Here is a 57,671-nt window from a genome sequence, read left to right on the forward strand (position 1 = left end):
ACCTCGAATTGATCGAGCAGCCTCTTGCCGGTCAATCCGGGCAGGCTGTAAGTCACATTCTCGAAGGTGATGAACCGCGAGAGCGGATCGAGGAACTTCGCCCCGACAGCCTGGCCGACTTCGGGGATCTGGTTCAGATAGCGGTAGATTCGTTCCGCCGCGAGAGCCGTTTCGTGGCGGATGCCGATCAGATCCCGCAGTCGGGCGAGCGGTTTGTAAGCCGCCACGAACACAAGACTCAGGATCACCACCTCCGCGACGTGCATGCTTTGCGGATGCTCGGCGGGCAGCAGCATCTTGTTACCGACGAGAATCGCCAGCAGCAGAAACACGAGGACGACCATCACCCAGCAGAGCCAGCGGGAGAGAATATCACGCCGGCGGACTGTTGTGGACGTGGTCGAAAGCTGCTCGAGGAGACGCCCGAAATTCGAGTTGTCGTAGTTCTCCATCGAGTAGCCGCGGATGAGTCGGGTTTTCGTCAGGCTCTCGGCGAGCACGTTCCCGCGAAGTTCGGCCTGCGATTCGGCCAGCTTCCTGGAGGCATCGAACCGGGACCGTTCCCGGGCGACCAGCCACCAGCAGAGCAGCAGCGGGCCGAGCATCTGCACGAAGACACGCGGACTCACGATCAGCCCCAGAACGACCAGCATCGCCAGGGCCACGGGATGGAAGATCAGCCGGTAGACATTCGCGGTGACGCCATCCTGAATGGTCACGGTATCGTTACGGAACAGCTCATGGGCGGTTCCGACCTGCATATCCAGCAAGTCGCTGGGGCCGAGACGCATCGCCTGACGGTGCAGCGAGCGACGCATCTGGTTGGAGACAGTCATCCCCAGCCGAGCCGCCAGCAGCCGGCAGCGAACGAGAATCAGCCCCCGCAGCAATCCGAGAATCGACCCGACCGCGAGCAGGATAATCAGAGCGGAAAAGTTATCGAGCAGCATCGGGACCTGCGCGGCGAGCCGGCTCAGAGGCTCCGCCCAGATGCGATCCTGGAACGACCAGAGCGAATGCAGGATGCCCCGGTTCTGCAACTCGATGTCATCGGGAAGCACTTCTTCCTCGACTGGATAGACCAGATCAAGCATAGGCCCGAAGCGTTCGCGGGCAGCGGCTATCTCCGAGCCCTGCAGCAGAATCGAGCCGCGGCTCACAAACAGGTCGACAATCAGCAGGCCGACCAGAAACATCAGAGCGAGCAGCAGAGAGGAGAGCACGGACAGAGCCATCAGCTGGATCGTGCTCGACTGCCGCCAGAGCGAACGCGGAACGAGCTTCTTCCACGTCGACTGCGCATCGTTGTTGAACGTACTCACGGTGTCACCTCGAAGATCGCATCTCAACAGGGAAGGGAGCGATTCCCGGGGACAGAGGGACAAAGTCTCATCGACTCGTCCTGGCCCGTTCGTGCAGTCCGCTGCGGTGTCGACATTCCGGCCGCCCGACATCCGGTCCATCGGGTGGGAACTTCTGGAAGACGACAGACAGCAGATGCGACGATTCCGTTCACCGATGAATCACCGGCTCATCGTGGATTCCCCGATGAGCCATCAGTCCATCATACCGGCTCGGCCCCGCGCGGCCAGTCTTTACCGGTCCGGACGCGACGGCTTCGACGAATCCCACTGCGAAGGATCGCTCGATCGTCACACTACGCGAGATCGCGGTCCTCGAACAGAATAAATGCGAGCAAAATCGCCCCGGCACAGTAAGCCAGACCATACAGGGCCGCAAACCCGAGGTAATCGGGAGGAACCAACGTCCCGGTCGCAATCGAAGCACTCATGTTGAACGCATCCAGGTTCGGCAGCACCGTCGCGAACAAACGAGCCACGAAGGAGACGAACTCCAGCTCCTGCCGCGTTTCACTGCTCTGCACCAGAACCGGCGTCAGGTGACCGATGACGAAGATCGCGAACATCACCGACAGGTTCACCACCATCGGCAGACGGGTCGAGATCACCACGCTGATCGCGGCCATCACGGCGACCTCGAAGAAGATCAGCAGGATGCCCGGCAGAACCTGAATAATCGGGGCGATCCGTTCCGGCTGGAACCAGGCGTACTGGATTTCGGAGCCGAACAGAGTGGAGTCGACCCACCGGAAGTATTCCGGCACCTGCTTGCCGGCTTCTTTCATGTCGTAGCCGACTTTGTAGTAGGTCAGCAGAGCAAAGGTGATGACGACCGGGATCATGAAAATGACCACGCCCTGCAGCAGCCCCAGATACTTTCCGACAATGAACTGCCGCCGAGTGATCGGCTTGCTCAGCAACGTCATCGCGGTTTTTCCTTCGATCTCGTCCGCGATGCTGATACTCGACGTCCAGATCGCCAGCAGCAGGCTACAAATGAGCACCGTCGCCAGCCCGCAGTCGAGGAACATCTTCGTGTCGTCCCCCATCGAGAAGAAGGGGATCCAGGTGTTGAGCAGCATCACCACGATGGCGACCAGCAGCAGCGAGAAGAACATCGGCTGCCGGACCGACTCTTTCGACGTCGCCCGGGCGATCACGCCGAATTTGGTGAAGCGGTTCAGCCCGAACAGCACGATCAGCCCGATCAACGCCACCAGGGCCGTCCAGCCGTATCCGGCCAGCGGATTGGTCGGCATGGTCGGGTCCAGTTCGGGAACATCCTGAGCCAGCAGTGACAGTTTGGCGATAGCTTCGATCACGGAACACTCGATTGCAGAAAGAGTTCGGACAAATCGGAATGACAGGAGAGAGGGGCGCAGCGTCGCTGTACCGGCTTCTCCGGGGAACATCAGATAATCCCCGTACGTCAAAAAGGTCGCAAGCGTTGGTCGCGGATTTTTTTGGCAATCAAAAAGATTCCCCGCCCCCCTCCGCACGACCCGCAGCCTCCGCCACCCCCGCTCCCGCCCCGATTGTAGAATTGACAATGGCCCCGAAGATCATTTTTTGTCGAGAAAACAGGCCCCAAACCCGCGAACCGAGCCGCCAGAGGCCCTGTCTGTCGAGGGACGCCAGAAACGATTGCAGGACTGGCGCCGTTCGATACAATGCAGACCGGTTGAAAACCACACGGGGTGTAGCTCAGCTTGGTAGAGCGCTACGTTCGGGACGTAGAGGTCGCAAGTTCAACTCTTGTCACCCCGACTCAAAAAGCCCGCCGACGGAGAACGTCGGCGGGCTTTTTGTTTGCGCGAATCACAGAGCGACAGCGGCGACAATGCAAAGGCTTGTGGCTCAACGACAAGAATGCCGTCATCGGGCTGTCGAAGATGAACCCGTTGCAATGGGGTTCAGCGGTCAAGAAGAGCTTGTGCAAAGAGGCCTGCCGCCGGGTGCCACTGGCGTCTCGCCAGTGCTGAATGTGGACGCCCGATAATTTGAATCTGTTGTCCGGCTGCACGGAGAAGCCCCCCTGTGCGAGTCAGGTCGACCGAAGCGAGAGCACTGGCGGAACGCCAGTGGCACCCGGCGCCCGCTTTCAATGCGGAGACGCAAGATCGCCGAAGCCGAGACGGACCGCGCGCAACTGGCTAATGCCTCCAATCTCCCGGCCGCGACGAGTGATTGTTCATGTGAATGCGTCCGGCTTCGCGGCTCCCGTGCTTCTTTTTGTTATCCGACGATGCTATGTGTCATCGTCGGTCTGCTCTTGTGGCCATCGGTGATGAATGTAACCAACCAATTCGTCGTTGTCATTGTACAGTTCGAAACGGTGCCGCATGTCAGCAGCGGTCAACGCAGCAGAGACGCGTCCGGCATCCTTGAGCATCTTCTCAACTGTGCTCGCGTCTGCATCGAATCGCGGATGACCGAGGTCTCCCCCGTATTCTTGAAACGCGAAGTGTTCGCAGTCCTGTAATCGGATCGAGTATCGTCCGACGTAGACCGAGAAGCCAGCGGTCTCCATCAGCCGCGCCATCTCGGTTTTGGTTGGCCACTTTTCAAGTTGGCCATGCAGTCGAACGTTGGAATCCATGAGCAAGTTTTGATTTAGAGACTATCCGAAAACCCCTGCGGAGCATTTGCGATTGAAGAAAAAAGCGGACCCTCCCATTGTGGTGTTATCAGACATCACACAAAGGAGAATCCGCCATGGAACGGTGTTCGGTCGTTCCCCAGTTTGTGACATCCGAGGAGTCTTGGCAAATGATCCGCCCTTTGCTGCCGAAATACCCGACGTCTCCCAAAGGCGGGCGTCCTCGAACCCCGCTGAGGAAAGTGGTCGATGCCATTTTTACTGCTCAGTGCCATGTTCGTATCGCGAAACAGGACGAGCATGCGCGAGGAATGATTCGTGCGACCGCTCCGCTTTCGGCATCATGCTGGGTGTCCCCAGCTGATGCGTAGCAGCGACCGGGGTGGCGAAAGTCAGAAAGACGTTTGTCACGAGACTAATCGTGAGCTCGAAGGCTCCATGCTCCTCGCGACATGGTCCCGCGCATGTTTGCCCTGCTTCGCGATGCAAGCATGGCACCGGGCTGCCCCCCACCCCGTATTCGCTACTTCGGAAGAGATGCGATTTCGTCGGCCGTTAATGCGCGATCGAAGACCGCGAGGCCGCCGAGGGTTGCACCGAGGAAGTTTCCTGGCTTGCCGGCGACATTCACAGACCCGACAGTGAAGTCCGCTCCTTCCTTTCCCCCGTCGAACAACCCTTGCGGATACGGAAAGGGATTCATGCCTTCCGCTTCGCTCAGGCGGCCGTTGAGGTACAGCCGGACTTCCTTGCCATCGTATGTCATGGCGAGGCAATGCCACTCGCCCATGGGGACTTTCTGCCCCGACGTCGCGTAGGTAATGCAGGCCACCTCGGCCGGAGTTTTTCCCCCGATGGAGGACACATGCCCCTGGAACCGGTCCTTCGAGGAAGTTCGCGTCATCGTCCTGAAATCGGTTTGTCTAGCAGCGTTCAGAAACAGGCAATACTGCCGTTTGCCGCGTGTCTCATCCCAAACCCCTGCGATCGCCTGCCAGTGACTTGTCTTGTCGCGGCGGATCCAGGCCACGACCGTGACTTCCGCATCCTCGCCGTGAATATTCAGCGGGCCGATTTTCTCCCGCGGGATCGACAGCCATTGTCCCTGATTGATTTTAATCGCCGTGCCGAACGGGCCGGCCTCCAGAGTCTTGATGGGGCCATTCTGCTCCTGGAGTTCGAGCGTGGGAGTCACCAGGGATTTCTTCGCTTCCCCTTCCGCATCCGCGAAGGTCCAGAAGGCGACAAGGTTGGGAACCTCCTTAACTTGCTGAACCGCCTGTTCCGGCGTCGCGGTAACAGAGTTGACCCACCAGCAGCAGAGGAGAATGAACGAAGCGTGCATCATCGGATTTGCCCAACGTGTTTCACAGGAGAAGCAGCGTATAACCCGGAGGCTGCCTTTTCGCCAGCATAACACGCGAACTCCGCCCGGTGCCACGCTCGCATCGTGCAGCAGGATGAGCATGTGTAAGGAGCGACTCCTGCAACCGCTCCGCTGTCCCTTTCCTATCGGGTGGCGAAAGCCACAAGTGCCGTCGCCCCATGTCTACCGGCCGCATCCACGAGAGTTGACTTGCATGGCATAAGACCAGGGCACATCGCCGGCCGATGGAACCGGCCCGGGTAACTGGCATTTTTTCGTTAGGCGCCATATGGCGGCGACGTGAAGCCTTGAAACAAGTCTGGAATCGAAGTACGCGACGCAGAGGCCAGTCCATCGTCGTTAATCCAATAGTAATAGTCTTGGCGAATCACCGGATAAATTGTCACAGCAACCCTGAAGAAATCCATAAGGCATGAGTTAAATATCATTACTGCCTGATATTTGCCGTGATGCGATATAAACGCATCAAGTGCCGCGTCGTCCCCGTGGTTGGATGAGCTGTGGAGCAAGCCGGCACCGTACATGAACATTCGGATGATCTGACGGCGAGTCTGTCCGTTTGTATTGAACGGGGCAGGTGGAGCATCAATGAGTGACTCGAATGACCTTTCTCGTTCGTTGACCCACCACCGTTTCCGGTCGTCGCCTGCGTGAGCAATGTATGCCTCACATGCTTTGGTGACCAGTTTGTCGACTGCGTGAAGCTGCCGAAAATACGCCAATACGGACATTGTGTCTTCATCATCCGGAAATTCGGCTTCGAGAAGTCTTGACTCACCGGCCCGCTTGTGGATCAACGACGTGACAAATCTCGGTGACCGGTACCACTCGCTTGCATGGATTCGCTCAACGACGTCCAGAAACTGCGCGATTGTGTTGGCCCGTTGCGTGGTCCAATCGCGGATGTTTACGGCCGAAACGGGCCCCAATTTCAATACGGTTTCGGGATCACCAACGATGATCGGGAATTCTTGCCCAGATACATGCTGCAGCATTTCATATTTCGAGATCGGTGTGCCTGTTTCGTCTTCGAAGTACTCAGTGTCAACGCTAATGGTTTGAAAACCGCGATCATGCCGTAAAGGATCAGTGGAAAATGCTTGAAGATCGTTGCCAGGGATTTCCGTGAAGAGTTCTCGATACTTGAGCAGATGCGAATCGTAGTTAGGCGAACCAACGGACATTGTCACAACGGTTTCTTCGAACCCCACGGGTTTGTGCGAGGATTCGTTGCGTTTCGAGGCGTCGACAATCGCGAGAATCTCAGCGACCTGCTCAGGTGCAAGTTGCGCCCAGTCGAGCCAATACCAGCGATCGTATACGGGCAGCGGGTTTTCGCGGCGTCGATCGAAGCAGGAGATCGCCCAAATGAGAACGGGAAGATCGCGTTCGTCGTTCAAGAATGAGATCCTCCCATAATCTATTGGATTCGGCTTTGCACCTAACCTGTTTACAGAACAACCATCACATCACCATCCGACATAGCTTAACCCCTCGGACGCACAGCCCGCCAGCATGGCCATATGGATACTACACGGCTGCTGCATCGTTGTCGAACGGCTTTCTCTCGCGGCCGGGTCCGGCTCATTGGGTTGCATTTCCTCCTGCTGATGTTTTGCTTACACTGCTCGCTTGCCAAAAACGCCGGAGATTCGGTCCTTCGCCCGTCTCGTGGTGTTCTGGCAAACTGGAAACATCCACCTGCTCTCCAAGACTTTTTAAGAGCCGACACACTTCTTCTGGCTCATTGAGGTGCAATGCTCATGGCTGCTTCGACATCAATTCTCGCGGATAAACTGCACGAATACCCCAAACAGGACGTGATCGACGGAACCGGCGGAGGAGCGGATGCGGTTCTCGATGACTGCCTCAACCAGCACGGCGGGGTGCTGCAACTGCTGCATCGCTACGCCGGCCGGACGTTCTGCACGCCCGGAAAACGCCTGCGTCTCGACGACGCGTCGTACTACCCGGACTACATGAACGGCACCGGGCTCGACGAAGTCTGGATGTGCTGCACCGTCCCCATCGTCACCGGCGTCATCGACACCCGCACGAACAAGGCTCCCTTCCGCGAAGGGGAAGCCCACGTCCTCACCCCCGGCGGGCAGGTGATCTCGCTGCAGGATCTGATCACGGCTAATCCGCATGCCATCATGGGCGAAAAGGTGACCGCCCTGGCGAAAGAGCTGTTCGGCGACCCGACCTGGCCGATCGTCTCCAAGAAGTTCGACAACCTGAACCCGATCCCGGACCACCTGCACTGGACGAAGTGGGAAGTCTACGACATCAACTCGTTCGACAACCCCGGCGTCAGCCCGTCGCACTACCACACCACGGCCATGGGGCTGTACCCGTTCGTAACGAAGGACAAGTTCCTCGAATGCATGAAGAGCTTCGGCAAGACCGAATACAACGGCGTCCGCCATCTCGCTCCGCATGTGATGATGAAACTCGATGACGGCTTCGTGATGCCGAACGGCGTGCTGCACTCGCCGACCGACCTCTGCACCCACGAACTGCACGTCACCATGGACGAGCACTTCCTGGCCGAAGACCTCACGCTCGACGGCCGAATCGGCGCAGCCGATGCCTTCTACGCCTGCCGCGAAGAGGACTACCCCAAAGACAAGCACGAAGACTGGGACTACCTGGTCGAGAAGTTCGACTTCGAAGCCAATCAGGACCCCGACTTCGTCCTGAAGAATTCACGGCCGGCGATCACAGCCGAAGAATTCGCCGGCGACGGCGTCGACGCCAAGTGGATCGTGTACGGCGACATCCTCGGCGACCAGAAGTGCTCGATCCTCCGCCTCTTCGTGCAGCCGGGCGCCAAAACGACGTTCCGCCCGGAAAGCCCGACGCTGTTCCACACAAACGGCGGCAGCGGCCGCGTGGGTGGACTCGAAGTTCGCTACCACCAGAACATGGTCCTCGGCGAACTCTACCCGGAAATCGGCTTCATCACCCAGACCGCCCTGAACAACGGCGGCGTCGAAATCGAAAACACAGGCAACGAACCCCTCGTGCTGACCTTCGACTTCCCGCAGAATGCACATTCGAAGACGCCGGGGACGAAGTAGTTGCTTGATGCCGGTCTCTCGCAGGACCGCCACGGCTCATTGAAAGAAAAGTCCTCCGACGGAATGTTGGAGGGCTTTTCTTTTTAGATCAGATTTAGCTATGTGGCGAACCCCCACGGTTGAAGGTGAGTTGGTCAGCAAACGGAGGCAAAGCGAGACGCTGGAGAAGGATCTCCAGTCGCGTCTCAAAAGCTCTCAATTCATCCTCCGCTTCTTGCACAGCCTCGGCTAAATCGGCAAGTGAGATATCAAATCGCTCGACGAATGGCTCTGAGAATTGTTCCCATTTATCGATACAGCAGAAGAACGCCCGCCCGTTTTCAAGAATAATCTCTGGCTGAGGATGTCCTTCCCAGAAGAGCTCGCTTCCTTGTGAAAGGAATTTCCAAAAGCGAATGTCACTCAGATCACCGCAACATTGAGGCGCCAAAAGAATTCGGCCGACTTCCTCAAGAACGTATCCTCCGAACATCGGAATCGGGTCCTCGTCACCTTCTGCCGCAAGATTCAGACGATCCCTTACCAACTTTTCAAGATTGAACTCGCTGATCGCATCGAAGCGAAAGAGAAACAGCCCTTCTCGAATCGGCGTCATCGGCATTTCGAATCCGGCTTTGCGGTGAATTAGAACCCGATACTCCTCCCAGGTCGCAGAGTGTTTCGCAACAGGATAGAGCGATGGCGGATCAGTTTCAGGATTCCCATAAGCGATGTAGATGACTGGTACAAGTTTCATTTGTCGAACACCGCCTGTTGAGGCTCTTGAGCTCAGCGTCGAATGAATTCCAGGAACTCACTGCACTACTTATTACTCAGTCGAGTAAGTGTCTGTTACCAGACTGAGGAGTTGGAACAGGCCACTCATCGGTGTTCTCTAAGGCGAGTCCGTAGGGCCCTCCCTCTCCGTGAGAAAAACTTCATCACATGAGCGAATAGCTGAAACGATATTGAGCAAGCATCGACCGCAATAGCGCTCTGCAGGAACAGTGAATGCGGCCCCCTCAGGCTGATATTTACCGGATTCTGTCACCAACTCCTCGCACGCCGGGCAAGCCGTTCGACAAAGCACTTCCGTTTCGTCATGTGGCATTTCCGACAAGCGTTTCGTTGAACGTTCGAGTCTTGTGATGGCGTTAGCAATATCCCGTGACTCTTGAAAGTGTTTCTCATTCAGCCATCGGAGGGCAGCAAACGCAGGTTCCACGATCAGGTACAATTCATTTCTAAGTTGACCAGTCGCGAGTGTAATCTTCTTAGCGAACTTCAGCACATAGTCGAGTTGATTCGAAGCCGCGCAAATGTGTGGAGCTCGCGGGTGGTTCCCCTCAAGCATGATGCTCGTCCTGTTTCTGAGGTTGGCCCTACCGGCTTGCCTGTGGTGCCTTTCGGATTTCGACACGACGAGGATCGTCGTTTCTTCGAACACGAAGCATGCCCACATGCACATCGTACTCCGGTTGGACCCGGCCACTAGGTTTGGTTCTTACCTGCATTGTGCAGCAAATCGAGGTGAGCAAGGGCGGCATCCATTGTGTCAAAGAGAACGGTCGTCGGGTCAATTCCGGCTTCATCTGCCATAAGCGATTTAAGCCCCTTGCGATTCCTGTCAGAGACGACTGCAACAACTGGTAAGTCCGAATCAACATAATAGCGCGAGCCGGCCGCAAACGGGCAAAGCATCATGTCTCCCCATTCATAGCCCATCTCACGAAGATCGAGAATGACACCAACGGAATCAAACGCGGCGATTCCAGCACGTACCATCGCGTCCATGTAGATTGCATCCGAGTCGTTGGCACATCCAAAGCCTGAGGTTCCGGAAAACCGGACGACAAGAATCTCAAGGTGCGGTGGAGATGGCAGTGAAGTCTCGAAGTACGCATGGTTGATCGAGACATCACGGCGAATGTCGAGAGGCTTCAAATTCATCGGAGTATTCGTCCTCTTACAATTTGAACCGCGCCCAACCTGTGCAGATATTCAGGCGGAGATGCCGCTGTAGTGTACGGGTTATTCGGCAGCATTTCATGTGCTGGGAAATAGATTCCTATCTCTCAACTCGCTCAATCTCAAGGGCACAAACGCGGCATGAAACACGCCCCAGAGGCGCCACTGGCCCCCCGGATGATCGACGTGGGTTCAATCCGTGCCGCTCGAAGGTCCCGATTGCCGATACCCCTTCTCCCGAAACGCTCGGCTATTCATTGCCTCCCCCAATCCATCCCAGTCCGGGCTCGGATTCACAAACTCCGGGGATTGGTTGGCGGCTTCGTCGAGGACGATGGTTTCGTTTGTGGTGAGCTGGCCGCGTGAGGTTTTGCGGTGGACTTTCGGGCAGGAGGTGATGAGGCAGTTGTTGAGGGTGACCGGTTCTTTGGCTCGGTCGTCGGTTTGCACGGCTGCGGTTCGCATGGCGTGGAATGTGGAGCGGTTGACGGTGATCGGGCCGCCGTTGCACCACAGCCCGCAGGAGGCCCAGCCGGTAAAGCAATTCTCGAGCGTGGCGGATTTCCAGATGCGGATGTTTCGCGAGTTGCCCAGAGCAACGCAGTCGGTGAGTTCGACGGCGTCAACTTTCAAATCGAACCCGCCGTCCTGATTACGAATGCCCCGGCAGCGGACGAACCGCACATCGGTGGTATTCCCCTCGACCACGAAGCCGTCGCCGTTTTTGTAGCTCTTCTTCTGCAGCGGCATGCGGTTGTTGCAGGCGAGGCAGTCTTCGAACAGCAGCTCGGAGTTGGGCTCGCCGCCGTTATTCACCAGAAAGCCGAAGGGGAACAGTTCCGTCTTCGTTTCCCAGTCGGCGTCCCCCTCGGAGCAGTCAGCGGTGCACTGCCGTAGACTCACGCGATTGCAACCTTCCTCAAAGCGGAAGGCGTGCTTGGTGTAACGGCTGAGATCGCAGCCTTCGAGCAGCAGGTCGTCGCAATTGGACAGATAAAACCCATGCCGAAACCGCCGCATGTCGACGTCGTGAAAGACCAGCCCACGGCTGTTTGTGCCCTGCTTGTCTGGCCGCGCGAGCACGCAGTTTTCGTAATCCTCGATTCGCAGGTTCTCCATCCGAACGTGTCCCACCCCCGGCTCGATCCGCACCAGCGTGGCTCCCTTGTCCGGATCCTCTTCCGACCAGGACGACGCGAAAACCGGCAGGCCGTCGCCGCGATCGACGCCGGAGATCGTCTTGACCGCCCCCTCACTGCCGCCGTTGGAAATCGACAGCCGTGCGTCGGTGTAACGTCCACTGCCGATGAGCAACCGGTCGCCCGGCTGCAGCGTCTCGTTCACCACGCTCGACAGCGACTCCTGCCCGAACGCATTCTCCCAGCTCGTCCCGTCTTTCTGCCCGGCCCCTCGCGGCGTCAGGTAGAACTCGGCTGCATGAGCAAAACCGGGCAAACAGGTGATCGCAATCAGAATGCAGAACGCGCGCATCATCGTATGACTCTTTCTTGTGGACCGACTGGTCAAAAGACAGGAATGGCGAAAGCCGTGGCACCGGGAATCGGGTCGTCTGGAGTATAAAGGGAAGAACTGGCGGGATGCCAATGGCGCGGGAGCATTACGCGTCACCGCTTCAACGCCTGCAGGTCCTCCAGTGTTTTGCCCGCCTCATCCTGAAACTGTTCGTCACTGATGGTCATACTGGTGATGCGGTCGATGCGGAATTCGCGGAAGTCCTGGCGGAGTTCGCACCAGGCGGCGAGGAGCCAGACCGGGGCGATGAAGACGAGGCTGAGCGGGCGGATGCGGCGGCGGGATTCGTCGCCGTATTTGTCGCTGTAGTGGATGTCGACCCAGTGTTGGCTGCGGATGGCCCGGCGGAGTGCGGCCAGGTCGATGGTCAACGGCAACGCGTCCCGGCTGGCGCAGGCGTAGGCGGCGGATTGTTTTGCTTCGGCGGCCAGGGCTTCCGGCAGCACGGCTGCGATTTTCTCGAACGCCCGGCGGGCGGAATGGGCCAGCTCGGGATCGCCCCAGCTTTCGACCATCTGAGCCCCCAGCGACAACGCCTCCAACTCGTCAACATCGAACATCAACGGCTTGACGACATAGTCCCGGCTGAGCAGGTAGCCGAGGCCGGCTTCGCCGACAATCGGCACGCCGGACGTTCGCAGGTCGGCAATGTCGCGGTAAATCGTGCGGACGCCGATCTCCATCTCCGCAGCCAGTTCCTCGCCAGTGACCACCTGACGGCGTCCTTTGAGGTACTCCACAATTCGAAACAGACGGTCGGCACGACGCATCGGATTGATTTCCAAGAAGTTTTCCCGTCCTGACAGTCTCCTGACAATACGCTGTCAGGAGGGCTCTGTAAAGTTCCTGCGTGGGGTCGGCCAACGCAGTGCACGCACCAGGTTTCGATTGGACGGGTGGCCAGTCCGCCTCAGCGGGCGGGTCGCGTCAGCGACAAGAGGCAGCGCCATCCGCGTCTTATCGGGTGAAATCATCCGGTCTCGCAGAAATACGGTCCATGGCGCGGCCTCTTATGACTTCGTCACCCGCCCGTGCCGGACGGGCCACCCCCATCTTGTTTCCAGAGACTTTCCACACTTCATGCCCATGGGGGCATTGGCTAACAGGCATCAGTCCGGAAAGCCAAGTCATTCCTCAACGAAAGAACACCATGAAACCCGCAGCCGCCAGTACTCTGTCCGATACGCAGGTCGAAGTTATCCGCAGTTTCGCCGCCCCGCTCGAATCGGTCTGGAATGTGTTTACTCAACCCGAGTTGGTCAGCCGCTGGATGCCGAGCCCGCCCGGCTGGTCGATGCCGGTCAGCGAGATGGATTTTCGGATTGGCGGGACCTATGAGAACCGCTTCCGCGATGATCAGACCGGCCAGGAATTCGGCCTCGTCGGTGAATTCCGCGAGATTGAGCCCATGAGCAAAATCGTCCACCACGAACGCCATTACGTGGGCACTCCCGGAGTGGACTCCGACATTCCCTCGGTCATCACGATCACATTTCAGGAGACCGACGGAGTGACCACCGTCACTACGCTGCTCGACTACCCCACCCCGGAAGCCCGAGAAGCCGCCCTGGCCACCGGCATGATTGAGCTGATGGAAATGGGGTATTGCGTGATTGATGGGCTGATCGCGGGGTGATGCGGAAAGGCTGCGCTGGTTCCGATGGTGTCTCGCGCTGTCGATCGTCATCCGAAAAGCATGCCCACGGCAAGCGTGGGCATGGCACCCGGCGGCTTCCATTCCGGAGACGGCTTGCGTTACGCTGCAGTCCTCTCCTCCGTGTCCCCGACACGTGACCTTTATAACACCGGCTACAACTTTTCCCGGCAGTCCTCCATGAATGAACTCCGCAGCCTGCACTTCGAAACTCTCGGGGCAGCCGTCGATGATGCTCGCGGGCTTTTGGCGTCTGGTTACACTCGTCAGGGGAACTGGTCGCTCGGGCAGATCTGTCGGCATCTGGTTCTGGTTCAGGATCCGAGTCTCGATGGCTATCCGGGGTGGATGTCGTTGTTCGCTCCGCTGCGTCCGGTGATGCGACGATGGTTGTTGCCCAAAGTGTTGGGGCCAGATTCCCCTCGCGGTATTCGGACCGCTTCGATGTTCGTGCCGCCAGACCGCCTGGACGATGCCGCTGAGGTGGAAGGATTCTCGGCCAGCGTCGAACGATTGATCAATTCCTCGGGGGAGTTTGCTCCGCATCCGGCGTTCGGCCGAATGCCTCGTGAAAAGATCCTCGCAATTCACACGGCCCACGCGGCTCATCACCTGAGGTTCCTGTGCGTCTCCCAACTTCAGAAGGAGAGCTGATTTTGCACTGCAGAACGTCATCCGAGAACGCATGCCCACGGCAGTCCGACCGGGTGCCACTGGCGTCCCGCCAGTGCGCTCGTGCTTTCGCGAAGAACTCTTCATGGCAGAGACAACCGAACAACATGCCCAACGCGGGCCGGGCCCGGGTCAATTGAACCAGATGGCGAAGCCGATGAACTCTCCGCGAAAAAGACGTCTCATTCGCGAAAAGACTTCGGCGTCCACCGGCCGCTTTTGTACTTCCTGGTACGATTCCAGATAGGGGGTCGCGGCGGTTCCCTGAATCCAGAGGATCAAATCAAACCGTCTCGGCTCAGTGAAAACGCGGTTCAGGTTGATCCCGTAGGATTTGTTAACATTGGGCCCTACAGGTGTTGTGACGCGCGGATTTCCCCGCCAGTACGGCAGCAACCTTTCGCCCTGGAATACGGCCTGCAGTTCCTTCATCACTTCAATCCAGCCGGAGATCATTTCGTCGGTGATCGCAACGTTGGGAATGACCCCCGTCTGTTCCGAATTTGGTAACCATTCCCGATCATTGTCCGTCTCTGCCGTGATCAGTGCCCAGGACTGCGGGCTCAATTCAGTCATGGCGATCAGATGCTCGATACTGGATCGCATCTTCTCCCGATCGGCGACTTCGAAGTTGATCAAATGGATGAAGGCGATGAGATCGGCGATGTTTTCAGCACGAAATCCCATGAACATCCCGACTCCTTCCTGCTGCAGTTGAGGGAAGTCCGATTGCACGTCAGGATAAAACAGATGGGCCGTCCGCTGAAAAAGATCGTTCCAGTCGTGGGCCAGTACAAACTCGCCCATCGCCATCAGCAGGTGGCAATATCCTCGTAGCCACAACACATCCCCCCCATCAAACGCGATGACGAAGTTCTTGCTCGTGTTTTCATTCACATTGCGGTTGAACGTCGCATAGATCTTCCAGAACGCTTCCGATTCGCCCACCTTGCCATCCGCGTTCAAGTCGAGGCGGGTTTCCCCGATATCGACTGGCAACTTGACGTGGTCGACATCGACCTGGGACAGGGTCGCTTCGGCAACCTCAAGACCACTCACAAAGTTCTGAAAGATGGCTCTCGCTTTGGGATAGCTGATCTGTTCCGGATGGGGATTCGGCGGAACTGGAATTCGCATGAAAGGAATATTGCGGGCGCGATTGAGCACGCCGTACCGATACTGGTCCTGTGCCAGCCCTTCGACGGCCTGCAGAAACTGCATGACCCCCAGTCCAAACTGCAATTCGGCATCATCTTTAGCGGCTTGGGATCTCCTCTCGAAGTCGGAGATGCCCTCTTCCAACCGCCCGGTGTTGAGATACTCCTGCAATGGCGTCTCTCCAGCCGAACAAGGCGATGCCGCTGATGGCGGGAGCGAGAGTGCCACGAGAATCAAACAGCTGATGATCGACCGACTCATGACAAAGGTCTCCGTTCCAGCACGTGGGTTTGGGGGATAGCCGAGACGCTCCCTGCACGATACCAGATGTAACGAACACTGCCCAAACCATTCCTGGCGATCACGGGAAAGAACGTGTGGCCGACTTACTCACGAAATCCACCGCCGGGTGCCACTGGCGTGTCGCCAGTGCTGTGGTTACTTTTGAAAGTGGTTCGTTGAGTCGATCGTCGATGAAAAGCATGCCCACGGCAAGCGTGGGCATGGCACCCCGGTGGTTTGCATTTCCGACGACGCAAGGTCAGAGATTGCCGCGGCGTCCGACAGGGTTGCATCGCGAAGGATCACGTTCGTGTGCCGCCTTCTGTGGGAGCCTGCGGGAGTAGTCGGGCAATGAGCATGGCTCCGGCCACCACGACGAAGACGACGCCCACTGCGATTCCCAGCCAGCTGGTCCGAGAGGCCCCCGGATCGATGACGCTGTCGGCTGGAGCGTCCGGGTCGTAAAAGACCGTCACTTCGCGTCCCGCGGCGTAGCGTTTTGCGATCGCTGCCGCTGAGGACTGAGCCATGAGCTGCGTGTCATAGCTGATCCGGTCACCACGAAGCGACTCGCCGTTGACCGTGTACTCATACTCGACGACGGGAAAGTATCGCGACGGATCTCCTCCGGTGCCGTGTTTGGTCTGAACCGTCGACGAAATCACCCGGCCTTCCGTGGTAGGCCAGGTTGTACTTGCACTGCCTCCATGGAGGGCCCCCGTCTCTTGCCGAACGACCTCCCACCCCAGGTAGAGAAACACACCTGCAAAGATCAGGACACCGACCAGCGGCTTTTTCCTCTCCGTCATAACGTGGGTTCCTTCTGTGAGAGCAGGTCACTTCGACCGTTCTCAGCACAGGCTGTCCCCGTAGGCGTTGGCGTGCATCTCATACGTCCCAATCGGAACGTCCAGGAGTCCTCCCGAGTGGACTGCACGGTTCTGGTGCCTTTGGAGTTCACCACCATTCCGATGATCCCGTTCAATGCGAACTCCTCGTCGCCACGCGTCGATAATGCGTCTCGACGGCCCTGGCCTCCATGCCTTCCGGGCTGACATTGTAAGCGGTAATGAGGAGCTGATCTTCGGCCGTCAGTTCGTACACGGTTCGCCATTTCCAGCGAGGCTGGTTCTCGCCGACGTCGTAGGCTCCGAGAACGGCAAAGCCACGTTCCATCGGTGGACCCTGTGAGAACATGATTGCGTAGTTCATGTGGAAGTCATCAATCCACGAGGCTTCGTACGCCTTCGTGACGGCATTGAAGCCGATGGTTTCCTCGCCGGTTCGTGGCTTGCCCTGAAGAGTTCCATGATAGGCATGGCGGAGAAAGCGACCTGCGAGGAGCGGTGTGAAGGAGCCGGTCAGTTCCGATTCGTCCGCCAGTTGACCAGGCTCGAACCACGTGCGACACGTTCCCCGCCAGTCGCCAGGAAGCTTTTCGAACAGCAGCGTGTGATTCATAAAGCACCTCGGACGATCTTTCTGGGAGGTCTCGTGTCCTCAGTCCGGAGCATCAGAAGACTCGCTCGGCGACCTTCAGACCGCAATCTCACCGGCGCCGGCTTCGAGCTTCTGCTTCAGGCTTTCGAGTTCCTTCTGGACCGCATCGCAGCCCTGCCTGTTCATGAGCCAGCCGAAGAGGAGGAACATCACTTTGGCGAAGCCCTTGCCACGGACCCAGGATTCCTGAGTGACTCGCGTGCGGCCGTCCAGGTCTTCGAAGCGATACTCGGCTGCGATATCGAAGCTCTTTCCGGTCAGGCTGATGGCGGATCGATTCGGAGGTTCCCAGGCGGTGATGATTCCGTGGAAGACCATACGGTGCCCCCGGTCTTCGGTGACGCAGCGGAATTCGGTCCCGACTCCGTTGTTATCTTCAATCACCTCATTTTCAACCACGGTGAGGCTCCACTCGGCGACATGTTCGTTGGTGTAGGTAAAGACTTCGTCGATCGGCCGGTCGATCTCAACCGAAGCTTGGCTGTGCATGGGACCTCACAGGATGAAAAAAGGTGCCTGACGGCGAGTGTGCCGGAAGAGCGATCCGCGGAACACGGAACGTCGTCGACGCGACGGCTGACCAGAAGTCGGTCAACGGGCGTTGCTCTGATGCTACCCGGCGGAGCCGGACGTGTCACGGAAATTCGCCGCCGGCTGCTGGGTGAAGCTTACTCGTCGGGAAGTCTCTGAACCGTGTTGTCCAAGCCCTGATCTTCAATGAGAGGGCCGCGAGTCCGCACGTTGCACTGACTGGTTACCTGTCCGAGCACGACGGGCATGCGGGTCTCGTTGTGAAAGAAGACGTCGCTGGTGTCGCGTTCGGCATAGTCGGCCATCCCTTCTCCGGCGGGAGGGACGCTGTAGCCGAGCATGACTGGAATCGGGATCTCACGCTGCTTTGCTTCGTCGGAGCGAAGATGAATGCGGTGTCCGGTTCCCCGTACGGTCGCCACGGCGTGGACGGTCATCTGCGAATCGTCTCCAAGCAGGGTGACCTCTGCTCTGGCGTCGTTTCCTTCGACAAACAGCAGGGGCCCGTATTTGGCATCACCCCGGCAGTTCTTCACGACGGTGCCATAGCCGAACCAGAAGCCCCGTTCGCATTCCACAGCCGTGCAGTTTTCGAGCACCGCAGCCGCCTTCGACCGGATCTCAAAGCCGCCCCGCATGTGCTTTGCGGTGCAGTTGCGAATGACGAGCCCCGGAATCTCGTCGTAGGTTCGAAAGCCATCCTCGGCGAGCGACTTCATGTAGCCGGGCAGAATGCGATACTCACCGTCCCGGTTCTTGATCACCGTGCGGAACTTTCGTTTGACGGCAATGCCTTCGGTCTCGGCCAGCATTTCGTCGGTCGAACGCAGCACGCCTTCGACATAACACCCTTCCAGAAGCGTGTTCGCCGCCCCTTTCTGGATGAAGAAGCCGTGACCGAAGGCCTTCATGTAGAGCTCGCAGTCGATGATGCGAGTGTCGTCGCCGGTCACCTGAAAGGCACTTTGTTTGTAGCCTCCCTTGCCGAACAAATCGCCGTATCCGTACGGGCGGGAGCCCTGCACATGCAGCGTCACCTTTTCAAAAGAGTTTCCGTCACCCGTGCAGGAGATGACCGCGCCCCCCTGGGAGAGGCCGTGTTCCACATTGGTGATCGTCAGCCCGGTAATCGTGTTGCCATCCCCGGAGAAGATGAACTCGTTGGTATGAACCGGCGGCCGCCCGATGCCCCGGATCGAGACATCGACTTCGATCGTCACGTCGGTCAGTTCAAAGCGATTGTTGTCGCCGCTGAACTGCATAAAGGTGAAGTCGCCGGCTTTGCGACGCGATGCCAGCGCGTCTCGCGACATGTAATCGGTGTATCGGTAGACGCCCGGCTTCATTCGCACGACGTTGTCGCTCCGGGACGCGAACTCGGCCAGTTCCCGAAGGCTCGAGATCTCGACTTCCTCCGCGCGTACGGTCTCTGTCACTGCGACCAGCAACGTCCAGGAGAGAATCAGTTTGAGCGCTTGCAACGTGACCTCCAGCAGTCAGGGGTGAGCGAGGCGTTCCCGCACAAGAATCGCGGCCATTCATTGTCAATTTCTCGGCCGTCGGGTCAAACGGTTTTCTTCTCGCGGACTGTGAGGAACGCACGAACGAAATCGGCAACTGTTCGGAACGCTCTGGCGGCCTAACATAGAGCGACGACTGGAAATGCAGAAATGATGAGCAGCAGATCGCGGCCAGACCGAGCCGTGTGGAAGGGATGACGTGGCTCGATGTAACGGGAAGAACTCAGCGACTGGGCTGCTCAGCGCAGGCGAGGTTGAAGAGATGTTTCAGACTCTTCGCGAACACATGCCGGGGCGGACGAAGGATGCCAAAGGGCCGAAGGATCAGCCCGATCCGTTTCGGTCGTGCATCTCCTGCATGCTGTCTGCTCAATCACGCGATGCCAATACGCGGCTCGCTTCTCAGGCGTTATTCAAGCTGGCCAGAACACCCCGGGGGATGCTGCGGCTGCCGCAGGCAGAAATCGCAGCGGCCATCAAGCCGTGCGGCTTGTACAACAGCAAGGCGAAGAGCATCCATCGCTTCTGCGAGGCGTTGCTCGAACAGTTTGATGGTGTCGTGCCGCAGACGCGCGAGGAGCTGATGAGTCTGCCGGGGATAGGTCGCAAGTGTGCCGATATCGTGCTGCAGTTCACGTTCGGCATCGACACCATCGCCGTCGACACGCACGTGCATCGCGTCTGCAATCGCACGGGACTGGCGGTTGGCAAGACGGCTGATGCGACCGCTCGAAGTCTGGAGTCGCAGGCTCCCGAGTGGGCGATGCATGAAGGGCACTTCTGGCTGATTCAGTTCGGAAAGCGGATCTGCCACGCGCGTGCTCCGAAATGCGGGGCATGTCCGATCAGTCGCATGTGCAGGTATTATCAGCTTGAGGTCCGCGAAGGATAACGGATCCTTCACCACCGCGTGCCGTCTGGAATTCAGTCCCGAACGCGCGTCAGTGTTTCTCGCGGCGTTTCACCGAAGAACTCGCGGTACTGCGAGGCGAAGCGACGCGAATGGTTGATGCCCCATTTCTCGAGCAGTTTGCGAACCGAAGTCTTGCTCGGTTTCTGAGCGAGCAGCTCCTGGCGAATGATGCTCATCCGCGTGACTCCAAACAGCTGCACGGGAGGGAGACCATAGACCTCTCGGCAGAAGCGCTGAAGGCTGGTTTCGGAGAGGCCGGTTTCCTGAAGCAGCTCCTGAACCGGGGTCGCGTCGGTGATTTGTTCCGCAAGGAAACTCTCGATGCGAGCGACGATCGCGTGCTTCTCCAATAAAGTCTCGTTTCGCATTGCCTCGACGAGCGACACCCCCTGAATGGCATTGATCACGGTGCGGATCAGCCGGGCTTCCGCTTCGGCTGCGAACGGGCTGGTCGGAAACTCCGGTTCGTATTCATCAGCCGACAGCAAGAGGTCGATTTCGTCTCGAAGCAGTTCACTGAACGCCGGAGGGATTGTCAGATTCGCAAAGCCCTGGGACGGAATCGTCACCTCGCGACCGCTGATCGCAACGGCCTGCTCCTGCAACCAGTCGCGACGGACCTGTATGGCATGCCAGGGGGAATTGGGCGACGACCTGTAGTCGAAGGCGAGCCCTTCCGAGCAAAGTTGAACTTGATGGAATCGAATCTCGGAACCGTTTCCCCACGAAGGCTGATCTCTGCACGAGGTGAAGCCAATGACAATCCAGCCCTCGGGAAAAGCACCCCGAGCGAAGCAGGGGAGGTTGTAATTGCCCTGGTCGATCCGGCAATGGGGGAGCTGCAGATGAGCAATCTTTCCATGGAACTCGCCCCCACGAAGCAGGCGATGTTCGAAGCCGGTTCCGGTGACGGCTTCAAAGAGCAGCTGAGGTTCAAATGTTTCGAGGGAGAATCCTCGGGACTGGTTTTCCATCAAATGCTTAACTGGAAACGGAGAACGGAATGTCAGAATGGATAGGTGTTCCGATTGTATACCGAACGTGTCAGTGGATCACCCCTGAATCTACGTGACGTGCCCTGGAAACGGCGATGACAGCAGAGGTCTTGTCGCACTACTCGCAGGCAGGTTGTACTATGGCCATCGGTAATCGTCCTGGGATGTGGTGGTTAGCAGGCAATCAGTCCGTGCTTTACGTGAGGAGTTCCATGGGGATTTCAAGCCAGTTTGAATGTCAAACCTGTGGACTCGCCGCCGCGGTGAGCGGGGGAGACGACGTCGGAAAGATGACGCGAACACAAACGCGTTACTGTTCCAACTGTGAAACGTTGGTGGATGTCTGCACCGGTCTGCATGACCATGTTCAGGAACAGGCTCACCATCGGGACGAGTACAACCGGTGCCCCGATTGTCGCGAGATCGCCTCGATCGCCTGGGCTTCCGGAGAACCCTGTCCGCGGTGTGGCGGAACGATGACAGGACCGGGCGACGTGATCGTCTTCTGGGACTGAACTGGAGTGGACGACCGGGTTTCTTAGGGACGGCCTGCTCAACCGGAGCGCCCCCGTCACCCCTCCTGATCGGCGGACTTGTCTTGAGGGTCGTCGCTCGATTCGTCCTGCTCGTCGTCATCTTTCCATCTGAGAAACCAGCGTTCTCCGACGAAAATGACCAGCATCCCGCCGCCGGCGACCCAAAGGACGAGAGTATCGGACGTCGCTTTGATTCCGATGAACGCCGCCAGAATCGCGACATCGAGAACGATCGCCGTGACGAGGACCCATGTTTGCGCACCGACTTCTTTTCGCAGATGGCGAAGAATCCCCCAGTGGACCGCGATGTCCATCACGATATAGAAGATGGCTCCCAGTGAAGCGATCCGCGACAGGTCGAACAGGACGGTCAGAACAACGGCGAAGACGACCGTGTAGACCAGCGTATGTTTCTGAACGCTTCCGGGCATTCCGAAATGACTGTGGGGAACCAGATTCATCTCGCTGAGCATGGCCAGCATTCGCGAGACGGCGAACGTGCTGGCGATGAGACCGGAGATCGTCGCCACAATGGCCAGACCGACCGTGAACCAGGTTCCGTACGTGCCGAAGGCGGGGCGAGCCGCTTCGGCCAGGGCATAGTCGCGGGCTTCGATGATCTCGGAAATCGACAGATTCCCAGCCACCGCCAGGCCGACCAGCATGTAGACGACCACGCAGATCGAGAGAGAAATTATGATCGAGCGGCCGACATTCTTCTTCGGGTCGACGAGTTCCGCCCCACTGTTCGTGATGGTGGTGAACCCCTTGTAGGCGAGCAGTGCCAGAGCGGTCGCCGACAGGAAACTTCCGGCTGAAGTGCGATCGGTCACGCCGACACTCTCGAACGTGAGCCCCGAGGCCCAGAGGGCGGCAAGCGCGAAGATCGTGATTCCGCCGACCTTGATCACGGCTGCGACGGTCGAAAGCGTATCAATGAATTTGTTGCCGAGAATGTTGACGATAAAGGCAAAGATCAACAGTCCGACCCCCAGGGCCGGAACGAGGTAAGGATCGGATTTTCCCCCGAACAGCTGAAGCGTGTAGGTCCCGAACGTGCGTGCGACCAGGCTTTCGTTGATGACCATCGAGAAGTACATCAGCAGGGCGAAGCCGGCTGTCGCGGTTCCCTTGCCGTAGGCCTTCATCAGGAACATCGCGATGCCGCCGGCTGACGGGTACGACTGCGCCAGCTTGACGTACGAATAGGCACTGAACGCGGCGACGAGAGCCGCACTGAGGAAGGCCAGAGGGAAGAGTCCGCCGGTCTGTTCGGCGACCTGTCCGGTGAGCGCGAAGATCCCCGCTCCGATCATCACCCCGGTTCCCATGGCGACCGAACCGGTGAGCGAGAGGCTGTTTTCCTTGTATTGACTGGATCTTGAATCGGAGTCGTTCATCTCTGGTTCCAAATCTGTCGGGGACCAAGGCGACACGGATGACGCGAGTAGTTTCGGTATCCGTATTCTGTGCGACCTGAGATGAAACGAAAGACCTCTTTTCCCGGGAAAGCAGGGGAGAATCGCGATCATTTGATCACGTGAGAGGCCGTTGGTCTGGTCAGATTGAGGTCCCGAAATGGGACCGAAAACATTCTCCGGTTCCGTCGCGGTTTTTGTCGTCCTCTGTGAACGTTCCGTGAAGGCATCTGGCTCGTTCTGTTAAGGTTCGATGAATTCACAATCAGTCTGCTAACGATCGCGGATTTGAGCCGACAGTTCACTTGAGCTCGCCCGGGACGATCTGTAATTCAGTCATCTCGCGATTCTTCCAAGCCTCCCGGTGGTACTGAAGTGCCCGGGCTCCGAATGAGGATTTCACGACGTTAGGGATCCCATCGGCCAGTGAACTCGGCCGGAGAGATCAAATTGAAAAGGACACGTTCCAGGTAAGTACGATGAAAACACAATTCTCCTCCCGTTTCCGTCTTCGTCACGCATTCACACTTATTGAATTGTTAGTGGTGATCGCGATTATTGCCATTCTGGTCGCTTTGCTGCTTCCGGCTGTTCAGCAGGCCCGGGAAGCGGCTCGCCGCAGCAGCTGTAAGAACAATCTGAAGCAGATCGGACTGGCGCTGCATAACTATCACGACGCTCACAGCAGTCTTCCTCCCGGAAGCATCGTGCTGCTGAACTCGTCGGGCACGACCTACAACGGCCACGGCTGGACCTGGCATGCCAGCATCTTGCCCTACATCGAACAGGCCGCCCTCTACGATGCGATTCAGGGACCGGGCGACAGCGGCATGGGATCGGAATCGGGCGGGGTGAACGACACCAAGCAGCAGCTCGCCGGTCAGACCACCATCTCGACGTTCTGGTGTCCCTCGCAGCCGGATGTTCGGCTTGGCGTCCAGAAAAACGAGTACTCGACATCGAACTACAACGGAAACATGGGAACCCTGATCGGCTACAGCGGCGACAACTGCTACGGCGGTTCGGTGACCGATGTTGCCGGGATGCGGGCCAGAGGCGGCTGTATGAATGCCGACGGCATCTTCTTCGTCAGCAGCCACATTGCGTTCCGGGATGTGACCGATGGGCTGAGCAATACGATCTTCGTTAGCGAAGTGATCGACTCGGGTGGAGACGCCGATCGACTGGGTGGCGGCGGCAGCGACCGCAAGCACTGCTTCTCCAACGGAGCCGACAGCAACCCGCCAACCGAGATGACGGAGTATCTCATCGCGGCGGAGAGCAACGATCCGATCAATGCCTACACCGAAGAAGCCGCCGGGAGCTATCACGTCGGCGGAGCTCAGTTCGTGCTCGGCGACGGAAGCGTCCGGTTCCTGTCTGAGAACATCGCAATGTCGACCTATCAGGCGATCAGCACGCGAGACAACGGCGAAGTTCCCGGCGAATTCTAAGAGCAAATTCAGCATGGCCGGGAGATTGCCGCCCATGCGACTGCAGGCGAAGCATGAAAATGCTCTAAGAGCGGATTGCTGTCTGTAAGCCCGCGTTTCAGCGAAGTTGTGCCTGAGACGCCGCGATAGGGGACGGAACGGAATGAATCGTCCCTCAGTCAGAAGCCGAAACATGCCCGGGCCCACCGACGGCTCGGGCCCTGTTTCTGACCGCTTTGCTTATTTCCTAACCCTCGCGCATCTGATGGGAGATTCGCACTCCATCCGGCGCGTCTTGAGATCCATGACAGGTGAGTTGAGATCATGCGAAACATCGCAGCACTGAAGAGCGTTATTGTGTTCGCCGCCCTGGTCCTGTGTGGCTGTGGCGGATCTGGCGATCAGCCGGAACTGGGACTGGTCAGCGGGACTGTTCGTTTTGAAGGGACGCCGCTGCCGGGAGCCGTCGTCACATTCATGCCGGAAGCCGGTCGTCCCGCTTCGGGCGTCACCGATATGCGGGGCGTCTATGAGTTGACCTACATTCGCGATACGAAGGGCTGCAAGATCGGCCCGGCCCGGGTTTCGATCGCCGCCAACGCCGAAGGCGGAGATGAAATGGAACTCGAAGGGGATGACGTCGATCAGTCGCAGCACACCATCAACGCGGATGGAATCCCCGCTCGTTACAACGACGAGACGGAACTGACGGCCGACGTCAAGCCAGGCGAAAATACGTTCGACTTTGACTTGGAGAAGGAGACGAAGAGAGTCAGTAAGCGGTTCTAGAACGATAGGCAATGACCGTCGCTCGACAGACTACGGAGTCCAGCCGGGCAGAATCGCGGCCTGTTGGACCCAGTGAATGAACTGGCCCTCGTCGAACGGCTTGTTTTCATAGATGTCGATCCAACGGGACTCCTGACTGCGTTCAGTACCCCCAGGTGGAAGCGGCTCCAGCGACGTGCCGGCGAAGAAGGTGACTTTGACGTACTTCGTCAGACAGTGGAACGACAGGAACCAGCCCTCCCCTTCGATGCCGTAGAAGGGGGAGTTCCAGCGCACCGCCTTGGTGACATTCGGGACGGCCTGGACGATGAGTTCGTCGAGTCGCCGTCCCAGGTCGCTTTTCCAGCCGGGCATGGCAGCGATGTAGGCTTGCACCGGAGCATCGCCGTCGGCTTTGGCGATTTGGGGATTGCCGCCGGAGAGCAGGACCACTGGTTCCGCTGTTGTCTGATCACTCGTGGAATCGGTCTTCTTCCGCGATGTGGTCGCTGAGTTCTTCGCCTTTCCGACAGCCTTCGAGGTGTTGAACGCGATCGCTTCGCGGATCAGAGCTTTCAAGGCGCGAGCGTTAACCTTATCGCCTTCATGAAAATCGATCGCGCGGCGTGTCTTCCCCTCCAGGCTCGCATTGAACAGGCCGGTCGGATCCTTCAGGGAGGCCCCGTGGGCGAACGTCATTTTCACCGCCTGCCTGTAGGTCTCGCCGGTGCAGAGGATGCCGTTGTACGACCACGTCGGCATGCCGCGCCACTTCCATTCCTCGACGATGTCGGGGTTTGTTTGTCGGACGACGTCGCGAATGCGGGCCAGGGTCTCACCCCGCCAGTCGCCGAGTTCGGCAATTCGTTGATCGATCAATTCCGCTGGCGTCGACGCACTGATCGACGCTTCCGATTTCGTTGTCGCGGTCCTGGCTGACTTTTTCATCGGCGTCCTGAAGCGTCTTTCAATTGTTCTCGGCGACCCGGTCGACGTTGATGAGCCTGTAGCATCCAAAGGGGTTGTGCATCGGACTTTGCGGGTCGAGTTCATCGTCGATCTTCTCCGCGATCACGAACTGCTGTCCGCCCGGCTCGGCGAAGACGTGGCCGACATCGACCGAAGCTCCACTGCAGATGCCCCGGATGATTTCGACCAGAGCATCCGCGTCTTCGCGGTCCCCGGAGGACCGCATCGTCAAATTGGGGAATCCCATCACCTGCATACCCATGGTGTAGAACTTTCCTTCGCCCTGAATGATCGAGGTGAAGGCAAAGCTGACCGCATCCGGGCCGCCATCTTCCGTCATCTGCAACCAGTCCTCGCCAGAGTGTGCCAGCGCACAGTTGTCGATAAAGACGCCGAGTCCGCCCGCGTCCACGATCACACTGGCGGCTCGCATCATTGCCCGCGCAGCATCCATGGAACCGCCGGGCCCCGTCAGGCCGACGTTCACCGTATAACGGGCAAGTCGTTGTTTCGTGGTGTCGGACAACGGACGACGACAGGACGACGCGAAGATGCCCGGGAACTGCTCGTCCGGAAAGAGCGGCGAGAATGCGATCTGCGTGCCATCAGGCAGAACCAGTTCGGCCGGCGTCATTCGATAACCGGAGGGGAGGCGTTCCAGAAGCTCGCCGGGATGTTCCCAGTCTCCCGGAATACGCAGGGTGATTTCGGGAGTATGATCAGTGCTGTTCATCGTCTATCCGCCGGGCGTGTGTGAGTTCAGGGTGTCTCTCGTCTGAAGGAGACGAGTGTACTGCGCCTGCGGACAGGGTGTCAAAATGAGTTTGAGCCACGGCTCGGCGAGTCTCAGTTCTCCTGTTTTCGTTGTTCTGCAGCCGTTTTGATCGCAGTGCGATTCGCGTGAGTCATGGGCACTTTCTTCATCGTCTGCACTTCGCCGGAAGGGAAGGACTGCACGGTCAGAGAAACCGTCTTCGCAGGTGGGCGTCCCATGCGGGAAAGGAGTTCGACCAGATCTTCTTCAAACCGCATCTGCCAGCGGCTCTCGTACGTCGTGCGGCTGAAGGCCAGAATCTCTTCGACCGGAATATCGTTCAACGCGATGAGCCGATACCACTGCTCGTTGATCTCGACTTCCGGCCGATTCTCGTTCCAGCGGACGGCTGAAAACGGAGACAGCTTCGCGAACTCTCCCTCGCGAATCGGTTCCGCTGCCCGGCGGCTCGCGACATCCGTGGCATACACGATGCCGAGGCAGACCGCGACCATGATGGCCCAGTATACGAACACGGCCCAGCGCGGTGGAACACAGGCGGGCCTGGATAGAATCGGGAGGTCTTCCAGATTCTTGTCGGTCGAATCCTCGCCCGATGGTTCTTCGGTCAGCGTTGCCAGCAACTCGTCGAGTTCGCGTCGTTTCGGCTCGTAGTGTGTTTGCAGGACCCGTTGTGTGATGAAGTGCAGCATCACGAAGATTGCCACGAACAAAACGAGAACGGCGGCGTTCACATCGAAAAGGGCTTCCCCCCAGTTGCCAGTCTTCAGGTACGCGATATGCACCATCGCGATGAAGATCGGGATCGCCATCGGCAACTCATACCACCAGAGTTGATTCCGCTGCAGCCAGATCTGATGGTCGATCATGTTCAACGATTCCCGCGTGCATTGGACGAGTGAATCGCCGGGCTCAGGGTGCGATTCGTTTTGCACGCGGCGAGCGAACAACAGGAATCCGATGCTCCCCATCATCGCGGGCACCATCAGATACCAGGTCCAGGGAGACCCCGTGGTCAAGCCGAGATAAACCCAGATAGGGACGAGCAGCAGCAGGGTGCCGACCGTACTGGTTTCATCAAAGAGCATCTCCGCCTGCATGCTTCGCTGATTCTGTTGCAGGAACTTTAGCAGCGCTCCGAAGTCGACTGTCATCTGCGGTTGAGCGGCGGTCGATTGCCAGGCTTTCTGGTAGTCATCGGAATTCATGGGAGCCTCCCGTCATTAATTCGCTCAACGATCTTCGGGCCCGATGCAATTTCACGCCGACGTGGTTCTCGGAAATTCCGAGGACTTCCGCCATCTCGCGATAGCTCAGTTCATCGAGATAAAGCAGAATCAGAGCCGCCTCCGCTTTCGGCAACTGGCGGATTGCCTGATACAGTCGCTCCACGATTTCTCGGTGCTGAGCCTGCTCGACGCTATCGGAGTCGGGCGTCGCCACGGCATGAATTTCCAGCAACGGCTGTTGCGAAGTCCGTCGAGGCCGATCGTTCCGTTTCCAGTTCATCGCCGTATGCAGAGCCACGCGATAGAACCAGGTCGCGACGTTGGCCCGCCCCTCAAAATTCGGCAGCGACCGCCACGCCTGAAGCAGGATTTCCTGAGCAAGATCCTGACTGTCCTCACTGGTGAGGGTGTAAGCCCGCGCGACCTTCATGACTGCCGAACTATGCTCGTCCAGCCATGACAGAAACTGCGCGTTGTGATCCGATTCAGCCAATGCAAATCCTCGCTTCCTGCAGGATTGGTCACGCGGGCAGGAAGAACCTTACAGGATTTGGCAGAATTGTTGTGAGTATGTGAATCGAGCTGCGCGACAAGACGGAACTATGGAACCAGAAGGCGAGCGATGAGGACCTCCGCTCACGCCGGATACTGGAGCACCTGTCGGATCGGGCGTTTGATGAGTTGATAGGTCATGCCGCCCAGCGTGATCGCGGCCAGGGTGCCGACGATGATCGACATCCAGACCGGGCCGATCTGATAGCCGATTGTGTTCATCAGCTGCTTCATGCCCGAGCGGCGTCCGCTCGCTTCGTAGTTCGGTTCGCAGATGGCGGTGAACCAGATGAAGAATCCGCCGATGACCGCGATCACCGAGACGATAAACAGCGGCCCCTGAATCACCGACCAGGCGTCGGCTTCTTCTTCACTTTCCACGCCGCCGAGATGCGTTTTCATCGCGGCGAAGATCTGCTCCTGTTCCTTGCCTTCCGGAACCTTGATCTTCTTCCCGTCGCGATCGAACAGCGACAGCTGCCACAGATCTTTCGAGTAGGTCGCTTTCGAGATGTCTCCCGGAGCATAATGCGTCGCCTGGGGCGACTCCCGCAAAAGGACTGCAGCGTCTCCGGGCGAGCTTTCAGCCGCGGCGACCAGATTCTCCCACTGCGAGTGATCTTTCATCTTACGAACGAGCGTGACCCCCACCGGCGAGACATAGGCGATATGATATTTCTTGTCGTCGCCGATCCCATTTTGCCAGGAAACCAGGGTTCCAACGGTCGTCGCCTCAGTCGTCGCGCTCGTCATCGGGGGCTTCTCCGCATAAAGGGTGTTTGATCGGTTATTGTGGGGCAGGCGAACGAGATTTGCAACGACGCTCTGTGAATTTGCCGGGAAAAAGCAGACCTTCTCGAGGCAATGCTGATGCCGACCTTTCAGGTGGATTCCGCGTCTGCTGATTGAGATTTCTTTCTGAGAAACTGAATGGATGCCGTAATATTTGAATCCGAGCAGCTACGAATTCGTTGAACCACGTTGACGCATTACGCGGAAACACCCCGGAGAGTGACATGTCGAACGCTGCCTCTCGCTCCCCCTTTTCTCGAAGGCGAAACGCTGTGCATTTCCTCTTCTTCAACACGTTGGGAGTCGTGCTGCTTCTGGCGGCTGGTGGCAGTTTTTATGTGGCGTGGGCGGAAGACTCTACAGAACGTGAGGTCCGGGCCGAGACGTTCGCAGGGTTAGCGGAGCAACTTCGTCAGGAGCAGAAACTCGTCGGACTGGCCGGCATGGTAATGGTCGATGGCTCGGTCACCGAATCGGCAGCCGATGGCGAGCGGAAGACCGGGAGTGGAGTCGCGGTTGAAGTCGGCGATGAATGGCATTTGGGCTCGATCACCAAATCGATTACCGCGACGATGATCGCGAGACTCATCGAAAAGGGACAACTGGAGTGGACGGATACGGTTGCCGAGCACTTCCCGGAAGCCGCGATCCATGAAGACTGGCGAGACGTCACGCTCCGCCAGCTGCTGACGCATACCTCGGGCGCGAGGGCGAACTTTTCAATCGGCGTGCGGATGCTGCATCCCTCTCTGGAGGTCGAATGCACGGCTGAGCGGAAGAAGGCGGTGCTGGCTGTGCTCGCGAAGAAGCCCGCGACTGATCCCGGTGAGACGTTCGTCTATTCCAACGTTGGTTACACCATCGCCGGGGCCATTGCCGAACAGGCGACCGGAGAAGGCTGGGAAGATCTCGTGCGGCGGGAAGTCTTTGAACCACTGGAGTTGACCCAGGCGGGGTTCGGGCCTCCAAAGAGTTCCACCGAAGACGTCGAGCAGCCGGTCGGTCATGTGAAGGCCTTCTTCTGGAAAACCGCGATGGACGACTCGGCGGACAACACGCCGATCATCGGCCCCGCCGGCACGGTTCGCATGACTTTGAAGGAGCTTTGCACGTACGGCTCGGCTCATCTGCAGGGAGAACTTGGTGGCGACATGCTGCTGGCTCCAGAAACCTGGCAGGAGCTGCATCGGCCCGAGCTGAACAACTACGCCTGCGGCTGGGTGAAGAAAGAGGCCGGCTGGGAGATCCCGCACACACTTTACTGGCACAACGGCTCGAACACGATGTGGTACGCCCTGCTCGTTGTCATTCCGGGGAAGAACATGGTCGTTGCCGTGGCATCCAACGATGGCGACATCCCCAGAGCCGAAGCAGCGGCCTGGGAACTGGTCAACCTGAGCGCCCGAAAGGTAAAGCCCGAGCTCGACGCCGAACTGCGTCGCGATCTGCCGAGTGCCGCCTATCCGAAGCGATCCCCCTTCGCCGCAGTTCGCTGGAACGAAGATGAGCCCGAAGTTCGGATTGATGGGGACTGGTTCAAGCTGGTTTCAATCGACGGTCATCCGACCGGCCAGCTGCTCCGCTTCAGTCGCGAACGCTACGAAGAAAAATGGCGAAAGCGGTTCGAGGAAGATCTGTTCGAACTGCTGGCCCGAATGGGGCATGAGCCGGGCGAGACCGTTGACCTGGTCGTTCAGGCTCCCGACGCCGAGGAAATGCAAACGCTCAAAGAGGTGCCGATGACTGAAGAGAACCGGAAAGCCATTCGGGCGGCTGTTCAGAGAAAAGAGCCGTGAATCCGCCACCCCTCACTGGCGAGTCATCGCCTGTCTGAGGTCGATTCTGCCCCTACGGATGCTCCAGGAAGAAAGAGGATCAGGAGAGATGAGCAAGGTTCAGTATTACACCGCGTCGAGCCTCGATGGATTCATTGCCACGAAGGAGCATTATCTTGACTGGCTGCTGCAGTTCGGGGAGGGAGCGGAGACCGATTACGAATCGTTCATTGCCGATGTCGGCGCGCTGGCGATGGGATCGCATACGTATGAATGGGTGGTGAAGCATCTGGAGGAATCGGGAACGGCCTGGCCGTACAGTCAACCGGCGTGGATCTTCTCCACGCGGGAGCTCGATCCTGTCGCTGGTGCGGACGTTCGATTTGTTCGCGGTGATGTCGAACCGATTTTTCGTGACATGCAGGCTGCTGCGAACGGAAAGAACATCTGGATCGTCGGTGGCGGTGAACTGGCGGGCAAATTCCACGATGCCGGTCTGCTCGATGAACTCTTCGTACAGATTACGCCGGTTACCCTCGGGGCCGGTTGTCCGGTTCTGCCCCGCAATATCACAACGCCTCCGCTGCGACTGCGCGGCTCGAAACAGTTCGGAAACGTCTTCGTGGAACTCCATTACGAAGTCCCACGAAGGACGCATTGACTTAAACCGCCGTGGCGACACCCACGCCGAGAAGAATCATCGCGAACAGAATCAAGGCGATGACGAGGAAGATCGCAAACAGCACTTTGGCGATTGTTGCCGCCCCGGCTGCGATGTTCGTGAAGCCGAGTGCTCCGGCGATGACGGAAACTACGAGGGCGATGATCGCCCAGAACAGTAAATCCATGATGTCGCTCCTTGTGTGAAACCTGTTGATGCCAGTGACCAGACGAGCAACTGGCATGCCAGATTTCAAAGAACGACTCTAACTCAGGATCTCCTGGACAATGTGTCCGTGCACATCGGTGAGGCGGAAATCGCGGCCGGCGTGGCGGAAGGTGAGCTTCTCGTGGTTCATGCCGAGCTGATGCAGAATCGTGGCATGCAGGTCGTGGACCTCCACCGGCTTCTCAACCGTGTACTTGCCGATCTCGTCGGTCACGCCGTGCACGTGTCCACCGCGGAAGCCGCCGCCGGCCAGCCAGATGCTGAAACAGTCCCGGTGATGCCCCCGGCCGTTCTTGCCTTCGCGGGTCGGTGTGCGACCAAATTCGGTCGCCCAGACAACAATCGTCTCGTCCAGCATGCCCCGCTGTTTCAGGTCGGCAATGAGAGCGGCCATCGGCTGATCGACGTTGTAAGCCAGGTCGGCGTGCTCCTTCATCTCGCCGTGTGAGTCCCAGTTCGGACGGGAACCGGTGTCGATCAGTTCAATAAACCGAACGCCCCGTTCCACGAGCCGGCGGGCGACGAGACACTGCCACGCGAAATCGGCTCCCGGTCCTTTGGTCTTCCGGTCGAGCCCGTACATCGTCTGCACATGAGCCGGCTCGCTCTTCAGGTCGAACGCTTCCGGAGCCGCCTGCTGCATCTGGAAGGCGGTTTCGAAGGAACGGATGCGAGCCGCCAGAGCGGTGTCGTGACTCCGCTCGCGGAAATGCCGCTGGTTGAGCTGATCGACGAGATTGAACTCCAGCTCCTGCAGCGATCCGGTCGAACCCGGCGGCTTCAGATTGGCGATCGGGTTATCGCCCGGCAGCACCCGCGTTCCCTGATGAACGGCCGGGAGGAAGTCGCTGGCGTAGACCTGCGTGCCGCCGTACGGAAGATGCGGAGCGATGACGATGAAGCTCGGCAGATTCTGATTGAAGGAGCCGAGCCCGTAACTGATCCACGATCCCATACTTGGCCGGGCGAATGTCGGCGAGCCGGTGTGCATGCCGAGCGTCGCTTCAGAATGATCGAAGTGCGACGCCTTCATCGAACGGATGACGCAGATGTCCTGCATCATCGTCCGCAGATGCGGAAACAGATTGCTGACCTCGGTGCCGCATTCGCGGTTGCGGTCCGCCCCGAAGATGTTGCCCATCAGCTTGTCGTTGCCCGAGCCGTCGCGCCCCTTCCCGGTCGGCTTCGGGTCGAACGTATCAATGTGCGAAACGCCGCCGGTGGCATAGATGAAGATGACCGACTTCGCCTTCGCCGGAACGTGCGAACTCCGCGCGGCCAGCGGATTGTCCGCCGCGAAAAGCTCGGACAGCACCCCCGGCATCAGCAGCGAACTGCTGAACAGAGAGCGAATCACATTCCGGCGACTGAGAGCGAAATCGTTCATGGTTCTTCGGTTAATTAAGGAAAAGCGGCGTAATCCCGGGGTCAGTCGATGTACAGAAACTCGTTCAACCGAAACAGGCTGCGGGTGACGCTGGCCCACGCCAGTTGTTCGGCTTCTTTCTCCTTATCGGTCGCCTTACGGACGGCTGCAAGGTGGTCCTCAAGCAGGCTCAACTCCTGTGGGGTCGGTGTCCGGCAGAGGATGGTTTCAAAGGCGGTGAGGAGTCGTTCGCGGTCCGTGCCCTTGCTGGCCGCGAGTTGCTTTCCGTATTCACTGGCCTGCTGGTGCAGGAACTCGTCGTTGACGAAGTAGAGTGCCTGCAGAGCCGTGACCGACTGATCGCGGTCGCTGGTGCAGACGTTGGGATCGGCTCCGTCGAAGGTCTGGAAGTACGGCTGCACCGTGAGCCGTTTAGTCATCAGATAGACGCTGCGGCGGTTGCTGTCGTAGGAATCCTTGAACGGGTGATGCTGCGTGTAGGTCCATTTCTTCATCTCGGGAAATGGATGCGGCTCCTCGGGCATGCCCGCTTCGAGTTTGCCCGAGATGAGCAGCAGCGTGTCGCGAATTGATTCCGCATCGAGCCGCTGCCGGTTGAACTTCCAGTAGAAGTGGTTGCCCGGATCGGACGCCAGATTCTGCGGGACATCGGAACTGGCGAGCTGATACGTTCGCGAGTTCATGATGAGTCGATGCAGATGTTTAATCGACCAGCCGGACCGGATGAACTCGGCGGCCAGCCAGTCGAGCAGTTCCGGATGCGTCGGTTCCTCGCCACGAAGCCCGAAGTCACTGGCCGACGGCACAAGACCGGTGCCGAAGTGCCGCTGCCAGATTCGGTTCACGATCACACGAGCGGTCAGCGGATTTTCCGGGGAGGTGATCCACTCAGCGAGTTGAAGTCGTCCACTGCTGCTGGCGGCGATGTCATTCGGCAGTTTGTGGCCGCCGAGGACATCGGGGAACTTTCGCGGCACCTCTGCTCCCGGGCGATCCGGTTCCCCTTTGATCTGCACACGGGCGTTGACCGGAATCGCATCCTGCACTGCGTAAGCGGTCGGCATGTCGGGAAGTGACTTGAGGTGTTTGGCGAGCGCCTCGCCGGCTCGACGGGCTTTGATCAGCATTCGGTCGAGTTCGCCCGACATCTTTCGCTGTTCGGCAACACTGGCGGTCGGGGCTTTCGCCGCGTTGTCCTGAGCTTTCTGCTCACACTCGGCGAGGATCTTTTCGAGCTCGGCTTTGAGTTTGTCGGTCTGTTCCTGATGAGGCTTCATGACCTCGGCGACTTTTTCATCGGACAGCAGCGGGACGAGGTCCATTTGCGTCTTAAAGAGTTCAATGCCGGGAAACGGATACCGTGTGCTGGCGAGGATGCCATAGATTCCGTAGTAGTCGCGGGTGCTGATCGGATCGAACTTGTGGTCGTGACAGCGGGCACAGGAGATTGTCAGGCCGAGCATCGTGCGGCCGATGTTGTCGATCGTGTCTTCGATGGTGAGATGCCACGGGTAGCGTTCGACCAGCGAGCCAAAGCGGCGGGACATCGCCAGATAGCCGGTCGCGATCGTCTGCCGGTTCCGTTGTTCGAGCGTATCAGCCGGCAGCAGGTCGCCGGCGATCTGTTCGGTCAGAAAGCGATTGTAAGGCAGTTCCTGATTGAAGGATTCGATGATGTAGTTGCGATACAGATACGCCTGGGGAATCGGAAAGTCGGAGTTGTCGCCGGCGGTGTCGGCATAGCGAACCCAGTCCATCCAGTGCCGCCCCCAGCGCTCGCCGTAAGTCGGCCGGCTGAGCAGGTCGTCCACCAGAGTGGCAAACGCCTTTTCCGTTCCCTCCTTCTCGGCAGCCGCGACGAAGCGTTTGACTTCGTCGGGAGATGGCGGCAGTCCGGTCAGATCATAACTGGCGCGACGAATCAGAACTTCGGGGCTCGCCAGCTCGGTCGGAGCCAGTCCGTTTTCGGCTCGGGCTTTCTGCAGAAAGCGGTCGATCTCGTGCTGGGACCAGTTCGGGTCGGCGACTTCCGGCGGCTGTGAATTCGCGAGCGGCTGGAACGACCAGTGGTCGGTTTCTACAACGGTCGAAGTCGAAGGTGACGAACTTTGCGGCCAGTTTGCTCCGGCGTCGATCCAGCGGGAGAGCAGGGCGATCTCGGCTTCGGAGAGCCGGTCCCCTTCGGGCGGCATCTGCTCCTCTTCGTGAGTCGAACGGACCCGGCGGATCAGCTCGCTTTCTGCCGATTTGCCGGGGATAATCGCCTTGCGGCCCGAGTCGGCTTCCGAGAAAACCGTGGTCCGGTCCTCGAAGCTGAGGCTGCCGTTCCGTTCCTCGCCGCCGTGGCATGCGGAACAGTGCTGTTCCAGAAGCGGCTGGATGTCGCGGGAAAAGTCAACCGTCTCCGCTGCGTGACTGAGAATCGGCGCAGCAGCTGAGCAGAAGACAACAATAAGGTGAACGACGCGACGCAAGAAAGTGCGCTCCAGCTGAAACCAGAGATCAATCTACCCGTGATCGATCAACGTTGCAATATCCGCTGATCCGAAATCCAGGGCGGCGAAGACCGGTGAACCGAACCCGCCGGCGGGCTGTCGACCGACGTAACGACTCCACGAATCCCAGAACATGAAAGGCGAGACGAACGATGCAGGAAATCAGCTGGGCCGATTTTGAGAAGGTCGAACTGAGAGTCGGCACCATCATCGAGGTGAAGGAGTTCCCCGAAGCCCGGAAGCCGGCTTATCAGGTGCGGGTCGATTTCGGCGGAGAGATCGGCATCCGCCAGTCGAGTGCTCAGATTACGGCGTTGTATCAGCCCGACGAGCTGGTCGGTCGGCAGATCGTGGGAGTCGTCAACTTCCCGCCCAAGCAGATCGGCCCGTTTCGTTCCGAGTTCCTGATCACCGGTTTCTACCGCGAAGACGGAGCGGTTGTGCTCGCCGTGCCGGATCAGCAGGTGCCCAACGGGGCGAAGCTTAGTTGAGTCTGTGGCGGCGACTTCGCGATCGCGAATCGACTTCCCGAATAAGGTTCGGCTGGAACGGGATTCCCGATCTCCGGGTTGTCTCAACTGGTATTTCGCACATCGCTCTGCGTAGAATGGCGGGATGTCCTTTCTGATTCGCAGATCCTTCGCGGCAAGTGTTCTTCGTGATGATTGAGCTTTATTATCCGGAACTGCTGCTGATCGGGATTCCACTCGCGTTCGTGTTCTGGAAGTTCGCCCGGATGGGGCGGGCGACAGCGTGGATTCGCGGCGTGATGGTGCTCCTGCTCGTCCTGGCGGTCGCCGGGCCGCTTTATAATCTCGGCGGCGAGGGGGTCGATGTCATCGTTGTGGCCGACCGGTCGCGATCGATGTCGGAAGACTCGCAGCGGAACCTCGAAGAGCTGATCAACAATCTCGATCGCAACCGCGGTCGGGGGGATCGGGTCGGGCTCGTCACATTCGGCTCCTCGGCTCAAATGGAGCGGCTCCCTTCCGAGACGGCTCTCTTCTCGGAATACTCGCGGACGGTCAATATCGATGGCAGCGATCTGCATGCCGCGATTCAGACAGCGGTCAACATCAGCGACAACAAACGGCCGACGCGGATTCTGCTGCTCTCCGATGGCGAAGCGAACGGGCTCGATCCGAACTCGGCGGCCCGGCAGGCGCGGGAGGCGGGCGTGCCGGTCGATTACCGATTGTTCGATCGACTGCGGGTTGGCGATGTCGCTGTAGAATCGCTCAGTCTCCCGGAACAGGTCTCGCCCCGCGAACCGTTTCAGTTTTCGGTTTATGTGCAGGCCGATCGGATGACCGAGGGAAAGCTGGTCATCCGTCGCGATGGGGAGATCATCGCCAGCAGCGATCGCGAATTTTCACTGGGGCGGAACCGCATTCTGTTTCGCGATCTGGTCGATCGCCCGGGCTTCTCGCGGTATGAAGCCGAGCTGGTGATTCCGAATGATCCCGTGGCTGAGAACAATCGCGGCGAAGGCGGACTGCGGGTCGATGCCGGGCCGCGACTGCTCGTGCTGAATGCCGATGGGCAGGCCGGGAATCTCGTGCAGGCATTGCGGGCCGGGCGGATTGATGTCGATGTCGCCGCGGTCGGCTCGTTCGAACTCTCTCAGGATGCGCTCGATGGCTATCGGGCGGTGATCGTCGAGAACGTTCCGGCTGGTCTGTTCGGGCGGCAGAACATGGAACTGCTGGCTCAGTACGTCGAAGATCTTGGTGGCGGGTTGATGCTGACCGGCGGTCAGCGGAGCTTCGGCGTCGGCGGTTACTTCAACAGTCCGCTCGATGAGATTCTGCCCGTCTCGATGGAGATGCGGGAAGAGCATCGGAAGAATCGACTCGCCCTCGCGATTGCTCTCGATCGTTCCGGCTCGATGACCGCTCCCGTGGCGGGCGGCAAGACGAAGATGGACCTCGCCAACTTGGGCACGGCGGAGTGTATTCGGCTGCTCTCTCCCGGGGACAGCGTTGCCGTGATCGCCGTCGACAGTTCGCCGCACGATATTGTGAACCTCACCCCGGTTACGAATCCGGAGGCTCTCGCCAGTCAGGTGCTCGGCATTCAGAGTATGGGAGGCGGGATCTTCGTCTACGAGGCTCTCGTCGCCGCCGGCGATGAACTGGTGAAAGCGGACCAGTCGACCAAGCACATCATTCTCTTTTCCGATGCCAACGACAGCGAGGAACCGGGCGACTTCCGGAATCTGCTGAAGAGCTACGAAGCTGCCGGGATTACCGTGAGCGTGATCGGCCTCGGCAAACCGACCGATGTCGATTCCAAATTGCTTGAAGAAATTGCCACGCTGGGCAGCGGCAACATCATGTTTACCGAAGACGCCGCCGAATTGCCGCGGCTGTTCACGGAAGACACGATGAGCGTCGCCCGCAGCAGTTTCGTGGAAGCCGATTCTGAAACGCAGCCGCAGGGCATTCCGGGACAACAGCTGACCGACTCCCGGCTCATCGGCGACTGGGGCAGCTCGGCGTTTCCGAATGTGGAAGGTTACAACCTGAGTTACCTCAAGCCGGATGCCACGATGGGCGTGGTGTCGGGGGACGAGTATCAGGCTCCCTTTTCCGCGTTCTGGTATCGCGGCATCGGGCGTGTCGCGGCGATTACGCTGGAAGTCGATGGCAAGTTCTCGGGTGGACTCGGCAACTGGGAAGGCTACAACGATTTCCTCATCACGCATGCACGCTGGCTGCTGGGGACCGAATCGCCGGATGATGTCTATCTCAACATTGAACGGGATGGACAGGATGCGATCGCCACGGTGGAGCTCGATCCGAATCGCCCGAACCGGGGCGGCAACGAAGTCCCCGAGTTGATTGTCGTGCCGCCGGGCGAAGAGCGGACCGAGATTCTTTCGCCGGAGTTCACCTGGATCGGCCCCGATACCCTGCAGGCCCGTTTCCGCATGGAAACGATGGGGACGTATCGAACGTTGATCAAAGCGAGTGACCGCGAGTTTCAGCGGGGGCCGGCCCTGTCGCTTCCCTATTCGCCGGAGTTCGCTCCTCGCGTCGGGTTGCCGGAAGGGCGGGAAGTGCTGGCCGAAATCGCCCGGCTGACGGGTGGTGAACAGCGAACGGAAATCCTGAGCGTCTTCGCCGATCCGCCGCGCAGTCCGAAGAAGGTCTCGCTGGTGCCGCATCTGCTGGTGGCAACGCTGATCCTGCTGCTCATGGAAATCGCCGGCCGCCGACTGTCGCTCTGGGGCGATCTGTTCGTGCGGAAGTCGGCGACGAAGAAGGATGTCGAGAGTCCGCAAACGGCTGCCAGTCCGCGAACAAAACTGTTCCGCCCGTCGAAGCCGAAAGCCGAGAAGAAGTCGGCTCCCGCTCCCGCGAAGCCAGCCGCCCGGCCGAAAGAAGAATCCGCCCCGCCGACGCAGCCCCCCAAGGTCGATGTCTTCGCCGCCGCCAAGAATCGCGCCCAGCGACGCAATCAGTAGAGGCTGCTGCCCGCCCCGTGTTTCCCCAGGAAGATGGAACTGTCTTGATGAATCTCTCAATCCCCCGCCTCACGCTCCTGCTGATTCTTTCAGTGCAGGGGCTTTCCTGCTCGGCTGCCGAACCGAAAGCAGCCGCCGCCCCGAATAACGAGCCTCGAGCGGGCGAAGACTGGCCGGTGTTTCTCGGCAATTCCGGGATCGGCATCTCGAGTGAGACCGGTCTGCTGAAAGACTGGCCGGCGGGAGGTCCACCGCAGTTGTGGGAGGTTGAGATCGGCACCGGTTACAGTGCTCCCTCGGTTCGAGGCAATTTCGTCGTCTGTCATCATCGCCTCCGCGATCAGGAAATCGTGCAGTGCTTCGATGTGCAGACGGCAAAGTCTCTGTGGACGTACGAATCGCCGTCGAACTTCTCCGATCCGTACGGCTACAACAACGGCCCCCGCTGCTCGCCTCTGCTCACGGAAGAACGCTGTTACACCTTCGGCGCGGAAGGCCGGCTGCTTTGTCTGAATCTGGCCGATGGCAAGCTGATCTGGGAACGAGAAACGCATAAGGACTTCAACGTTCCCGATGCCTTCTTCGGTGTCGGAGCCACGCCGATTCTGGAAGGGGATACGCTGATTGTTCTTGTCGGCGGCCAGCCAAACGCCGGCGTCGTGGCGTTCGACGCGAACAACGGAAAGACCCTCTGGCAGAACACGGGCCGCGATACCTGGGCGGGCTCGCCCACAGGCTGGCGGGGGGAAGAAACCTACGAATGGACCGGCGAGGAAATGGTCGTCAGTTACTCCTCTCCGATCGCGGCGACGATTCACGGCAAGCGGCATGTCTTCTGTCTGCTGCGTCACGGACTGGTTTCGCTCGATCCGAAAACCGGGAAGGAGAACTTTCACTACTGGTTCCGCTCGCGCGATCATGAATCGGTCAACGCGGCTCGTCCGGTCGTCATCGGAAATCGCGTGCTCATCACAGCCGCGTATCGCACGGGAGCCGCTCTGCTGGAGGTCAACCCGGATGGAACGAGCTTCACCGAAGTCTGGCGGGACAGCGAGAACATGCTGGCTCACTGGTCGACACCGATTCCGGTCGGCGACTATATCTATGGTTTCAGCGGACGTCACGAAAATGGTTCGACGTTACGCTGTCTGAAGATCGACACCGGCGAGGTCGTCTGGGAAACGATCGGCTGGGAAGGGCCGGTGACTCAGTTCACGCCGGCGTCCAGCAGCAGTGTGCGGAACACGGAAACGAATGAGATCGAACCGTGGCCCTATTATGGACGCGGTTCGATGATTCTCGTCGAAGATCAATTCATCGTCCTCGGCGAACGGGGCACGGTTGCTCTGATCGATGCGAGTCCAAAGGGCTTCCGCGAGATCAGTCGCTTCAAGCCGGACTCGATGAACTACCCCTGCTGGGCCGCCCCGGTGTTGAGTCGCGGCCGGATGTTTCTCCGCAGTGAGAACAGTCTGTTGTGTTACGATCTGAAAGCCCCTGCAAAGAAGGACCAGCCGTGAATCGTTCGCTGTTTGGTGGAGGAGCGGAGGAGAGCGAAACCGCCGAAGCTCTGGTTAAGCTCTCGGATATTGCCGCCGGTAAGAAGGGCGAGTGCTTCGCTCTGTTATGCGATCGGCAGCGAGCCGAGACTCGTGATGGCAAGCCGTACTATCGCTGTCAGTTCCGTGATCTGAAGCGGACGGCGACCGCGATGATCTGGAGTGACTCAAGCTGGTTTGAAGTCTGCGATGAGTCGTGGGCTCCCGGCCAGTTCTTCCGTCTGCGGGTTCGCTACACCGAAAACCAGTACGGCCCGCAGATTGAGATTGAACGCATTCGCGAAGTGAACGACGACGACAAAGCCGACGGCTTCAACCCGGCCGATTATCTGCCGCAGTCCCGCTTCGACACCGACCGGATGATGCAGGAACTGCGCGGGATCGTGGAGCAGGAGATCAGCGATGCTCCACTGCAGCGCCTCGTGCTGGCCATTCTCGACGACCACGACGCCGACATCCGCGAATACCCGGCTGCCTCACGGAATCATCACGCGTACCGCTCCGGTTTTCTGGAGCATGTCCTTTCGGTGACGAAGACCGCGGTTTATCTCGGTCACAAGTATCGCGAGTACTACAGCGAGATGTCGCCGCCGCTGTCGATTGAACTGATCGTCGCCGGAGCGATTCTCCACGACATCGGCAAGCTGATCGAACTCTCGGCTGAGCCGCACGGAGCGGACTACACGGCTCCCGGTCGACTCATCGGTCACATTCTTCTCGGTCGCGATATGGTCCGCGATTACGCGAAGTCGACTCCCGATTTGAATCCGGACACGCTGCTGCGACTCGAGCACATCATCGTCTCGCATCAGAACCTGCCGGAATGGGGCTCGCCCGTCTCGCCGCACACACCCGAAGCCCTGCTCGTGCATTACGCCGATGACATCGACGCAAAGTTCCAGATGATGGCCTTCGCCCTCGGCGAGAAACTTCCTGAAGACGCCGAGTTCACGTCGCGACAGAATCCCCTCCGCCGGGCGATCTTCCGGGGGTTGAACGCGAATCATGAGGAGCACTCGTAGGGCAGGCTGTCGTGTGGCTTTCGGTTCCGGTGTTCATGGCGTTCGACATCGATGACAGGCATGCCCACGCGAGCGTGGGCATGGCACCCGCGGTTGGGGGAGTCGCTGCTTTCTTCTGCTGGAGGCCAGGCGATCGGGGCCGGATCTTTCCTCCGCTCGGGAATCGCGATACAGTCGAAGAGACGCGATTCCTATCGACACGAAATAGAAGACCCATGCGACAAGCCGAGCTGACACAACTGGAGATGATTTCGCATATCGATCGGCTGATCGACCGGTGTGACGAATGGCCGGGGGAGTCCTCGGCGTGGGAGCCGGCTCAGCGGGCGCGGCATTTTCTGCAGAGTGTCCTGCCCCGGGTTCGCACGGTTCGCGAGCGGTTGCAGTTGCCGCTGGTGGTGGCGATGTTCGGCGGCACCGGGACCGGGAAAAGTTCGCTGGTCAACGCGCTGCTGGGGCAGGAAGTGGTTACGGCGGGACGTCAGCGGCCGACGACCACCCGGCCGCAGATTCTGGTGCATCCCGACATCAATTTCGATCTGCTCCAGCTGCCGACCGATGACTGTGATATCCATCGTACGAATGCTCCGCTGCTTGAGGATCTGGTCATTGTCGACTGTCCCGATCCGGATACCTCCGAGAATGAAGACGCGACCAGCAACCTGGAACGTCTTCGGCGGTTCCTGCCGCATTCAGATGTGCTGATCTACACATCGACTCAGCAGAAGTATCGGTCGGCGAATGTGCAGGATGAACTTCGGGAAGCGGCTTCGGGCTGCAAGCTGGTTTTTGTGCAGACGCATGCCGACCGCGATGTCGATATCCGCGACGACTGGAAGAAGCATCTCACCGGGGCTTATGAGATTCCCGATTTGTTCTTTGTCGATTCGGTGAAAGGGCTGCAGGAACAGCTCAACGGGCAGCCGGTGAGCGGCGAGCTCGGGCGACTGCAGAACTTTCTGCTGCATCAGCTCACGTCGTCGAATCGCGGTCGCATCCGCCGCGACAACGTGCTCGATCTGCTGTATGCGACGCTCTCCCGGGCGACCGCGTTGCTGCACGAATATCAGCCGACGCTGCAGAAGCTGGAAGCCGAACTGGTCAGGAACTCGCGGGGGATTCAGGAGCAGATGTCGCGGCAACTGCAGGAAGATCTGCTGGGAGCCCGCCAGTTGTGGGAACGGCGGCTTGTCGATGCCGTGGTCCGTCGCTGGGGGAGCAGTCCCTTTTCGTGGCTGCTGCGACTCAACCACAGTCTGGGCACGCTGCTCGGGTCGTTCGGTCTGATGCGGGCCCGCACGACGGCTCACATCGCGCTGCTCGGGTTGACGCAGGGGACCCGGATGTGGAAGCAGCATCAGCAGGAGCAGGACTTCTCGTCGATGGTCTCCGATCTCAACGATCTTGCGGTGAGCGAAACCGAGATCGAAGAAAAGCGACTCGTGTTGAACGGATTCGCCCGGCAGGCCGGTTTTGAAACCCGCAAGCTGCAGAGGGATGTCAGTGAACCGAACCGCCCGGTCGGCAGTGCGTTCCAGGCCGAGTTCCTGAACGACGCTCAAGCCGAGGTCGATGAAGCGGTGGAACGTCTCGGAAAGAAGAACTCGAAGTCGCATGTGAAGCTGATGTACGACCTGCTGTTTCTGGTCTACCCCGGCTTCCTGCTCTGGCGCATCGGAAAGAACTTCTTCTGGGATTCGTTTCTCTTTGAGGAGCCGATTCTGGCGGCTGATTTTTACATCCCCGCCGGCGTGTTTCTGCTGCTCTGGTGCGGCCTGTTCATCATGTTCTTTACCCGGCGCTTACGCCGAGGGCTGAAGCAGGAAGTGCGGAATCTCGTTACGCGGCTGATCGACCGGCGGCTGCATCACGACATGTTCCCGGTCCTGCAGCGGGAATGTCAGCAGGCTCAGGCCCATACGATCGAGCTGGCCGAGCTGGAAGAAGAATGCAGTGCACTGCGAGCCGAGCAGCCTCAAACGATGTCGCTGGGAGCCCCGCGGCCAGCCGAGGTGGAAGCCCGATAGCATTCCCGGCCTGATTCTCGTGCTCCCCTGGAGGGGAAGAGTCTGGGTGAGAGGGAACGCGGCTGACTCGCTCCCTGGGGAAATCGGGGGCAGTTGCTCAACTACTTCTTCGGCTTTGCGACTTCTTTGGGAGCCGAGTCGTCGGTGGCTTTCAGCTGAGAGGCCTGTTCGACCAGGTTGTTAATCTGGTTCGTCTGTTCTTCGTGGTTGGCCCATTCGAGTGTTCCGTTCTGTGACTCGATCGCGCGGAGCTTGCGTTCGTCTTCGAGCTTCTGGGCCAGCGGGAACATGTGCGAATTGCGATAGTTGATCGGGGGCGCCACCGCCGGGGTTTCCTTAGACTTGCCGGTCACCCAGTCGTAGACCGGTCGCTTGATTCGCACGCCGGCAAACATCGGCCCTTCGTAGATTGTTCCGGTTTGAACCGGGCCAATCCCGAGCAGCCATGAGGATCGCGAGCGGCTGCGGTTCGATTTGACGCCGGCCTGCCAGACCGGTTCCTTGGTCTGGCGATCGTAAGCAAAGACGCCGATCTTCGCGGCTCCGAGCTGATGTTCTTTTTTGGCGAACGAAATCTCGGGAATCGCGGGCATCGGCGGGGCGGTCGGCACGACGGCCGAGGCGGAACTGAGTGCGTTTGTTGCCGGAATCCCGTAACTGACTTCGTGATGGTCGTTGCCGAGCGCTCCGACGCGGGCTTCGACCACGTAATCGGCGGTGTCGGCTTTGTCCTGAAGGCGACAGTGGGCGGCGATCATCTGCTGCCGGAGCGAACTGATGATGTAGTTCGAATTGACGAAGCCGACCCCTTTGATGTCCTGGATATAGCGGTCGTCGAAGTAAACCTTCTGGTAGGCCAGGGGGGTGAAATCGATTTCCGCGACAACGCGGTCCACGGCGTTGGAGGTCAGCAGCTGTTCGGTTCCGCTCTGCTGCACACTCTTTCCACAACCGGTCAGCGCGAGGCAGAGACCGAGCAGTGCCAGCGAACGGAGTCGGATTGCGGGGAAGCGACGGATCATGGGCAGCACAGATGATGGACAGGGACAGGAATCTCGAGATTGAGGCGGGAGTATAGCGACACTAGCCGTTTCTCCCAAAACTCTTGAGGAAAGCCCGAAAACCAGCCTCATTTTTGTAAGAAATGCACGAGGACGAGGCCCGCCGACCCTGTGAGAGCTACTTCCCTTTGATCTCGCGAATCTGTTCCACCGTCGGCGGTTTTCGCGGACCTGTTTGCGGAATGTTGTGCCGCCGCTGGAGTTTGAACTGCACTTTCTTCTTTGGCTTCTGCCAGGTGAGGGCGTACAGTTCGGCCATCACGTCGTGTGTTCGCTGGCGAAGGTAGCCGAGCGCCACAGCGAGCAGTAGAAAACCGCCGGCGAGGACGAGCAGGGGAATCGTTAAATCATCCGAGAAGGGGACGGCAATCAACAGGCATGTGAAGAGTCCCCCGATCATCACCAGCGTCGTTGCCAGCAGCGGTGACCTTGACCGGTTGACTCGAAACGTCCGTTTACCCATGCCGCTGACTTTTCCTTGAACCCACATGCCCGCGACTGCCGCGAAGTCGCTCATTCAGAATATGCCGGCCTGCGAAGACGATCCAGAGGTCGAAGGGGATTGAATGAGTGAAGGGCGTACGCCATCCCTCTTGAACCGCTCGGGTTCTAGTCGAATTTACGGCCTGTCAGGCGTTCATAGGCTTCGACGTACTTGCTGCGAGTATTGGCGACCACGTCGTCCGGGAGTTCCGGCGGTGGGGAATTGCGGTCCCAGTCGGTTTGAAGCAGCCAGTTGCGGACGTACTGCTTGTCGAACGACACTTGAGTCCGTCCGGGCTCGTAGTCGTCGGCTGGCCAGTAGCGGGAACTGTCGGGGGTGAGCACTTCGTCGATGAGAATGATCGACTCCGGTGCCGGCTGGCCCCCTTCGAAGCCGAACTCGAACTTCGTATCGGCCAGAATCAGTCCTTTACCGAGGGCGTAATCGGCGGCTTTGGAATAGATCTCGTGACTGAGGTCCCGGATCGCTTCGGCTACGCCTGCACCGATCTGATCGCGGACGGCTTCGTAAGCAATCGGCATATCATGCCCTTCCACGGCTTTGGTGGACGGGGTGAAAATCGGCTCGGGGAGGCGGTTGCTTTCGACCAGACCCTCTGGAAGTTTCACACCGCTGACGGGCAGATTCTTCTGATAATCGACCCAGCCGGAACCGGCCAGATAGCCGCGAACGACGCATTCAATCGGAATCACCTGGGTTTTCTTGACGACCATGCTCCGCCCGAGCAGCGGTTGGACATCGGTTCCGTCGGGGAGCGGCAGGTCGCGAGGATCCGACGAGAGCAGATGATGAGGCACGCCGAGCAGATCGAACCAGAACAGGCTGAGCTGCGTCAGGATTTTTCCTTTTTCTGGCACGCCGGTCGGCAGGATCCAGTCGAAGGCACTGATCCGGTCGGTTGCCACGATCAGCAGGCGTTCCCCAAAATCGTACACATCCCGGACCTTTCCCTGGTGTTTCGGGACGCCCGGAATCTCGGTTTCAAGCACGCAAGTCATCAGTCAGCCTCGGGTCGGTTGGGGAATACGCTGGTTTCTGTGCACACGGCTGCTCATCGTATCGCTCTGCCGGCTTCTTGAACAAGGATCTTATCACGACTACACTTGGGGCGTTCGAGGTTGGCGAGCGAAAACCCGACGGCCGACAGTGTGCGACGGGACTGAGCAGCGACTGCGGGTTCCTGACGATGGTTTCCCCGCGAACGTACCCTCGTGAATAAAACTCAGGCGTTCAGCTTCGATTGTAGTACGAGGAATCCGGTTCATGGGTTTGATGCGGTTCGATCTCGGTTCGGCCGACCTGTTGCCGTATCGCTCCCGATTCGAGCAGGCGTTTCTGTCGAGCTACGACGGAACCGTGTTTCCCACGCGGGTGGAAGTGCACGGCACCGTTCTACACTGCATCCGTCAGAAGTCCGATTCCGGCAAGCTGAACATCTCCTGGCCGATCTCCGGCTTCGGCATGCCGATTTTGCGAACCTGCTCTCTGATCGAACGCGAAGCCCCGTATGTCCTGGCCGTGGAACTGGCCCGGGGGCAGCTCTGCGAACTCAAGGATCAGGCCGCTTCCTGGGAACATGCCGGGATGCTGGTGCCCGAGCAGTACGAAACCCTGTATCGCGATGCCTACCGGGATTTCGTCCTGGCGACGTTCGAGCAGCACGATCCCGACAATGCGACCCGCATCGCCAATGTCGCGCTGGCCAAAATTTGCCATGCCGAGAATGTGCTGGGAAAAGCCTACGTGGCTCAGCGGCTGCAGGTCCGTCGGCAGCGGTTCGCCCATCCGCCGGCCTTGCTCGGCTGCGATCTGGGCGAAGTTCCCGTGGAGAAACTTCCCGACGATTTCGCCGAACGCTTTGGCGCAGCGATGATCTCGCTCGACTGGCGATCGGTCGAATCCGAAGAAGGAACCTACAACTGGGATCTGTTTGATGAGCAGGTCGAGTGGGGACAGAAGAATAAACTGATGCTCGTCGGAGGTCCGCTCCTCGATTTTCAGGAGAACGGACTTCCCAACTGGGTCGCCAACTGGAAGCACGATATTCTCAACCTGCAGAGCTTCCTCAGCGATTATGTCGAAACCGTGGTGACGCGATACACCGGAAAAATCCGCACGTGGGAAGTGACCGCAAGAGTCAACACCGGTGGACTGTTTGGTTACACCGAAGACAATCTCCTGGCTCTGACGGGACGCATGATCGATGTCGCCCGGCAGGTCGATGGCGACTCTCGCGTCTTTATCCGAATCGACCGTCCCTGGGGCGATTATCAGGCCCGGGGCAAGCATCGGCTCACCCCCTGGCATGTGGTCGATGCCCTGTTGCGATCAGGAATGGGGTTGGCGGGAATCAATCTTGAGTTGGCGATCGGCTACGAACCCGGCCGCAACGATGCCCGACGTCTGCTGCGTTTTTCCCGGCTCATCGACAGCTGGGGAAGCTTCGGCGTCCCGTTGCATGTGACTGTGGCATGCCCGTCGCGAGCGGACAAGGATCCGCAGGCAGGACTTGAAATCAAGGTCGATGATCTGCAGGATGGAAAGCCCTGGTCGCAGGAGCATCAGGCGGAGTGGTTCAGTGATTTCGTGTCGCTGCTGATGGCCAAGCAACCGGTCGTCGGGATCTTCTGGCCACACCTCAACGATGCCTACCCCCATCGCTTTCCTCATGCCGGACTGTTCAACGCCGATGGGGAACCCAAAATCGCCTGGGATCGCCTGAAAGAGCATCGGCGTCCCGAGTAACCAGCACCCGGCCGCGTACTCAATCTGCTTCCTGACTCTAATCTGAACGTCCAAGTCTGATGCGAATTGCCATCGCCCAGCTGAATCCAACCGTCGGCGATCTTCAGGGAAACTGCGCCAAAATCCTTGAGGCTGCCCGCCAGGCCGCCGAACAGCAGGCCGAACTGATGGTCTGTGCCGAACTCGTGGTCTGTGGTTATCCCCCGAAGGATCTGCTGCTGCGATCCGGTTTCGTGGCCGCCTGCGATGAAGCGGTTGAATATCTGGCGAAGCAGTTGCCCCGCGATCTCGCCGTGCTTGTCGGGCACCCGACACACCGCGACCAGCCGGGTGGCCGTTGTGCCAATGCCGCCAGTCTGCTCCATGAGTGTGAGATCCAGAAAACGATCGCCAAGACGCTGCTGCCAAATTACGACGTCTTCGACGAGCGCCGCTACTTCCGGCCAGCCGAAGATGTCGAGCATGTGGAGTTCAAGGGGCGCAAGCTGGGCGTTCATATTTGTGAGGACGCCTGGTACGGCCAGCCGGAAACGTTCTATCACGAGCGGCAACTGTGCGAGTTCGATCCGGTCCAGCGGCTGATGGACCGGGGCGCGGAACTGCTGATCAACCTTTCGGCCAGTCCGTTCGAAGTCGGAAAGCAGGGGCGGCGACATCAGCTGATGCAGGATCACTGCCGGCGTGGTGGCGTCCCGGCTGTTTTCGTGAATCAGATCGGCGGCAACGATGATCTGGTCTTCGACGGCGGCAGCTTTGTGCTCAACGCGAGTGCAGAGGTCGTTCATCAGTCAAAATCGTTCGTGGAGCTTGTCGAGACCGTCGACCTCGAATCGCTGACGGAGTCGCTCGGCGATACGACTCTTCCTCGAACCGAGCAGTTGTTTCATGCTCTGGTCCTCGGGCTGCAGGACTACGCTCGGAAGTCCGGGTTCAAGGAATGTGTGCTCGGGCTGTCCGGCGGAATTGATTCCGCTGTTGCCAGTTTGCTGGCCGCCGAAGCGTTCGGACCGCAGCACGTGCATACGCTGATGATGCCGTCTCGCTACAGCAGCGGACACAGCGTCGATGACTCGGAAGCACTGGCTCGCAACCTTGGAATCGAAGCGATCAAGGTGCCGATCGATGAGGTTCACAAAGCCTACGAAAGAACGGTCTGCGTGCAGGACGATCTGGCGAAAGACCCGGGCGGACTGCCCGATCAAAACCTTCAGGCCCGTATCCGCGGCGCCATGGTCATGATCCGCAGCAATGCTCGTGGCTGGCTGCCGCTGGCGACTGGAAACAAGAGCGAACTCGCGGTCGGCTACTGCACCCTGTATGGAGACATGGCGGGCGGGTTCGCTGTGTTGAGCGATGTGCTCAAACGCGATGTCTATGCACTGGCCCGATTCGCCAACGAACGAGCCGGTCGGGAATTGATTCCCGATCACATCATCACCAAGGCCCCGAGTGCGGAACTCGCACCCAATCAGTTCGATCAGGACTCTTTGCCTCCCTACGACATTCTCGATGGCATTCTTGAACTGCTTGTCGAGAAGGAATTGTCGCTGCACGATGTGTCTCGGCATTACCCCGAAGACGTGGTGAAATGGGTGCTCCGCAAGCTCGATCAGAATGAGTTCAAGCGTCGCCAGATGCCCCCGGGAATCAAGCTGACTCGCCGCGCCTTTGGCAGCGGGCGTCGCATGCCGATGGCCGCGCGGTACACATCTCCTCCCGGAGCAGACTCCGGAGACGCTCGATGACCGAAGACCAGGAACCCCATTGGCTGCCCGACCTTCGGAATGGGAGTGAAGCGGCGCTGTCTCAGTGCTTCGCGGAGTACCGTCCGCGACTGGAACGGATCGTTTCGTTCCGCCTTTCGCCGCAACTGTCGACGCGGCTCGATATCGACGATGTGCTGCAGGACGCCTATCTCGCCGCGGCTCAGCGGATCGAACACTGCGATACGACCTCGGCTCAGTCCGTCTTCGTCTGGCTGCGCCTCGTGGTGCAGCAGACCCTGATTGATTTGCATCGCAAGCACGTTCAGGCCGCGGGCCGCGATATTCAACGCGAGGTGCGCGCTGACCGGACCGATCCCGGAACTTCCGGATGTATCGCCGGGCATCTGATCTCGCAGGTCAGTTCGCCGAGCATGTCTCTGAAGCGGGACGAGATGAACGCCCGGCTGATGCAGGCCCTCGAGCAGATGGAAGCGACCGATCGCGAAGTGCTTGCGTTGCGACACTTCGAGGATCTTTCGAACAACGAAGTGGCCCAGACCCTCGACATCTCCGTCAAAGCAGCCAGCATCCGCTATATCCGCGCCCTGAAGAAACTCAAGGGCATTATGGATTCCCTCACCGACCTCGGCCTCCAGCCGTAAGTGCGAAACGAAGGCAACCGAGCCCCAACTCGAAGCGTGAACGAGAGACTCGCGACAGACCACTTTCCTTCACACTTCAGGTTGAGAACCAAACCCGCGAGCGAGCGTTACGCGGCCAGGTTGCGATCGTCTTCGAAGGCTTCCGGCGCGGGAGTGGACTGCTGCAGGTCTTCGATCTGTTCCAGCAGGTCGCGGATGACGCGTTCGGTTTCGCGGCGTTCGCTGCTGCGTTTCCTCTGGGCGGCTTCCCATTCGCGGCGAGCCGACTGGACACGGGTCCGTTCCTGATCGGCCAGCGTGCGATGGTGTTCCCACTTGATGAGGCTCTCGTGGATCCACTTTCGTGTCGACGCCTCAAGGGAACGCGTTTCCTGATAACGGCTGCGGAGCTCGGTGAAATCGTTTTGCAGAGCTTCCGAGGCGGCTTCCAGCGTCTGTCGAGCCGAGTCGAACTCTTCACTCAACTGTTCACGGATGGACTCGAGCCGCGCTTCATCGAAGGCATCGTCCTGCTCGGCGGCGATCTCGCTGCGAAGGGCTTCGGTCTGAAGTCGCAGTAAAAGCGTGTCGCGGTGCGTGTCTTCGATTTCGAGTCGGACCTTCTGCAGACGTTCCTGCTGATGAAGCACGAACTCCTGTTGCCGGTTGACCAGAGACTGCTGTTCGTCGAGTCGCTGTTCCAACTGACTGCGATACACCAGCCACTCGGCTCCTTCTCGTTCCAGTTCGTTCCTCTGCGCTTCGAGGGCGGCCGACTCTTCGTCCAGTTGTTCGCGAACGGCTCGCTCTTCGCGGAACAGGCTGTCGGCCCGTTCGTCCAGCAACTGCCGGGCACGACCGAGCTGCTGCCGCAACCGGCGGTTCTGTTCGGAGAAAGTCTGTAGCGACTGCTGAGTCTGTTGAGCTTCGAGCTGTGCCTGATGCCTCCGCTGCTCGAACTGATTCCGCAGTCGTTCGAGGTGATCTTCCTGCAGACGTAGCCGACGGGTCGCCTGGTTCTGCTGCTGGCTGATTTCTTCGAGCTGAACGCGGCAGAACTCTTCGAACTCTTCCCGCTTCGTGGCGAGCAGTTGATCGGCTTCGTTCTGAACGCGGGAGATCTCTTCGAGCCGCGAAGTGCGAAGATGCTCCAGCTCCGCTTCGGTTTCGCGGACGTGCTCTTCGTAGCTGCGTTTTTCGCGATCCAGAGCGGCTCGTTCGTTGTCGACCGATTCGCGGTCCTGCTCGACGAGCCGACTTTCCGCCGACACGTTCTGCTCACGATCCGAGACCGCTTCTTCCCGCTCGGTGACTTCGGTTTCCCGCTGAGCGAGGTCGAGTTTGGTTTGCTCAACCCATTTGGAAAATCTCGTCTGACGCTCGGTCAGTTCGTCCGACTTTTCGTTGAGTTGTGATTCCTGGTGCTCCAGCTCGGCCAGGCGCAGACGCAGCTGGTCGAAAATGCGGCCCGCATCGGCGAGAAGCGGATCAGCGGGGCGGCCTCCGGCGGGCAGCGCAGGGCTGGCGGCGGGACGAATGGAGGAATGCTCCGACGACCGCGCAGCGGCAGAGGCGGTCGATTCGCTGGATTCCTGGCCGGGAACAGACGACGCCGACCCCGGGAGGGATCGGCGCGCGTTTGATTCAGACTCGTGGCTCACGTGGGACTCCCTTCCCTGCGTGTATCACTTCACAGCGTCAGACGCTGCTCATATCGGTCGTATCGGCGACGTTCGCCGCGAGCCGATTATAGATGCTTTTCCAGAGTTGCTGCAAGTTGCTCTTTGGGCACCACGCCGGTCAGTCGTTCGACCAGTTCGCCTTCCTTGAAGATCATCAGGGTCGGGATGGCGCTGATGCCGTGCTCGGAAGCGATGTTCGGGTTGTCATCCGTGTTCAACTTGCCGATCCGGGCCTTGCCCTTGTACTGATCGGCCAGCTCTTCGATGGTCGGGGTCAGCATTTTGCAGGGGCCGCACCACGGGGCCCAGAAATCGACGAGAACGGTCTGATCGCCCTGCAATACTTCCGTTTGGAAATTGTCGTCGGTAAACTCGATCACATTGCCGGCCATAACTCTGGTCCAATCCTTTATTAAATTTGTGTCTCTCTCGGTCCTGTCAGAACCGGATTTACGGACTTGCTTATTCAGACCGATCGCTCTGAAAAAAGACGTCACGGCCGATGATCAATGCCGTATTATAGGTCTGACCAGTCAGGTGTCAACGTTCTCCCGGACGCTCCGACTGACCGGGCTTTCACCCCGACAGGATCCCATTTCATGCGAGAAATCAGGCAGCGAAGGCGAATTGCAGATTCTGCACGACATGCAGCACTCCCGCTCGTCCCCCCGTGTCTGGCCGTGATTCTCGGTTTGTGCCTGTCGACACTTCCCGGAGTCGCCCTGTTCGCGCAATCTCCGTTCGACTCGCCACCTCCGTCGGCTTCCCCATTCGAGACACCGGCTGGGCAAGATGAGCCGCCTGCGGGAATTCCACAGTCCGGCGTTTCTGTCAACGACATCAGCCCCTGGCTTCGCGATGTTCCCATCAAAACGAGCCGGGCCGGATTCCTTCCCGAAGAAAACGAACTCTACTACCGCGTCCTCGCTTATGCCCGCACTGCCGATCCCCAGGCCCTCCGCGAGGCGGCTCAGGAATTCCTGAAGCAGCGGTGGGAGCAGTCGAAGTACAAGCACCTGCCGGTCGAGAAGTTCCCCGTTTATGTCGACATGTATCTCGACCCCCAGGCTTACCAGGGGCGGCCGGTTATCATGACAGGCCACATCCAGCGGGCGGTCGTCAGTGACGCCGGCAAGAACGATTTCGCGATTGATCAACTCTGTGAAACCTGGCTCTTCACCGACGATTCACAGGCCAATCCCACCGTGGTGCTCTCGACCGAGCTGCCTGAAGGGTTCCCGGTCGGCGAACAAGCGGTCGATCATGTCACGGTCACCGGTTATATCTATCGCATGTATACGTATGAAGCCCGCGATACCGGCCGGTTCGCTCCGGTGCTGATGGCCAATCGCATCGACTGGACCTCTCCCGCTGCGGCAAAGCCCGACTACTCCTGGATCACCATCCTGCTGATTGGCGTTGGCCTGGCGATCTTCAGTTTGTTCATCGCTCTCACGCTGCATCAGCAATGGTTGCTGGACCGCGAATCGAAGCGGACTCCTTTTGAAGAGTTGAACGCCACGCCGCCGGAGTCGTTCGGCTCAGACACCAAAGGCTCCGCCAAACGCTGATCCATTCCGCACCCTCTCTCCTCTGACTGCTCTGCAAGACTGTTTCATGACCGAGACTTACCCCCCTTCGCAGCCGCTCGGACGGCCGGTTCGACTGGCCGTCCTCATCTCCGGCGGCGGCACCACGCTCGACAACTTCATGACGCGGATCGGAAACGGTTCCCTCGCCGCAGATGTCTCACTGGTGATCGCCTCGCGTCCCGACTGTGGCGGCGTCGGCAAAGCCGAGAAGCACGGCCTGCCGCTCGAAGTCTGCGCCCGGAAAGAGTTTCCCGATACCGCCAGCTTCAGCGAACGGATCTTCGGCCTGTGCCGCGAGCATCAGGTCGATCTCGTCATCCTCGGCGGCTTCCTCAGCCTGCTCCGCATTCCGGACGACTATCTCAATCGTGTGATGAATATTCATCCCTCGTTGATTCCCGCCTTCTGCGGCAAGGGCTTCCACGGCTCGCACGTGCACGAAGCGGCCTGGCAGCGGGGCGTGAAAATCGCCGGCTGCACGGTCCACTTCGCCGACAACGAATACGACCACGGCCCAATCATCGTTCAACGAGTGACATCGATCGCCTACAACGACACACCGACCGAGATCGCCGCCAAGGTCTTCCGAGAAGAATGCGAAGCCTACCCGGAAGCGATCGAACTGTTCGCCCAGGGCCGCCTCCGCGTCGAAAACCACCGCGTCGAGATCGTGGAACCGCTGTAGGGCACGCTCCCGCCTGCCGGGCGTTCCATTGTGATCTGATCGAGCAATAGAGCCGGCCTGAACTGCCGAAGGGGTGGCCCCGAAAGATTCTTTCGGGGCGGCGCAGCCGTCGGAGAAGGGGGATTTGACGTCTAATTGAGAGGTGGTGCAGTCATCTGAAGTACGATGGGAAGGCTGTCAGTCCTGGCACACGGCAGGTGCATTCTCCTACGAAGGGGTGGCACAGATATTCCTGTCTGTGCGTAATCGATTGCTCATCTCGTTCGCGGTCGATCCACTCATTGAGAGTTCTCAACGACTCGACTCCGCAGCCATGTTTTTCGTCCACAGACAGGAATGTCTGTGCCACCGACTGAAATTGACGGGAACGAATCACAAGTATCGACGTGCAGAAAATGATCAGGCTACCGGCTACCGCGGGATCCACTTCAGTTGACGTGTGTCATTCGAGAATCCCGGGATGGCTCTGATCGCTCGGTGATCAGGGCGGCGAAGCCACCGTTTGAGGCCCGTGAAAAACACGGAGTCTTTCTCTGCCGATCCAGGGCTCTGTGACGCGAGACCTCAAATCGCACTTCGCCCACCGCTGCCACCCGTCGATGGGGCATTCAAGGACGAACCTGTCTTACGGGTGCCGATCGGTCGTTTGTTCGTCCATCGCCTGCTTCCATTCGCCCTTCACCTTCTCGTTGTCCAGGTTCCGCTGCGAATAGTGCAACAACAGATACAGCACGAGGATAAGCAGTGCGATCCCAGTCACGATCCGAAAAAGCAGCTGTCCAAGTTCAGCCCAGGTGAATGCCCGGTGGTCAACCGTTTGCAGCGCAACCGGGAGATCGTCCACCAGCCATTTTTCCTGGAACCGTTCGTCGACCGGTTCCCCGGCAGCGATCCATTGGGCTTCGTCGGCTGCGACGAGCGCTCTCAACTCCAGCGCCTGCGGGCGTTCCGTTCGATAGTTTTCCTCGAGCTTCTCCCACGGCACGTTCTCCTGCATGCGGATCGCGTCCCTGGCCTGCTCCGTGTAGTATTTGGCCGCGTAGGTCCAGCCGGTTTCGCGTGCCCCCTCGGCAGCCGTGAGATAAGCGTAAGCGGCCAGTCGCTGCTGAGTCGGTTTCCCATCAACGGCACGTTCCAGAAGCGAGCCCAGTGCGGCAAGGAGAATTGGCGAGTCGGCTCGTCCGAACCGGAGCATTCCGACAATCGCTTCGCGAGCGTCGTCATACGAAATCGATTCGGCATCGGCCCCCTCAACGACAGTCTGTCCGTTCTTAACCGACGAGAGATAAAGCTCAAACGACTCCTCGGGCGGCATCCAGCCGTCTTCCGTCATCGAATGTCGAGCCCAGTCAATCACGAGGATCTGATACCGCTCGCGGCCGAAGTGAGCGTCAGGATTGATCTCCAGGGCTCGTCGAAGAGGAACGAGACCTTCATCGAGGCGACCGGCGTGGACAAGGACCGTGCCGAGGTTGGCGAGCGTTTCATAGCGATCGGGATCCATGGCGAGGGCCCGTTCCATAATCTCGATCGCTTCGCGCGAACGCTCCAGGCGGTCGTAACTGACGGCGAGGTCATCGTAAAGCGGCAATCGGGCGGGATCATCGTCCGACAACTCGTCCAGCCGCCGCAGGCGATCGCCGATCCGCCACTCGTCGTAAGCGGGCGAATGCACCGGAAAGAAACCAATCACCGCCTCATGCACCCCCGGCATCCGCGCCCGCTCCTGAGCTAGCGTGTCGTTATCCCACAAACACGCGTGAGCTGATGGCGCGATCGCAATAACGATGAATAGCGGCAGGATCGCGGTCAGACAGCAGATGTCACAAGGAATTCTGAGCCGGTTCATAGGCAATGCTCTCCTGGCGAATGAGTGCGGACCGGGCGTTGAGAAAGATCAATCGGCGGGCAATGGTGCGGCCGACTGTTTGCGATTCTTGCGGCGTTTTGTTTCCCGTTGACCTCGTATGATGAGCCAGACGATCAGGGCTACAAAGAGAACTGGAATGCCGATCAAGAGCGAGTTGATTATGAATGCGAGCCGCTGCATACCCTCTGGCGAAGGCATTTTTGCGGATGTTTCGACGGCGTGGGGAACAAAAGCGATCGGTAACGAATCTGTCAGCCATTTCTTATGGTAGAGGTCGTCAACGGGCTTGCCGGCCTCAATCCATGCGAGTTCGTCGGCTTCCACAGCCTTCTGCAGGGCAACGGCTTGTTCCCGTTCCGCAGCATAATTGATCTGCAGTTGCTCCCAGGTGATCTTTTCTTGCCAGGCGAGCGCCCCCTCCGCCCGGTTCCTGTCATGAGTTGCCAAGTCAGTCCAGTTGAGCGATTCTGCGTGTTCTGCGGCCCTCAAGTACGCACGAGCTGCGAGTCGCTGTTGTCCATATTCAAGAAGATTCTCGCACATCGTGGCATGGAGTATTGAACCGAATGCCGTCAATAGGATGGGAGAGTCGGACTGACCGAAGCGAAGCATTCCCAGAATTGCTTTGATGGCCTCCTCATCTGAGACGCAATCCGCATCAACGCTTTTCACTTCAACCTTTCCGTCTTCGATGTCGGAAAGGTAGTCATTGAATTCCTGCTCCGGCGGCATCCACCCGTCTTCTGTCATCGTCGGGCGTGCCCATTCGATGATGAGAATCTGATACCGCTCTCGGCCGAAATGGGCATCGGGATTGATGGTGATCGCTCTTCGCAGATAGTCGAGACCCTCGTCGAGTCGACCGGCGTGGACGAGAACGGTGCCCATGTTCGACAACGTCTCGTAGCGGTCCGAGTCGATGTTCAACGAGTCTTCGAGAACTGCGATTGCTTC

50 protein-coding genes and 1 tRNA gene (2 of these 51 running past the window's edge) are annotated in these 57,671 nt (G+C 59.0%); 20 read left to right on the forward strand and 31 right to left on the reverse strand.

All coding sequences use genetic code 11. From position 1 onward, the window contains the following. Positions 1 to 1,322, reverse strand: the 5' portion of a protein-coding gene (locus L1A08_RS16990) for an ABC transporter transmembrane domain-containing protein (protein WP_238757701.1). Its footprint begins 673 nt before the window's first position; the window shows 1,322 of its 1,995 coding nt (coding positions 1-1,322); the start codon lies at positions 1,320 to 1,322; its stop codon lies beyond the left edge, outside the window. Positions 1,323 to 1,657: 335 nt separating this feature from the next. Beyond that, complete coding sequence (locus tag L1A08_RS16995) at positions 1,658 to 2,683, reverse strand: ABC transporter permease subunit (RefSeq protein WP_238757703.1); 1,026 nt, start codon at positions 2,681 to 2,683, stop codon at positions 1,658 to 1,660. Between the two features lie 371 nt (positions 2,684 to 3,054). On the opposite strand from L1A08_RS16995, the gene L1A08_RS17000 reads away from it, so the two are divergent. Beyond that, positions 3,055 to 3,128: transfer RNA gene (locus L1A08_RS17000), tRNA-Pro, on the forward strand. 481 nt (positions 3,129 to 3,609) lie between these two features. Here L1A08_RS17000 and L1A08_RS17005 read toward each other — a convergent pair. From L1A08_RS17005 to L1A08_RS17020, 3 genes are all read right to left on the reverse strand, one after another. Then, positions 3,610 to 3,960 (reverse strand): hypothetical protein, encoded by a 351-nt coding sequence (locus tag L1A08_RS17005; protein ID WP_238757705.1) that lies wholly within the window; start codon positions 3,958 to 3,960, stop codon positions 3,610 to 3,612. Between the two features lie 523 nt (positions 3,961 to 4,483). Beyond that, a complete protein-coding gene (locus tag L1A08_RS17015) occupies positions 4,484 to 5,308 on the reverse strand; it encodes a LamG domain-containing protein (RefSeq protein ID WP_238757706.1) in 825 nt (274 codons plus the stop codon). 296 nt (positions 5,309 to 5,604) lie between these two features. Further along, positions 5,605 to 6,747, reverse strand: a complete 1,143-nt coding sequence (locus L1A08_RS17020; RefSeq protein ID WP_238757708.1) for a hypothetical protein — start codon at positions 6,745 to 6,747, stop codon at positions 5,605 to 5,607. Positions 6,748 to 7,110: 363 nt separating this feature from the next. Between L1A08_RS17020 and L1A08_RS17025 the strand changes: the two genes are divergently transcribed. Beyond that, positions 7,111 to 8,430, forward strand: coding sequence for a hypothetical protein (locus L1A08_RS17025; RefSeq protein WP_238757709.1), 1,320 nt, complete (start codon positions 7,111 to 7,113; stop codon positions 8,428 to 8,430). Positions 8,431 to 8,524: 94 nt separating this feature from the next. On the opposite strand, the gene L1A08_RS17030 is transcribed toward L1A08_RS17025, so the two are convergent. From L1A08_RS17030 to L1A08_RS17045, 4 genes are all read right to left on the reverse strand, one after another. Beyond that, positions 8,525 to 9,166, reverse strand: a complete 642-nt coding sequence (locus tag L1A08_RS17030; protein WP_238757711.1) for a hypothetical protein — start codon at positions 9,164 to 9,166, stop codon at positions 8,525 to 8,527. 734 nt (positions 9,167 to 9,900) lie between these two features. After that, positions 9,901 to 10,359, reverse strand: a complete 459-nt coding sequence (locus L1A08_RS17035; protein WP_238757713.1) for a hypothetical protein — start codon at positions 10,357 to 10,359, stop codon at positions 9,901 to 9,903. A 210-nt stretch (positions 10,360 to 10,569) separates the two neighbouring features. Further along, a complete protein-coding gene (locus tag L1A08_RS17040; RefSeq protein ID WP_238757716.1) occupies positions 10,570 to 11,871 on the reverse strand; it encodes a right-handed parallel beta-helix repeat-containing protein in 1,302 nt (433 codons plus the stop codon). 131 nt (positions 11,872 to 12,002) lie between these two features. Continuing rightward, positions 12,003 to 12,680, reverse strand: a complete 678-nt coding sequence (locus L1A08_RS17045; RefSeq protein WP_238757718.1) for a helix-turn-helix transcriptional regulator — start codon at positions 12,678 to 12,680, stop codon at positions 12,003 to 12,005. A gap of 380 nt (positions 12,681 to 13,060) precedes the next feature. Between L1A08_RS17045 and L1A08_RS17050 the strand changes: the two genes are divergently transcribed. Both L1A08_RS17050 and L1A08_RS17055 read left to right on the forward strand, forming a co-directional pair. Next, the gene (locus L1A08_RS17050) at positions 13,061 to 13,546 is read left to right on the forward strand and encodes an SRPBCC domain-containing protein (protein ID WP_238757720.1); all 486 of its coding nucleotides are present in this window, start codon (positions 13,061 to 13,063) and stop codon (positions 13,544 to 13,546) included. A gap of 198 nt (positions 13,547 to 13,744) precedes the next feature. Beyond that, positions 13,745 to 14,218, forward strand: coding sequence for a DUF1569 domain-containing protein (locus L1A08_RS17055; protein ID WP_390896912.1), 474 nt, complete (start codon positions 13,745 to 13,747; stop codon positions 14,216 to 14,218). A 150-nt stretch (positions 14,219 to 14,368) separates the two neighbouring features. Here L1A08_RS17055 and L1A08_RS17060 read toward each other — a convergent pair whose 3' ends face one another. From L1A08_RS17060 to L1A08_RS17080, 5 genes are all read right to left on the reverse strand, one after another. After that, complete coding sequence (locus L1A08_RS17060; protein WP_238757724.1) at positions 14,369 to 15,655, reverse strand: hypothetical protein; 1,287 nt, start codon at positions 15,653 to 15,655, stop codon at positions 14,369 to 14,371. 323 nt (positions 15,656 to 15,978) lie between these two features. Continuing rightward, on the reverse strand, positions 15,979 to 16,485 hold the full coding sequence (locus L1A08_RS17065) for a DUF3592 domain-containing protein (RefSeq protein WP_238757727.1): 507 nt from the start codon (positions 16,483 to 16,485) through the stop codon (positions 15,979 to 15,981). Between the two features lie 172 nt (positions 16,486 to 16,657). Beyond that, positions 16,658 to 17,137, reverse strand: a complete 480-nt coding sequence (locus L1A08_RS17070; protein WP_238757729.1) for a DUF1579 domain-containing protein — start codon at positions 17,135 to 17,137, stop codon at positions 16,658 to 16,660. A gap of 75 nt (positions 17,138 to 17,212) precedes the next feature. Continuing rightward, positions 17,213 to 17,665: an SRPBCC family protein gene (locus L1A08_RS17075; protein WP_238757730.1), complete on the reverse strand. Its 453-nt coding sequence runs from the start codon at positions 17,663 to 17,665 to the stop codon at positions 17,213 to 17,215. 179 nt (positions 17,666 to 17,844) lie between these two features. Further along, on the reverse strand, positions 17,845 to 19,188 hold the full coding sequence (locus L1A08_RS17080) for a right-handed parallel beta-helix repeat-containing protein (protein ID WP_238757731.1): 1,344 nt from the start codon (positions 19,186 to 19,188) through the stop codon (positions 17,845 to 17,847). A gap of 301 nt (positions 19,189 to 19,489) precedes the next feature. Here L1A08_RS17080 and L1A08_RS17085 point away from each other — a divergent pair, with 301 nt between their 5' ends. After that, the gene (locus L1A08_RS17085) at positions 19,490 to 20,119 is read left to right on the forward strand and encodes an endonuclease III domain-containing protein (RefSeq protein WP_238757732.1); all 630 of its coding nucleotides are present in this window, start codon (positions 19,490 to 19,492) and stop codon (positions 20,117 to 20,119) included. A 32-nt stretch (positions 20,120 to 20,151) separates the two neighbouring features. Here L1A08_RS17085 and L1A08_RS17090 read toward each other — a convergent pair whose 3' ends face one another. Next, positions 20,152 to 21,114, reverse strand: a complete 963-nt coding sequence (locus tag L1A08_RS17090) for an AraC family transcriptional regulator (RefSeq protein WP_238757733.1) — start codon at positions 21,112 to 21,114, stop codon at positions 20,152 to 20,154. A 233-nt stretch (positions 21,115 to 21,347) separates the two neighbouring features. On the opposite strand from L1A08_RS17090, the gene L1A08_RS17095 reads away from it, so the two are divergent. Next, positions 21,348 to 21,650: a hypothetical protein gene (locus tag L1A08_RS17095; RefSeq protein WP_238757734.1), complete on the forward strand. Its 303-nt coding sequence runs from the start codon at positions 21,348 to 21,350 to the stop codon at positions 21,648 to 21,650. A 56-nt stretch (positions 21,651 to 21,706) separates the two neighbouring features. On the opposite strand, the gene L1A08_RS17100 is transcribed toward L1A08_RS17095, so the two are convergent. Further along, complete coding sequence (locus L1A08_RS17100; protein ID WP_238757735.1) at positions 21,707 to 23,071, reverse strand: APC family permease; 1,365 nt, start codon at positions 23,069 to 23,071, stop codon at positions 21,707 to 21,709. Between the two features lie 497 nt (positions 23,072 to 23,568). On the opposite strand from L1A08_RS17100, the gene L1A08_RS17105 reads away from it, so the two are divergent. Together L1A08_RS17105 and L1A08_RS17110 are read left to right on the forward strand one after the other, a co-directional pair. Next, the gene (locus L1A08_RS17105; protein ID WP_238757736.1) at positions 23,569 to 24,543 is read left to right on the forward strand and encodes a DUF1559 domain-containing protein; all 975 of its coding nucleotides are present in this window, start codon (positions 23,569 to 23,571) and stop codon (positions 24,541 to 24,543) included. A 303-nt stretch (positions 24,544 to 24,846) separates the two neighbouring features. Then, positions 24,847 to 25,311 (forward strand): hypothetical protein, encoded by a 465-nt coding sequence (locus L1A08_RS17110; protein WP_238757737.1) that lies wholly within the window; start codon positions 24,847 to 24,849, stop codon positions 25,309 to 25,311. Between the two features lie 30 nt (positions 25,312 to 25,341). Here the strand turns inward: L1A08_RS17110 and L1A08_RS17115 are convergent, their stop codons facing one another. The 5 genes from L1A08_RS17115 to L1A08_RS17135 all read right to left on the reverse strand — a co-directional run bounded on the left by L1A08_RS17115 (position 25,342) and on the right by L1A08_RS17135 (position 29,568). Next, entirely contained in the window at positions 25,342 to 26,238 is an 897-nt protein-coding gene (locus tag L1A08_RS17115) for a DUF1801 domain-containing protein (protein ID WP_238757738.1), read from the reverse strand. Positions 26,239 to 26,257: 19 nt separating this feature from the next. Next, on the reverse strand, positions 26,258 to 26,992 hold the full coding sequence (locus tag L1A08_RS17120; RefSeq protein WP_238757739.1) for a hypothetical protein: 735 nt from the start codon (positions 26,990 to 26,992) through the stop codon (positions 26,258 to 26,260). A 113-nt stretch (positions 26,993 to 27,105) separates the two neighbouring features. Beyond that, positions 27,106 to 28,242, reverse strand: a complete 1,137-nt coding sequence (locus tag L1A08_RS17125) for a hypothetical protein (protein ID WP_238757740.1) — start codon at positions 28,240 to 28,242, stop codon at positions 27,106 to 27,108. Next, positions 28,229 to 28,756 (reverse strand): RNA polymerase sigma factor, encoded by a 528-nt coding sequence (locus tag L1A08_RS17130; RefSeq protein WP_238757741.1) that lies wholly within the window; start codon positions 28,754 to 28,756, stop codon positions 28,229 to 28,231. The genes L1A08_RS17125 and L1A08_RS17130 overlap by 14 nt, the downstream gene beginning before the upstream one ends. 143 nt (positions 28,757 to 28,899) lie before the next feature. Further along, positions 28,900 to 29,568 (reverse strand): hypothetical protein, encoded by a 669-nt coding sequence (locus L1A08_RS17135; RefSeq protein ID WP_238757742.1) that lies wholly within the window; start codon positions 29,566 to 29,568, stop codon positions 28,900 to 28,902. 311 nt (positions 29,569 to 29,879) lie between these two features. Between L1A08_RS17135 and L1A08_RS17140 the strand changes: the two genes are divergently transcribed. Further along, entirely contained in the window at positions 29,880 to 31,403 is a 1,524-nt protein-coding gene (locus L1A08_RS17140; RefSeq protein WP_238757743.1) for a serine hydrolase domain-containing protein, read from the forward strand. A gap of 88 nt (positions 31,404 to 31,491) precedes the next feature. Next, a complete protein-coding gene (locus tag L1A08_RS17145; RefSeq protein WP_238757744.1) occupies positions 31,492 to 32,043 on the forward strand; it encodes a dihydrofolate reductase family protein in 552 nt (183 codons plus the stop codon). A gap of 1 nt (position 32,044) precedes the next feature. Here L1A08_RS17145 and L1A08_RS17150 read toward each other — a convergent pair whose 3' ends face one another. The 3 genes from L1A08_RS17150 to L1A08_RS17160 all read right to left on the reverse strand — a co-directional run bounded on the left by L1A08_RS17150 (position 32,045) and on the right by L1A08_RS17160 (position 36,132). Then, positions 32,045 to 32,230 carry a DUF1328 domain-containing protein gene (locus tag L1A08_RS17150; RefSeq protein ID WP_238757745.1) on the reverse strand — a complete coding sequence of 62 codons (186 nt, stop codon included), beginning with the start codon at positions 32,228 to 32,230 and terminating at the stop codon, positions 32,045 to 32,047. A gap of 78 nt (positions 32,231 to 32,308) precedes the next feature. Continuing rightward, positions 32,309 to 33,658, reverse strand: a complete 1,350-nt coding sequence (locus L1A08_RS17155; protein ID WP_238757746.1) for a DUF1501 domain-containing protein — start codon at positions 33,656 to 33,658, stop codon at positions 32,309 to 32,311. A gap of 41 nt (positions 33,659 to 33,699) precedes the next feature. Continuing rightward, the gene (locus L1A08_RS17160; protein WP_238757747.1) at positions 33,700 to 36,132 is read right to left on the reverse strand and encodes a PSD1 and planctomycete cytochrome C domain-containing protein; all 2,433 of its coding nucleotides are present in this window, start codon (positions 36,130 to 36,132) and stop codon (positions 33,700 to 33,702) included. A gap of 173 nt (positions 36,133 to 36,305) precedes the next feature. On the opposite strand from L1A08_RS17160, the gene L1A08_RS17165 reads away from it, so the two are divergent. The 5 genes from L1A08_RS17165 to L1A08_RS17185 all read left to right on the forward strand — a co-directional run bounded on the left by L1A08_RS17165 (position 36,306) and on the right by L1A08_RS17185 (position 44,230). Beyond that, positions 36,306 to 36,644, forward strand: coding sequence for a tRNA-binding protein (locus tag L1A08_RS17165; protein ID WP_238757748.1), 339 nt, complete (start codon positions 36,306 to 36,308; stop codon positions 36,642 to 36,644). A gap of 170 nt (positions 36,645 to 36,814) precedes the next feature. Next, positions 36,815 to 39,622, forward strand: a complete 2,808-nt coding sequence (locus tag L1A08_RS17170) for a VWA domain-containing protein (RefSeq protein WP_238757827.1) — start codon at positions 36,815 to 36,817, stop codon at positions 39,620 to 39,622. A gap of 47 nt (positions 39,623 to 39,669) precedes the next feature. Then, positions 39,670 to 41,142, forward strand: coding sequence for a PQQ-binding-like beta-propeller repeat protein (locus L1A08_RS17175; RefSeq protein ID WP_238757749.1), 1,473 nt, complete (start codon positions 39,670 to 39,672; stop codon positions 41,140 to 41,142). Further along, complete coding sequence (locus tag L1A08_RS17180) at positions 41,139 to 42,203, forward strand: 3'-5' exoribonuclease YhaM family protein (protein ID WP_238757750.1); 1,065 nt, start codon at positions 41,139 to 41,141, stop codon at positions 42,201 to 42,203. Before L1A08_RS17175 ends, L1A08_RS17180 begins: the two co-directional genes overlap by 4 nt. A gap of 215 nt (positions 42,204 to 42,418) precedes the next feature. Beyond that, positions 42,419 to 44,230, forward strand: coding sequence for a GTPase (locus L1A08_RS17185; protein WP_238757751.1), 1,812 nt, complete (start codon positions 42,419 to 42,421; stop codon positions 44,228 to 44,230). A 101-nt stretch (positions 44,231 to 44,331) separates the two neighbouring features. Here the strand turns inward: L1A08_RS17185 and L1A08_RS17190 are convergent, their stop codons facing one another. The 3 genes from L1A08_RS17190 to L1A08_RS17200 all read right to left on the reverse strand — a co-directional run bounded on the left by L1A08_RS17190 (position 44,332) and on the right by L1A08_RS17200 (position 46,794). Further along, positions 44,332 to 45,252, reverse strand: a complete 921-nt coding sequence (locus tag L1A08_RS17190; RefSeq protein WP_238757752.1) for a DUF6655 family protein — start codon at positions 45,250 to 45,252, stop codon at positions 44,332 to 44,334. Between the two features lie 157 nt (positions 45,253 to 45,409). Then, entirely contained in the window at positions 45,410 to 45,754 is a 345-nt protein-coding gene (locus L1A08_RS17195; protein WP_238757753.1) for a hypothetical protein, read from the reverse strand. Positions 45,755 to 45,900: 146 nt separating this feature from the next. Further along, positions 45,901 to 46,794 (reverse strand): phosphoribosylaminoimidazolesuccinocarboxamide synthase, encoded by an 894-nt coding sequence (locus tag L1A08_RS17200; protein WP_238757754.1) that lies wholly within the window; start codon positions 46,792 to 46,794, stop codon positions 45,901 to 45,903. 265 nt (positions 46,795 to 47,059) lie between these two features. On the opposite strand from L1A08_RS17200, the gene L1A08_RS17205 reads away from it, so the two are divergent. The 3 genes from L1A08_RS17205 to L1A08_RS17215 are packed head-to-tail and all read left to right on the forward strand — an operon-like array spanning position 47,060 to position 50,909. Then, on the forward strand, positions 47,060 to 48,541 hold the full coding sequence (locus L1A08_RS17205) for an endo-1,4-beta-xylanase (RefSeq protein WP_238757755.1): 1,482 nt from the start codon (positions 47,060 to 47,062) through the stop codon (positions 48,539 to 48,541). A gap of 59 nt (positions 48,542 to 48,600) precedes the next feature. Continuing rightward, positions 48,601 to 50,286 (forward strand): NAD+ synthase, encoded by a 1,686-nt coding sequence (locus L1A08_RS17210; RefSeq protein ID WP_238757756.1) that lies wholly within the window; start codon positions 48,601 to 48,603, stop codon positions 50,284 to 50,286. Further along, on the forward strand, positions 50,283 to 50,909 hold the full coding sequence (locus L1A08_RS17215; protein ID WP_238757757.1) for a sigma-70 family RNA polymerase sigma factor: 627 nt from the start codon (positions 50,283 to 50,285) through the stop codon (positions 50,907 to 50,909). Before L1A08_RS17210 ends, L1A08_RS17215 begins: the two co-directional genes overlap by 4 nt. 107 nt (positions 50,910 to 51,016) lie before the next feature. Here L1A08_RS17215 and L1A08_RS17220 read toward each other — a convergent pair whose 3' ends face one another. Beyond that, positions 51,017 to 52,549 (reverse strand): hypothetical protein, encoded by a 1,533-nt coding sequence (locus L1A08_RS17220; RefSeq protein ID WP_238757758.1) that lies wholly within the window; start codon positions 52,547 to 52,549, stop codon positions 51,017 to 51,019. Between the two features lie 86 nt (positions 52,550 to 52,635). Further along, the gene (gene trxA, locus L1A08_RS17225; RefSeq protein ID WP_238757759.1) at positions 52,636 to 52,962 is read right to left on the reverse strand and encodes a thioredoxin; all 327 of its coding nucleotides are present in this window, start codon (positions 52,960 to 52,962) and stop codon (positions 52,636 to 52,638) included. A 207-nt stretch (positions 52,963 to 53,169) separates the two neighbouring features. On the opposite strand from trxA, the gene L1A08_RS17230 reads away from it, so the two are divergent. Together L1A08_RS17230 and purN are read left to right on the forward strand one after the other, a co-directional pair. After that, entirely contained in the window at positions 53,170 to 54,141 is a 972-nt protein-coding gene (locus L1A08_RS17230) for a hypothetical protein (RefSeq protein WP_238757760.1), read from the forward strand. 46 nt (positions 54,142 to 54,187) lie between these two features. Continuing rightward, positions 54,188 to 54,847 (forward strand): phosphoribosylglycinamide formyltransferase, encoded by a 660-nt coding sequence (gene purN / locus L1A08_RS17235; RefSeq protein WP_238757761.1) that lies wholly within the window; start codon positions 54,188 to 54,190, stop codon positions 54,845 to 54,847. 625 nt (positions 54,848 to 55,472) lie between these two features. Here the strand turns inward: purN and L1A08_RS17240 are convergent. Further along, entirely contained in the window at positions 55,473 to 56,696 is a 1,224-nt protein-coding gene (locus L1A08_RS17240) for a tetratricopeptide repeat protein (protein ID WP_238757762.1), read from the reverse strand. Positions 56,697 to 56,744: 48 nt separating this feature from the next. Beyond that, positions 56,745 to 57,671, reverse strand: partial view of a tetratricopeptide repeat protein gene (locus tag L1A08_RS17245; protein ID WP_238757763.1) — the 3' portion only. It continues 315 nt past the right edge of the window; 927 of the gene's 1,242 nt are visible here — the last part of the coding sequence; the start codon falls outside the window, past its right edge; it ends in the stop codon at positions 56,745 to 56,747.

The organism is Rubinisphaera margarita, assembly GCF_022267515.1.
GTDB classification, from domain to species: domain Bacteria; phylum Planctomycetota; class Planctomycetia; order Planctomycetales; family Planctomycetaceae; genus Rubinisphaera; species Rubinisphaera margarita.

Bases quoted from the DNA above. Each gene is read 5' to 3' on its own strand.
- L1A08_RS17090 (WP_238757733.1), bottom strand. From the start codon at position 21,114: ATGGAAAACCAGTCCCGAGGATTCTCCCTCGAAACATTTGAACCTCAG.
- L1A08_RS17040 (WP_238757716.1), bottom strand. From the start codon at position 11,871: ATGATGCGCGCGTTCTGCATTCTGATTGCGATCACCTGTTTGCCCGGT.
- L1A08_RS17170 (WP_238757827.1), top strand. From the start codon at position 36,815: ATGATTGAGCTTTATTATCCGGAACTGCTGCTGATCGGGATTCCACTC.
- L1A08_RS17025 (WP_238757709.1), top strand. From the start codon at position 7,111: ATGGCTGCTTCGACATCAATTCTCGCGGATAAACTGCACGAATACCCC.
- L1A08_RS17085 (WP_238757732.1), top strand. From the start codon at position 19,490: ATGTTTCAGACTCTTCGCGAACACATGCCGGGGCGGACGAAGGATGCC.
- L1A08_RS17030 (WP_238757711.1), bottom strand. From the start codon at position 9,166: ATGAAACTTGTACCAGTCATCTACATCGCTTATGGGAATCCTGAAACT.
- L1A08_RS17065 (WP_238757727.1), bottom strand. From the start codon at position 16,485: ATGACGGAGAGGAAAAAGCCGCTGGTCGGTGTCCTGATCTTTGCAGGT.
- purN (WP_238757761.1), top strand. From the start codon at position 54,188: ATGACCGAGACTTACCCCCCTTCGCAGCCGCTCGGACGGCCGGTTCGA.
- L1A08_RS17110 (WP_238757737.1), top strand. From the start codon at position 24,847: ATGCGAAACATCGCAGCACTGAAGAGCGTTATTGTGTTCGCCGCCCTG.
- L1A08_RS17210 (WP_238757756.1), top strand. From the start codon at position 48,601: ATGCGAATTGCCATCGCCCAGCTGAATCCAACCGTCGGCGATCTTCAG.
- L1A08_RS17230 (WP_238757760.1), top strand. From the start codon at position 53,170: ATGCGAGAAATCAGGCAGCGAAGGCGAATTGCAGATTCTGCACGACAT.
- L1A08_RS17005 (WP_238757705.1), bottom strand. From the start codon at position 3,960: ATGGATTCCAACGTTCGACTGCATGGCCAACTTGAAAAGTGGCCAACC.
- L1A08_RS17145 (WP_238757744.1), top strand. From the start codon at position 31,492: ATGAGCAAGGTTCAGTATTACACCGCGTCGAGCCTCGATGGATTCATT.
- L1A08_RS17195 (WP_238757753.1), bottom strand. From the start codon at position 45,754: ATGGGTAAACGGACGTTTCGAGTCAACCGGTCAAGGTCACCGCTGCTG.
- L1A08_RS17055 (WP_390896912.1), top strand. From the start codon at position 13,745: ATGAATGAACTCCGCAGCCTGCACTTCGAAACTCTCGGGGCAGCCGTC.
- L1A08_RS17175 (WP_238757749.1), top strand. From the start codon at position 39,670: ATGAATCTCTCAATCCCCCGCCTCACGCTCCTGCTGATTCTTTCAGTG.
- L1A08_RS17070 (WP_238757729.1), bottom strand. From the start codon at position 17,137: ATGAATCACACGCTGCTGTTCGAAAAGCTTCCTGGCGACTGGCGGGGA.
- L1A08_RS17100 (WP_238757735.1), bottom strand. From the start codon at position 23,071: ATGAACGACTCCGATTCAAGATCCAGTCAATACAAGGAAAACAGCCTC.
- L1A08_RS17050 (WP_238757720.1), top strand. From the start codon at position 13,061: ATGAAACCCGCAGCCGCCAGTACTCTGTCCGATACGCAGGTCGAAGTT.
- L1A08_RS17135 (WP_238757742.1), bottom strand. From the start codon at position 29,568: ATGACGAGCGCGACGACTGAGGCGACGACCGTTGGAACCCTGGTTTCC.
- L1A08_RS17035 (WP_238757713.1), bottom strand. From the start codon at position 10,359: ATGAATTTGAAGCCTCTCGACATTCGCCGTGATGTCTCGATCAACCAT.
- L1A08_RS17200 (WP_238757754.1), bottom strand. From the start codon at position 46,794: ATGACTTGCGTGCTTGAAACCGAGATTCCGGGCGTCCCGAAACACCAG.
- L1A08_RS17105 (WP_238757736.1), top strand. From the start codon at position 23,569: ATGAAAACACAATTCTCCTCCCGTTTCCGTCTTCGTCACGCATTCACA.
- L1A08_RS17165 (WP_238757748.1), top strand. From the start codon at position 36,306: ATGCAGGAAATCAGCTGGGCCGATTTTGAGAAGGTCGAACTGAGAGTC.
- L1A08_RS17190 (WP_238757752.1), bottom strand. From the start codon at position 45,252: ATGATCCGTCGCTTCCCCGCAATCCGACTCCGTTCGCTGGCACTGCTC.
- L1A08_RS17125 (WP_238757740.1), bottom strand. From the start codon at position 28,242: ATGAATTCCGATGACTACCAGAAAGCCTGGCAATCGACCGCCGCTCAA.
- L1A08_RS17075 (WP_238757730.1), bottom strand. From the start codon at position 17,665: ATGCACAGCCAAGCTTCGGTTGAGATCGACCGGCCGATCGACGAAGTC.
- L1A08_RS17150 (WP_238757745.1), bottom strand. From the start codon at position 32,230: ATGGATTTACTGTTCTGGGCGATCATCGCCCTCGTAGTTTCCGTCATC.
- L1A08_RS17120 (WP_238757739.1), bottom strand. From the start codon at position 26,992: ATGAACAGCACTGATCATACTCCCGAAATCACCCTGCGTATTCCGGGA.
- L1A08_RS17155 (WP_238757746.1), bottom strand. From the start codon at position 33,658: ATGAACGATTTCGCTCTCAGTCGCCGGAATGTGATTCGCTCTCTGTTC.
- L1A08_RS17095 (WP_238757734.1), top strand. From the start codon at position 21,348: ATGGGGATTTCAAGCCAGTTTGAATGTCAAACCTGTGGACTCGCCGCC.
- L1A08_RS17115 (WP_238757738.1), bottom strand. From the start codon at position 26,238: ATGAAAAAGTCAGCCAGGACCGCGACAACGAAATCGGAAGCGTCGATC.
- L1A08_RS17060 (WP_238757724.1), bottom strand. From the start codon at position 15,655: ATGAGTCGGTCGATCATCAGCTGTTTGATTCTCGTGGCACTCTCGCTC.
- L1A08_RS17185 (WP_238757751.1), top strand. From the start codon at position 42,419: ATGCGACAAGCCGAGCTGACACAACTGGAGATGATTTCGCATATCGAT.
- L1A08_RS17205 (WP_238757755.1), top strand. From the start codon at position 47,060: ATGGGTTTGATGCGGTTCGATCTCGGTTCGGCCGACCTGTTGCCGTAT.
- L1A08_RS17045 (WP_238757718.1), bottom strand. From the start codon at position 12,680: ATGCGTCGTGCCGACCGTCTGTTTCGAATTGTGGAGTACCTCAAAGGA.
- L1A08_RS17015 (WP_238757706.1), bottom strand. From the start codon at position 5,308: ATGATGCACGCTTCGTTCATTCTCCTCTGCTGCTGGTGGGTCAACTCT.
- L1A08_RS17215 (WP_238757757.1), top strand. From the start codon at position 50,283: ATGACCGAAGACCAGGAACCCCATTGGCTGCCCGACCTTCGGAATGGG.
- L1A08_RS17240 (WP_238757762.1), bottom strand. From the start codon at position 56,696: ATGAACCGGCTCAGAATTCCTTGTGACATCTGCTGTCTGACCGCGATC.
- trxA (WP_238757759.1), bottom strand. From the start codon at position 52,962: ATGGCCGGCAATGTGATCGAGTTTACCGACGACAATTTCCAAACGGAA.